Source organism: Acetobacter sp. (assembly GCF_047723915.1).
Classification (GTDB): domain Bacteria; phylum Pseudomonadota; class Alphaproteobacteria; order Acetobacterales; family Acetobacteraceae; genus Acetobacter.
Genome location: NZ_JBDOBQ010000022.1, coordinates 1 through 54,281, shown reverse-complemented (window position 1 = coordinate 54,281; position 54,281 = coordinate 1). Strand labels below are relative to the sequence as shown.

41 protein-coding genes, 1 other RNA gene and 1 pseudogene are annotated in these 54,281 nt (G+C 64.5%); 24 read left to right on the top strand and 19 right to left on the bottom strand.

The window, feature by feature from the left end; genetic code table 11:
* Nucleotides 1-321: pseudogene (locus ABF990_RS11445) on the top strand (hypothetical protein); the annotation flags it as partial.
* Nucleotides 322-437: 116 nt separating this feature from the next.
* Entirely contained in the window at nt 438-1,700 is a 1,263-nt protein-coding gene (gene hemA, locus ABF990_RS11440; RefSeq protein ID WP_415491401.1) for a 5-aminolevulinate synthase, read from the top strand.
* A gap of 508 nt (nt 1,701-2,208) precedes the next feature.
* Here the strand turns inward: hemA and ABF990_RS11435 are convergent.
* The gene (locus ABF990_RS11435; protein WP_415500882.1) at nt 2,209-2,982 is read right to left on the bottom strand and encodes a DsbA family protein; all 774 of its coding nucleotides are present in this window, start codon (nt 2,980-2,982) and stop codon (nt 2,209-2,211) included.
* Nucleotides 2,983-3,205: 223 nt separating this feature from the next.
* Between ABF990_RS11435 and ABF990_RS11430 the strand changes: the two genes are divergently transcribed.
* Entirely contained in the window at nt 3,206-4,690 is a 1,485-nt protein-coding gene (locus ABF990_RS11430) for a gamma-glutamyltransferase (RefSeq protein ID WP_415500881.1), read from the top strand.
* A 350-nt stretch (nt 4,691-5,040) separates the two neighbouring features.
* On the top strand, nt 5,041-6,069 hold the full coding sequence (gene recA, locus ABF990_RS11425; protein WP_415491404.1) for a recombinase RecA: 1,029 nt from the start codon (nt 5,041-5,043) through the stop codon (nt 6,067-6,069).
* Here recA and ABF990_RS11420 read toward each other — a convergent pair.
* Nucleotides 6,048-6,545: a GNAT family N-acetyltransferase gene (locus ABF990_RS11420; protein ID WP_415500880.1), complete on the bottom strand. Its 498-nt coding sequence runs from the start codon at nt 6,543-6,545 to the stop codon at nt 6,048-6,050. The genes recA and ABF990_RS11420 overlap by 22 nt on opposite strands.
* A gap of 96 nt (nt 6,546-6,641) precedes the next feature.
* Here ABF990_RS11420 and ABF990_RS11415 point away from each other — a divergent pair, with 96 nt between their 5' ends.
* From ABF990_RS11415 to mdoH, 3 genes are read left to right on the top strand one after another with little or no spacing between them, the layout of a single operon-like run.
* Nucleotides 6,642-7,064 (top strand): winged helix-turn-helix domain-containing protein, encoded by a 423-nt coding sequence (locus ABF990_RS11415; protein WP_415491406.1) that lies wholly within the window; start codon nt 6,642-6,644, stop codon nt 7,062-7,064.
* Between the two features lie 58 nt (nt 7,065-7,122).
* Nucleotides 7,123-8,667, top strand: a complete 1,545-nt coding sequence (locus ABF990_RS11410; RefSeq protein WP_415491407.1) for a glucan biosynthesis protein — start codon at nt 7,123-7,125, stop codon at nt 8,665-8,667.
* Nucleotides 8,655-10,808: a glucans biosynthesis glucosyltransferase MdoH gene (mdoH, locus tag ABF990_RS11405; protein ID WP_415500883.1), complete on the top strand. Its 2,154-nt coding sequence runs from the start codon at nt 8,655-8,657 to the stop codon at nt 10,806-10,808. Before ABF990_RS11410 ends, mdoH begins: the two co-directional genes overlap by 13 nt.
* Before the next feature lie 265 nt (nt 10,809-11,073).
* Here the strand turns inward: mdoH and nagA are convergent, their stop codons facing one another.
* The 3 genes from nagA to ABF990_RS11390 form a co-directional block, all read right to left on the bottom strand.
* Complete coding sequence (gene nagA, locus ABF990_RS11400) at nt 11,074-12,177, bottom strand: N-acetylglucosamine-6-phosphate deacetylase (protein ID WP_415500879.1); 1,104 nt, start codon at nt 12,175-12,177, stop codon at nt 11,074-11,076.
* A 15-nt stretch (nt 12,178-12,192) separates the two neighbouring features.
* Complete coding sequence (locus tag ABF990_RS11395; RefSeq protein ID WP_415506618.1) at nt 12,193-13,596, bottom strand: MFS transporter; 1,404 nt, start codon at nt 13,594-13,596, stop codon at nt 12,193-12,195.
* Between the two features lie 414 nt (nt 13,597-14,010).
* Complete coding sequence (locus tag ABF990_RS11390) at nt 14,011-14,463, bottom strand: hypothetical protein (protein WP_415491410.1); 453 nt, start codon at nt 14,461-14,463, stop codon at nt 14,011-14,013.
* 133 nt (nt 14,464-14,596) lie between these two features.
* Between ABF990_RS11390 and ffs the strand changes: the two genes are divergently transcribed.
* From ffs to folB, 6 genes are all read left to right on the top strand, one after another.
* Nucleotides 14,597-14,695: signal recognition particle sRNA small type (gene ffs / locus ABF990_RS11385), an RNA gene on the top strand.
* 83 nt (nt 14,696-14,778) lie between these two features.
* Complete coding sequence (locus ABF990_RS11380) at nt 14,779-17,109, top strand: DNA polymerase III subunit gamma/tau (protein WP_415500888.1); 2,331 nt, start codon at nt 14,779-14,781, stop codon at nt 17,107-17,109.
* A gap of 99 nt (nt 17,110-17,208) precedes the next feature.
* Nucleotides 17,209-17,532 carry a YbaB/EbfC family nucleoid-associated protein gene (locus ABF990_RS11375; RefSeq protein ID WP_415491412.1) on the top strand — a complete coding sequence of 108 codons (324 nt, stop codon included), beginning with the start codon at nt 17,209-17,211 and terminating at the stop codon, nt 17,530-17,532.
* Nucleotides 17,533-17,565: 33 nt separating this feature from the next.
* Nucleotides 17,566-18,171, top strand: coding sequence for a recombination mediator RecR (gene recR, locus ABF990_RS11370; protein WP_415491413.1), 606 nt, complete (start codon nt 17,566-17,568; stop codon nt 18,169-18,171).
* Nucleotides 18,172-18,253: 82 nt separating this feature from the next.
* Nucleotides 18,254-19,054, top strand: a complete 801-nt coding sequence (locus ABF990_RS11365; RefSeq protein WP_415491414.1) for an SDR family oxidoreductase — start codon at nt 18,254-18,256, stop codon at nt 19,052-19,054.
* 4 nt (nt 19,055-19,058) lie between these two features.
* Nucleotides 19,059-19,460: a dihydroneopterin aldolase gene (gene folB, locus ABF990_RS11360; RefSeq protein ID WP_415491415.1), complete on the top strand. Its 402-nt coding sequence runs from the start codon at nt 19,059-19,061 to the stop codon at nt 19,458-19,460.
* Between the two features lie 379 nt (nt 19,461-19,839).
* Here the strand turns inward: folB and ABF990_RS11355 are convergent, their stop codons facing one another.
* Nucleotides 19,840-21,045, bottom strand: coding sequence for a lipase family protein (locus ABF990_RS11355; protein WP_415500887.1), 1,206 nt, complete (start codon nt 21,043-21,045; stop codon nt 19,840-19,842).
* Between the two features lie 352 nt (nt 21,046-21,397).
* Nucleotides 21,398-21,730: a TIGR02300 family protein gene (locus tag ABF990_RS11350; protein ID WP_415491417.1), complete on the bottom strand. Its 333-nt coding sequence runs from the start codon at nt 21,728-21,730 to the stop codon at nt 21,398-21,400.
* A 190-nt stretch (nt 21,731-21,920) separates the two neighbouring features.
* Between ABF990_RS11350 and aroA the strand changes: the two genes are divergently transcribed.
* From aroA to rpsA, 3 genes are all read left to right on the top strand, one after another.
* Nucleotides 21,921-23,321, top strand: coding sequence for a 3-phosphoshikimate 1-carboxyvinyltransferase (aroA, locus tag ABF990_RS11345; RefSeq protein WP_415500886.1), 1,401 nt, complete (start codon nt 21,921-21,923; stop codon nt 23,319-23,321).
* Nucleotides 23,318-23,995: a (d)CMP kinase gene (cmk, locus tag ABF990_RS11340; protein ID WP_415500885.1), complete on the top strand. Its 678-nt coding sequence runs from the start codon at nt 23,318-23,320 to the stop codon at nt 23,993-23,995. The genes aroA and cmk overlap by 4 nt, the downstream gene beginning before the upstream one ends.
* Nucleotides 23,996-24,424: 429 nt before the next feature.
* On the top strand, nt 24,425-26,143 hold the full coding sequence (gene rpsA / locus ABF990_RS11335) for a 30S ribosomal protein S1 (protein ID WP_415506617.1): 1,719 nt from the start codon (nt 24,425-24,427) through the stop codon (nt 26,141-26,143).
* 246 nt (nt 26,144-26,389) lie between these two features.
* Here rpsA and rdgB read toward each other — a convergent pair whose 3' ends face one another.
* Complete coding sequence (rdgB, locus tag ABF990_RS11330) at nt 26,390-26,986, bottom strand: RdgB/HAM1 family non-canonical purine NTP pyrophosphatase (RefSeq protein ID WP_415491421.1); 597 nt, start codon at nt 26,984-26,986, stop codon at nt 26,390-26,392.
* 1 nt (nt 26,987) lies between these two features.
* Nucleotides 26,988-27,809, bottom strand: coding sequence for a ribonuclease PH (gene rph, locus ABF990_RS11325; RefSeq protein WP_415500975.1), 822 nt, complete (start codon nt 27,807-27,809; stop codon nt 26,988-26,990).
* A gap of 143 nt (nt 27,810-27,952) precedes the next feature.
* Between rph and hrcA the strand changes: the two genes are divergently transcribed.
* From hrcA to ABF990_RS11285, 8 genes are all read left to right on the top strand, one after another.
* Nucleotides 27,953-29,035, top strand: a complete 1,083-nt coding sequence (hrcA, locus tag ABF990_RS11320; RefSeq protein ID WP_415491422.1) for a heat-inducible transcriptional repressor HrcA — start codon at nt 27,953-27,955, stop codon at nt 29,033-29,035.
* A 222-nt stretch (nt 29,036-29,257) separates the two neighbouring features.
* Nucleotides 29,258-31,918: a penicillin-binding protein 1A gene (locus ABF990_RS11315; protein WP_415491432.1), complete on the top strand. Its 2,661-nt coding sequence runs from the start codon at nt 29,258-29,260 to the stop codon at nt 31,916-31,918.
* Between the two features lie 55 nt (nt 31,919-31,973).
* A protein-coding gene (gene prfB, locus ABF990_RS11310; protein WP_415491423.1) for a peptide chain release factor 2 occupies nt 31,974-33,105 on the top strand; the annotation gives its coding sequence in 2 pieces (ribosomal slippage) (nt 31,974-32,042 and nt 32,044-33,105; 1,131 coding nt in all).
* A 386-nt stretch (nt 33,106-33,491) separates the two neighbouring features.
* Nucleotides 33,492-34,091: an energy transducer TonB gene (locus ABF990_RS11305; RefSeq protein WP_415506616.1), complete on the top strand. Its 600-nt coding sequence runs from the start codon at nt 33,492-33,494 to the stop codon at nt 34,089-34,091.
* Nucleotides 34,092-34,187: 96 nt separating this feature from the next.
* Nucleotides 34,188-35,240 (top strand): MotA/TolQ/ExbB proton channel family protein, encoded by a 1,053-nt coding sequence (locus ABF990_RS11300; RefSeq protein WP_415491425.1) that lies wholly within the window; start codon nt 34,188-34,190, stop codon nt 35,238-35,240.
* 2 nt (nt 35,241-35,242) lie between these two features.
* A complete protein-coding gene (locus tag ABF990_RS11295; protein WP_415491426.1) occupies nt 35,243-35,662 on the top strand; it encodes an ExbD/TolR family protein in 420 nt (139 codons plus the stop codon).
* Between the two features lie 62 nt (nt 35,663-35,724).
* Entirely contained in the window at nt 35,725-36,162 is a 438-nt protein-coding gene (locus ABF990_RS11290) for an ExbD/TolR family protein (RefSeq protein ID WP_207845253.1), read from the top strand.
* 33 nt (nt 36,163-36,195) lie between these two features.
* Nucleotides 36,196-37,425, top strand: a complete 1,230-nt coding sequence (locus tag ABF990_RS11285) for a tetratricopeptide repeat protein (protein ID WP_415491428.1) — start codon at nt 36,196-36,198, stop codon at nt 37,423-37,425.
* 1,439 nt (nt 37,426-38,864) lie between these two features.
* Here ABF990_RS11285 and ABF990_RS11280 read toward each other — a convergent pair.
* The 10 genes from ABF990_RS11280 to ABF990_RS11235 all read right to left on the bottom strand — a co-directional run bounded on the left by ABF990_RS11280 (nt 38,865) and on the right by ABF990_RS11235 (nt 54,255).
* Entirely contained in the window at nt 38,865-40,379 is a 1,515-nt protein-coding gene (locus tag ABF990_RS11280) for an efflux transporter outer membrane subunit (RefSeq protein WP_415500712.1), read from the bottom strand.
* A gap of 4 nt (nt 40,380-40,383) precedes the next feature.
* On the bottom strand, nt 40,384-43,539 hold the full coding sequence (locus tag ABF990_RS11275) for an efflux RND transporter permease subunit (protein ID WP_415492476.1): 3,156 nt from the start codon (nt 43,537-43,539) through the stop codon (nt 40,384-40,386).
* 5 nt (nt 43,540-43,544) lie between these two features.
* On the bottom strand, nt 43,545-44,744 hold the full coding sequence (locus ABF990_RS11270) for an efflux RND transporter periplasmic adaptor subunit (protein WP_415492475.1): 1,200 nt from the start codon (nt 44,742-44,744) through the stop codon (nt 43,545-43,547).
* A gap of 438 nt (nt 44,745-45,182) precedes the next feature.
* A complete protein-coding gene (rodA, locus tag ABF990_RS11265; RefSeq protein ID WP_415500711.1) occupies nt 45,183-46,364 on the bottom strand; it encodes a rod shape-determining protein RodA in 1,182 nt (393 codons plus the stop codon).
* Nucleotides 46,357-48,273, bottom strand: coding sequence for a penicillin-binding protein 2 (gene mrdA, locus ABF990_RS11260; protein WP_415492424.1), 1,917 nt, complete (start codon nt 48,271-48,273; stop codon nt 46,357-46,359). Before mrdA ends, rodA begins: the two co-directional genes overlap by 8 nt.
* Nucleotides 48,274-48,310: 37 nt before the next feature.
* Nucleotides 48,311-48,874, bottom strand: coding sequence for a rod shape-determining protein MreD (locus tag ABF990_RS11255; RefSeq protein WP_415492421.1), 564 nt, complete (start codon nt 48,872-48,874; stop codon nt 48,311-48,313).
* A gap of 11 nt (nt 48,875-48,885) precedes the next feature.
* Nucleotides 48,886-49,800 (bottom strand): rod shape-determining protein MreC, encoded by a 915-nt coding sequence (gene mreC / locus ABF990_RS11250; protein ID WP_415492420.1) that lies wholly within the window; start codon nt 49,798-49,800, stop codon nt 48,886-48,888.
* 89 nt (nt 49,801-49,889) lie between these two features.
* Complete coding sequence (locus tag ABF990_RS11245; protein ID WP_415492419.1) at nt 49,890-50,936, bottom strand: rod shape-determining protein; 1,047 nt, start codon at nt 50,934-50,936, stop codon at nt 49,890-49,892.
* A gap of 237 nt (nt 50,937-51,173) precedes the next feature.
* The gene (locus ABF990_RS11240) at nt 51,174-52,763 is read right to left on the bottom strand and encodes a 2-isopropylmalate synthase (RefSeq protein WP_415492418.1); all 1,590 of its coding nucleotides are present in this window, start codon (nt 52,761-52,763) and stop codon (nt 51,174-51,176) included.
* Between the two features lie 439 nt (nt 52,764-53,202).
* On the bottom strand, nt 53,203-54,255 hold the full coding sequence (locus tag ABF990_RS11235; protein ID WP_415500714.1) for a COX15/CtaA family protein: 1,053 nt from the start codon (nt 54,253-54,255) through the stop codon (nt 53,203-53,205).
* Nucleotides 54,256-54,281: the final 26 nt, after the last annotated feature.

The following is a 54,281-nucleotide window of genomic DNA, read 5'->3' as shown; positions in this document are numbered from 1 at the left end:
CCCCCGGCACCCCCGCCGATTCCCCCCCTGATCACGCTGATCGCGGGCACGCCCGAGGCGGAATGGCGCGAACCTGTTGACAAGATTGTCCGTCTGGCCCTCACTCGCAAGCCGGATATCCTGTTCGTCGTGCGCTGTCTGGTGCCACGGCAGGCGGACCCGCAGGCCGAACAGGCAGCACTGACCGCGCTGGTGGAAGGTGACGGCAGGGCCGTCATGGCGGAAATCGTCCAGGTGGGTGCCTCCGATGCACAGGTGGAGATGTCGGCCATGCCGGATTCGTCCGTGACGAAGCCGGTCGTGCAGGTGTATGTGCGTTAAGGCCGCATGCACCCCTGAAAGACTGGCCGGCCGACCGGTCTGGACCATGCGGTTTTGAATGACCGGGCAACCGCTCTGCCCTGCCGTTCGCGATAAGGAGCGAGGAGACACCGAGCGTGGGAGCGATCAAAAACGCCCGACACCCTTTTTACGAACACTGCGACGAGGCACTCGACCGCATCCGGAACGAAGGGCGTTACCGTAACTTCACACCGCTGGCCCGCCATGCCGAGCGTTTTCCCGTCTATGGCGAAGACCGTCCCGACAGGCCCGACGGGCGTGACGTGGTTGTGTGGTCCACCAACGACTATCTGGGCATGGGTGTCGTGCCCGAAGTGCAGGAAGCCGCCATTGCCGCCGTGCGCAGCCACGGAGCGGGTGCGGGCGGGACGCGCAACATCGCGGGCACCAGCCCCCTGCATAACGAACTCGAGGCCGAAATGGCGTCCCTGCACGGCAAGGAAGCCGGGCTGCTGTTCGTGTCGGGCTATGTGTCCAACCAGGCCAGCCTGCAGACCATCCTGACCTCCATGCCCGGCTGGATCTGTTTTTCAGACAGGCTCAACCACGCCTCCATGATCGCGGGGATCAAGGGCGCGCGCGCGTCGCAGACGGTCATTTTCGAGCATAACGACCTTGAAGACCTTGAACGCAAACTGGCCGCAGCCCCTGTGGACGCGCCCAAGCTGATCGCGTTCGAGAGCGTGTATTCCATGGATGGCGATATGTCCGATATCGGCGCCATCTGTGCGCTGGCCCGTAAATACGGTGCCCTCACCTATCTGGACGAGGTGCATGCCGTGGGCCTGTACGGGGCCGAGGGCGGGGGTGTGTCCCAGCGCGACGGCGTGGCCGATCAGGTCGATATTATCGAAGGCACGCTGGCCAAGGGGTTCGGCGTGCATGGCGGCTACATTACCGCTGCCGCCGGCATTATCGATTTCCTGCGCTCAACCGCTTCGGGCTTTATCTTCACCACGGCCCTGCCACCCTGCGTGGTGGGGGCGGCGCTGACCAGCGTCCGCATGGTGCGCGCCCAGAACTGGCGGCGCGAGGCCCTGTTCGAACGGGTCAACACCTTCCGCCAGCGCCTGCGCGCCGCCGGGGTGCCCTTTACCATGACCCCCAGCCATATCGTGCCGATTCCGGTGGGGGATGCCGAATGCTGCAAACGCATCAGCCGCCGCCTGCTCAACGAGTTCGGCCATTATGCAACGCCCATCAACTACCCCACCGTGCCCGAGGGCACAGAGCGGCTGCGGCTGACACCGGGCCCCTTCCATACGGATGAGATGATGGACGACATGGTGCGCGCCCTCGCCACCCTGCTCCGGGCGGAAGGGCTCATGCCCGAACAGCGCACGGGTCAGGCTGCCTGAAGAGGCTTCCTGACGGGGTTGCCTCACAGGGGTTTTGCCTGACCGGGGCCGCTCTACGGCCCGCCTGACAGGGCTGGCCAACACCACCCGACAGGGTGGGCGGCACATCGGGCCGTGAACCCTGCCGGGTGCAGGGCCCATGTTGCAGCCCCAACGGGGGGCGTACCCTGCCGGGAGCGGATGGAAAAACCTGTTTCAGCCAATCGGGCGCGCATATGTGGCGCGCTCCTCCGGGCTGACCTCCGGGCTGAATGCTGTTCGTCCCGTCAGCCTGCACTGGCGCAGCGGCCCCGCCTTCGGGGCTGCAAAAAAACTCTCGCCCCTCGCCGCACCCTGTTTCTGAAAGACCCGCTCCTGTCTGTCTGTCGCCCATCCTGTCGGTACTGTAACGGGTTCGGGCGCTATGGGTTGCAGCGGCGATCCGGTCCTTTCCCTTGGGCCGGACCGGGGGGTGCAGGCCGGGTGCCGACCTGCTGGGTCCAGTCCGTGTCCAGTGGGATTTTTCTGTTCAGTGAGATTTTTTCAGGCGCGCCAGGGCGGCCTTGAGTTCGTCCAGCGATACCGCGCCGGGAATGATTTCCCTGTCACCGATCAGGAAGGTGGGTGTGCCGTCCAGCTCGATGGAGCGGGCCAGTGCGACGTTTTTCGCCAGGGCGGTCGCGATCGGCGCACTTTTCATGTCGCGTTCCAGCCTGTCCACATCCAGCCCGACCTGTGCCGCAACCCGGCGGATACGATCCTGCCCGGGGGCGGACGTATCGGTCATGAGCGCTTTCTGGAACGTGAGATAGGCGTTCTGCTGCCCGGCCGCCATGATGGCCTGCGCATCCAGCATGCTGTTCGGCCCCAGAATGGGAATGACCTTTTCCACCAGCCGCAGGTCGGGTGTGGCCGCGATCAGCGTATCCAGATCACCCAGCATCTTGCGGCAGTAGGGGCAGCGCGGGTCGTAGAATTCCACCACACGTAGCGTGCCATGCGGGTTGCCCAGAACGATGTCGGTCGAACTGTCACCGAAAAGCGGGGCGTTGCGGCGCACCACGTCCAGCGCGGAGGCCGCCTTCTGTTCGGATGCCTTGCTTTGCAGCGCCGCCACCGCGTCGGACAGAATCGACGGGTCGGTTTTCAGGGCGTCCCGCACGATGCTGACGATTTCAGCCCTCTGGGCGGGGGTGAAGCTGCTGCCCTGCGCATGGGCGGCGAACGGGGTCGTGCTCGCAAGCAGGGCGGCCAGCATGCCGCCAGCGGCCAGGCGCGAAAGAAAGGAGGGGAATTGGGTCATGGTGTCCTATGTCCGTAAAACCGGATGGTACGGCACGGCGATGGGGGCCGCAAGCCCGCTGCCGGGGCAGCGCCGTGACGGTCCTGTTCACGCGGCCGGTGCGCTTGGGGGCGCATGTGTGTTGCTGCCTGCTACAAAGCAGGTTAATCGAACTGGAGTATAGGATGCGTCCGCCCGCCGGAAGACACGCCGGGTAGCGGGCCAGCAGTGGAGACATCAAGGCGTGGCTGCCCAGTTCAAGAAAAACGGTTTTGTCCGGTCCAGCTCTGTCCGGTTCAGCGCATCCCTGTCCAGTCTGTCGCGGTTTGGTCGTGCACGCACGCTGGCGTTGGGGGTGGCCCTTGCGGGAACACTGACCGCCTGCGGCGGCACACACACCATCAAGCCGGTCACGGGCGGCTATGTGGGCACTGTCGCGGCTGACGAACCCCGCGCCGCCGTGGTCGCGCGGGACGTGCTGGCCCGGGGCGGCAATGCGGCCGATGCGGCGACGGCCCTGGGCTTTGCTCTGTCTGTCACGCTGCCGTCACGCGCGTCGCTGGGGAGCGGCGGGGCCTGTCTGGCATGGCGGCCGGGCGACACCGCGGGCCAGGCGTTCATCTTCCTGCCCAGGGCGGGCACGGCCGATGCAAAGGCGGACCGCCCGGCGGCGGTGCCCATGCTGGCGCGCGGGCTGTTCCTCATGCACCTGCATTATGGCAGCGTGGACTTCTCGCAGCTTATCTCTCCCGCCCGGGGGCTGGCCGCGCAGGGCGTGCCGGTCAGTGGCCTGCTGGCGACCGACCTGAACGCCGTCAAGGCGCCGCTGGTGGCCAATGACGCCGTGCGGGCCGTGTTCGGCAACGATGACGGCGGTGCCGTGCTGGGCGCGAACGACGTTCTGCTTCAGCCCCGTCTGGCCGGTGCGCTGGAGCGCCTGCGCATTGCCGGTGTGGGCGATCTTTACAACGGTTCGCTGGGCCAGACATTTGTCGAGGGCGCGCAGGCGTCCGGCGGCGGTCTGACCCGGGCCGACCTGCGCGCCGCCCTGGCGGAAACACAGGCCCCGCTGACCGCCCGGGCCGATGGCGTGGATCTCAGCTTCCTGCCGCCCCCCGCCGATGGCGGGCTGGGTATGGCCGTGGCCTATCTGGCAGGCGCGCGCGGCGCCCGGGCCGATCAGGTCGTAGCGGCATGGCGTGCGCGTCCGGCCACCCAGCAGGGTGGCGCGCAGGCGCAGGCCATGCTCGAAGGCGGCGGGCTGCCAACGGGCGGCACGCTTGTTCCGTTGCCTGCCTCCACCAGCTTTGTGGTGACCGACCGCCTGGGCGGCACGGTCAGTTGCGCGCTGAGCATGAACAACCTGTTCGGCACGGGCCGTATTGCCGGGTCCACGGGGATTGTTCTGGCGGCCTCTCCCACGCGGCTGCCGCAGCCTTTGCTGGCGGCGGGCATTGCCCATCAGGGTGGGCAGTTCCGTGGGGCGGCGGCTGCGTCGGGGCAGAATGTCGCGGCCGATACGGCGGCCATTGCCCTGCACGCGGCTGTGGCGGGCGTGCGCCCGCAGGTTACACAGGGGCTGGGGCGCGCCAATCTTGTGTCCTGCCCGCAGGGCCTGCCCGGCGCGGGTGCCTGTTTCGGCTGGACCGACCCGCGCGACTACGCACAGCCACAGACGGTCGCTGCCCCGCCCCCGCCGCCCCGCCATCCCGTAAAACGGCGGAAGTGACAGCACCCCGGCCCGGCGTGACCCGTGTTGCCCGGGCAGGGTATTTCCACGGGTCTGCCGGAATGCCGTGGAAAACGGCCCCCGGTTCGGGCCGCCGGGCATGGGGCCGGACCCGGGTGCACAGGGTTTGTTAGTAAAGTGTTTGCTTTTTGTTCTATAAAAGAACAAAAAGAGATCATATTCTTAACGCGCCTTGCCGGAGTCGGTTCGCGGACTGTCGGTTGGTGAGTGCGCGTTGCGAGGCCCCGGGCATTGTGGCAGGGGTTGAAGTCCGATGTCCGGCCCGTGGGCAGAGTGTTCGCGGCGGAAGGCCCAGAGCAGAGGGCCCAAACGCAGAGGGATAGAGTAGAATGGACAAGGCAAAGGCGCTGGAAGGTGCTCTGGGGCAGATCGAACGGGCCTTTGGCAAAGGCTCTGTCATGCGGCTGGGCCAGCGCCCGAAAGAACAGGCCGATGTGATTTCAACCGGTTCGCTGGGCTTGGATATCGCCCTGGGTATCGGCGGGCTGCCGCGCGGGCGCGTGGTGGAAATTTACGGCCCCGAAAGCTCGGGCAAGACCACACTGGCCCTGCATGCCATTGCCGAGGCGCAGAAACGGGGCGGCACCTGTGCGTTTATCGACGCCGAACACGCGCTGGACCCCGGCTATGCCAAGAAGCTGGGCGTGGATATCGACAACCTGCTGATCAGCCAGCCCGACGCGGGCGAGCAGGCGCTTGAAATTGCCGATACGCTTGTGCGCTCCGGCGCGATCGACGTGCTGGTGGTGGACAGTGTCGCAGCCCTTGTGCCCCGTGCGGAGCTTGAAGGCGACATGGGCGACAGCCATGTGGGCCTGCACGCCCGCCTGATGAGCCAGGCCCTGCGCAAGCTGACCGGTACGGTGTCGCGTTCGAACACGCTGATCATCTTCCTCAACCAGATCCGCATGAAAATCGGGGTCATGTTCGGCAGCCCCGAAACCACGACCGGCGGTAACGCGCTCAAGTTCTATTCTTCCGTGCGCATGGATATCCGCCGGATCGGGTCGATCAAGGACAAGGACGAGGTCACGGGCAACCAGACCCGCGTGAAAGTCGTCAAGAACAAGATGGCCCCGCCTTTCCGGCAGGTGGAATTCGACATCATGTACGGCGAGGGCATCAGCAAGGTGGGTGAGCTGATCGACCTTGGCGTAAAGGCCGGCGTGGTGGAAAAATCGGGGGCCTGGTTCTCCTACGACAGCCAGCGGATCGGGCAGGGGCGTGAAAACGCCAAGCAGTTCCTGCGCGACCATCCCGACATGGCGGCCGATATCGAACGCCGCGTGCGTGAGGATGCCGGGGTCGTGGCCGAGGCCATGATGGTCGCCCCCGATCAGGACGAAGTGGAAGACTGATCCACCGCGCGTGAAAGCAGGCGGGCGCTGGCGTCGTACTGCGCCAGTATGGCCCGTTCTTTCGCGCAGGTTGGTTCAGGGGCGAAGCCCTGCCGCAGCCAGAACGGTACCGCAGGGCCGATGGCGGTCAGGCTCAACCATGCCAGGCCGCGCCTGCGGGCCTGATTTTCCGCCAGGGCGATGCCCGCTCTGGCATGGCCGCCGCCACGGGCGGTGTCGGCTAGAGCCAGGTCGTGAATGTACCAGCGGTCGGGCAGCCGGGGCAGGTGGGTGAGCAGGGTATTGAGCGGGACCGACAGCGCCCCTTTCCAGGGGTGGCTGACAAGGTAGCCAGCCAGCCCGCCGCCCCGTTCGAGCACAAAGCACCCTTCGGGGGCAAGCGCCAGCCGTTCGGCAAAAATGGCGGCATCTTCGGGATAGTCAGGGTAGCAGGTACCTGCCAGTTGCAGGACGGGAACAAGATCGTCTGGCGTCATAACACGCCAGATGGTATCTGCGCTTGAAGTGTTCATGCGGGAACTGTTTTCTAGGGATTGTTTTCGTCAAGACCATAATCGGGAAAAGTAGGTGGCATGACAGACGGGGTGACGGCTGAGACGGCGCAAGGCCTGACAGATGCTTCCGCGCGGCGGGTCAGGCTGACGCTGCGGGTGGATGTGGATGGTCGCCCGGCCCTGGGCCACGGCAAGATACGACTTTTGGAACATCTTGCGCAAACCGGCTCCATTTCGGCGGCGGGGCGCGCCATGGGCATGTCCTACCGGCGCACCTGGCTGCTTGTCGACAGCCTGAACCGGCTTTTTGCCCACCCTCTGGTTCAGACCAAACCCGGGGGCGGTGGCGGGGCGGGGCTTACGGCTGTCGGTCAGCAGGTGCTCGACCTTTACCGCGATGTCGAACGGCAGACCGCCCGGCTGGCTGCTGACCGCCTTGCGCAGATCGAAGCCCTGCTGGGCGCACCTGTGACCTGCCCAGAAAAAACCGTACCAGCGTGACAAACTGCCAGACATGACTAAAATCCCGCCGGACAGGTTTTAAAGACTGGAGACAGGTGTGCCATTCAATGTGCTAAGACGTGGGGTCATTCAGGCGGGGGCAGGTGCTGCGCTGGCATCTGTCGTGGGCGGAGTCGTGCGTCCCGCCCGGGCCGATGATATCACCGGAGCGACCGGCACATTCGACGACAATACAGTGACCCAGATTGCGCGGCGGCTCGCCGGTGCGTCCTACCGCGCGCCCGACCAGCACCTGCCCGGCGCACTGGATAATCTCAGTTTCGATCAATATCGCGGCATTGCCTACCGCCCCGAACGGGCCTTGTGGGCGGGTGACGGTCTTGCGTTCGATGTCGAGTTTTTCCCCCGCGGGTTCCTCTACCGTCCCAGGATCGAGATTTACGAAGTCAAGGACGGGCATTCAGCCCCTGTTCCCTATTCCCCTGACCTGTTCACCTATGCCGACCCCACGCTGAGAACATCCGATTCACTGGGATTCGCGGGGCTGCGCCTGCGCACGGCCATCAATACCCCCACGGTCATGGAGGAATTCTGCGTCTTTCTGGGGGCGTCCTATTTCCGCGCGGTGGCCAAGGGCCAGATCTACGGTCTTTCGGCCCGGGGGTTCGCCAACGGCACGGGGGATCCGAAGGGGGAGGAATTCGCCCTTTTCCGCGCATTCTGGCTCGAAAAACCCCAGCCCGGCGTGCAGTCGGTCGTGTTGCACGCGCTGCTGGACAGCCCGTCCCTGACCGGGGCATTCCGCTTTACCATCCGGCCGGGCGACACCACGGTGTTCGATGTGCAGAGCACCCTGTTCCCGCGTACGACCATAGAACAGCCGGGTGTGGCCACCCAGACCGGCATGTTCTATTTCGACGTCAACGATCACAACCATATCGATGACTGGCGCCCCGCCGCTCATGACAGCGAAGCCCTGCAGATGTGGACCGGCGCGGACCTGCAACTGTTCCGCCCCCTGCGCAACCCGCTCGATCTGCAGATGTCGTCGTTTTCCGACGTTTCGCCGCGTGGGTTCGGGCTCATGCAGCGCCGCCGCGCCTTCCACGATTTCGAAGACCTGGCCCTGCATTACGAAAAACGCCCATCCCTGTGGATCGAACCGATCGGTGACTGGGGTGCGGGCTGGGTCGATCTGGTGGAAATTCCCACCCCGAACGAGGTGAACGACAATATCGTCGCGTTCTGGCGGCCCAAGGAACCCATGCGCGCGGGCAAGGAATACAGCTATACCTACCGCATGTACTGGGGCTGGGACGTGCCTTTCCCCACACCTCTGGCGCGGATTGGCGCCACGCGGGTGGGGGCCGCGACAGACAACAGCGATGCGCGTTTCTTTGTAATCGACTTTCTGGGAACGCCGTTCGACCACCTGCCCAAGGACACGCATTTCCATGTCACCCCCAAGGTGTCGGCTGGGTCGGTGCGGAATGTGGTGGTTGAGCCCAACCCCGAAATCAACGGCTGGCGCACGACGTTCGAATTTGTCCCCGGCGATGCCAAGGTGGCGGATATGACCTGCGTGCTGGAGACCGATAGCGGCCCGATTTCAGAACAGTGGCTGTATCGATGGACGCCGTAAGCCAGCATACGACCGTGCCGTCTCCTTCATACCCGGCCCTCCCGCCCGAATCCCCGCTGGCCATGCCCGTGCAGAACCTGCATGCGGCACCCGACATGCAGGGCCGTGCGCGCGTTCCCGCCACGTCGCCCCGCTCCATCGCGCTGCGCCGTCTGTCGGTGATCGGGTCCGCCCTGGTCCTGACCGCCTATGGCGCGTGGCGCACCCACAAGGTCATGGACGCCGCAGGAATTTCCACCCTGGGTGTGATCATGCTGGTGCTGTTCATTGCCCTGTTCATGTGGATCGCGCTGGCGTTTACATCCGCCGTGGCGGGGTTCTGCTCGCTGGTGGCGCATGGCGGGCTGGGGCTGGGGATCAGCCGCACCGGCCCCCTGCCTGTGCTGACCCGCCGCACCGCCCTGCTGCTGCCCACCTATAACGAACCGCCGCACCGTGTCATGGCGGGGCTTAAGGCCATCTACACCAGCCTGCGCGAAACCGGGCAGATGGCGGCGTTCGACCTGTTTATCCTGTCCGACACCACCAATCCCGATATCTGGGTTGAGGAGGAAGCGGCTTTTCTTGCCCTGCGTGAGCAGACCGGCGGGCACGGGGACATTTTCTACCGCCGGCGGCATAACAATGTCGAACGCAAGGCGGGTAATGTGGGCGACTGGGTACGCCGTTTCGGCGGGGCGTACGACCATATGGTGACGCTGGACGCCGATTCCGTCATGTCGGGGGAAACGCTGGTGCGCATGGCCGCCGCCATGGAGCGTAACCCCGGCGTAGGCCTGATCCAGACTTTGCCGGTCATTGTTGGCGGCACCACGCTTTTTGCCCGCATGCAGCAGTTCGCGGGCCGGGTCTATGGTCCGATCATTGCCTTCGGTATTGCCTGGTGGCACGGGGCGGAAGGCAATTACTGGGGCCATAACGCCATTATTCGCACCCGGGCCTTTGCAAGCCAGGCCGGGTTGCCGCATGTGCCGGGCAAGCCGCCTTTTGGCGGGCATATCCTCAGCCACGACTTTGTCGAGGCAGCCCTGATGCGGCGCGGCGGCTGGGCCATTCACATGATCCCCGCACTGGACGGTTCCTACGAGGAAAGTCCCCCTTCGCTGACCGACGTGGCCATTCGCGACCGGCGCTGGTGCCAGGGGAACCTCCAGCACGTCAAGGTGCTGCCCACGACGGGGCTGCACTGGGTCAGCCGCATGCATATGGTCATCGGCATCGGGGCTTATGTCACGTCGCCCCTGTGGCTTGTGTTCCTGCTGACCGGCATTCTTATTTCGCTGCAGGCCCATTTCGAGCGGCCGGAATATTTTGGCGATACACGGCTGCTGTACCCGCACTGGCCGCATGTCGATCCGGTGCAGGCCAAATACGTGTTCATCGGCACGATGATCATTCTGCTGGCCCCCAAGCTACTGGCCTATATCGCCCTCCTGTTCGATGGCGGGACACGGCGGGGCTGCGGTGGCGCTCTGCGGGCCGCCCTGTCCATTCTGGCGGAAACGCTCATTGGCGGGCTGATTGCCCCTATTGCCATGCTCATCCAGACTTCGGGCGTGATTTCCATCCTGACCGGGCACGATTCGGGCTGGAACACCCAGCGCCGCGACGATGGCGGTATTCCGCTGTGGGATATTGTCCGCCAGTACGGCAGGTTTACGGTGTTCGGCATTCTGCTGGGGGCCGGGGCATGGGTTGTGTCGTCCTCGCTGTTCTTCTGGATGACGCCTGTTCTGCTCGGGCTGGTGTTTTCCATTCCACTGGTGGCCTTTACCAGCAGCCGTTCGGTCGGGCTGGATTTCCGCAAGGCGGGGCTGCTGCTCGTGCCCGAAGAAACCCGGCCGCCACAGGTGCTGACCCAGCTTGCCCAGGGGCTCGAAGCCGATCAGGGTCCCGCGCTGCCGCAGGACGCCCTGCGCGCTTTGCGGGCCGATACAGGGCTGTCGCAGGCGCATATGGCCATGCTGCCGCCAGACCGCCAGCCGGGCGATCCCATCAACGCGGATCAACTCGTGGGTCTGGTCAAGCTGTCAGAAGCCACCAGCCTTGGTGCCGCCGACAAGGCACTGACGCTCAAGGAAAAAGCAGCCGTTCTGGCGACCCGCAGGGGGGTGGACGCCATCCTGCGCCTGCCCGACTGACAGGACTGCGGGGCAGGGGCCTGCCGCAAAAGGCGATACCTGCCGTGAAGCTGCGCGGGCCTGAAGTCGTGGGCGTGAGGCCACGGGTCTTGCGCTCTCCCGATATGTTGTAGCCAGGTGCTTGGGGGCGGGTTTTTCAGGCGGCAGAAGTTCTCGCGCCGCATGCGCCGGTCTTTCAGAGCAGCTCGGTCCTGTCTGCTCTGTCAGTCCCGCCCGCCATGTGTTGGTCTGTTCACGTGCTGATCTGTCTGTCGCTTCTGCCGTGTCAGGCAATGCGTGCGCCTGCCACCCAGACTTCGCGCACATGCAGGTCGGGGGTCATCACTACCAGATCGGCCCGGTGGCCTGGTGCAAGTGCGCCCCGGTCCGCAAGGCCCAGATAGCGGGCTGGGTTCTGGCTGAGCAGGGCTGCGGCCTGCGGTAGCGGCGTGCCTGCCGCCACAGCGTTGCGCAGGGCGGTGTCCAGTGTCAGCACGCTGCCGGCAAGGCTGCCGTTGGGCAGGCGGGCGGTGCCGTTTTCAACCATGACATCCTGTCCGCCAAGCTGGCTGGGCCCGTCGGGCAGGCCGGTTGCGCGCATGGCGTCGGTCACGAAAACAAGCCTGTCGGGCATGACCCGCTGGGCAAGCCTGTATGTACCGGGGTGGACATGGTGGGTGTCGAAAATCATTTCCGCGTAGGCGTCGCTGCACATCAGGGCGGCACAGGGGCCGGGCCTGCGGCTTTCAATACCGGGCATGGCGTTGAACAGGTGGGTGCCCCCTGCCACACCGCCCGCCGCACATATGCGGCAGATGGCCTGCTCGGCCTGATCGTAACCGGCGGTGGTATGCCCCAGGCTGACCCGCACGCCAGCCTTGGCGAACCGGTCCATGGCGGTGTCGGCATGGGGGAGTTCGGGTGCCAGGGTCACGACCCGCACGCAGCCCGGGGCAAGGGCCTGGGTCACGCGTTCGGGCGTGGGGTCCAGCGTGAAAGGCGGCTGCGCGCCCAGCCGGTGCGGGCTGACGAACGGTCCTTCAAGGTGGGCTCCCGCAATATCCGGGCCGTGGGTGACCGGCTGGCGCATGACTTCGGCAATGGCCGCCAGCGCGGCCAGCACGTCCTGCCATGGGTTGGTAATGGTGGTGGGCAGCAGGGTCGTGGTGCCATGCCGGGCATGAAAGCGGCTGAGCGTATGGATGGCGGCCACGCCGTCCATGGTATCGGCTCCGTCCCCGCCATGGACGTGGCAGTCTATGAAACCGGGCAGAATATACTGCTCCGGTGCATGGGACTCAGGCGTTATGGCATGCAGGCGATCCGTGAAGGAAAGCCTGCCGGGCAGGATCCGGTCCGGCAGAACAAGCTGGCCGCTCAGGTCTGGCATGCGAAAGGTCCCGTATCAGTCATGGTCGTGTGAAAACAGCGTGCCGTAGGCGGCGATCAGGCCGTAGGACAGAAACGTGATGGCCACAAAGGCGGACTGAAACCCCAGCAGAGGTTCAAGAGCCACGAAAACCTGCGGCACAATCCCCCCGCCGCAATAGGCCATGACCAGCATGGCCGAGACCGGTGCCGCAGCCCGCCCCGCCCCATTGAGGATAATGGGGAAAAGCGAGGGGAAAATCATGGCATTGGCAAAGCCCAGCAGGCTGACCGCCAGAACGGAGGCATAGCCGTGAGTCAAAAACGCCATGAGACTGAACACCCCGCCCATGGTGCAGGACAGCAGAAGATACCGCTCCTGCGTTATGAATCGTGGTGACAGCGCAAGCCCCGTAAGGTAGCCCAGCAGCATGCATGACAGGGTAAGGGACGTAAAAAAGCGTGTCTGGTCGAGGGATATTCCAAAGCCCTGCGCATAGGTACCTATGGCGTCCCCGGCCAGAACTTCCGTCCCGACATACGCGAACATGGCAAGCGCACCCAGCAGGGCACGGCTGGACCATATGGTGTTCCGGGCCGAATCTGGAGCTGGAGCCGGGTGGGGCGGTGCGACGGCAGCGTGCGCAGGCGTACTGTATGCCCCGCTCGCGGAGGGCGGGGGTGCAGCAGGGGCACTGTGGCCCGGCGTGGCGGTGGGTGGCGTTCGGGGCAGGGGGGTGGCGCCTGTGGTGTCCAGGTCCGGCAACCCCGAGCGCACGACCCAGAAGGCTGTAGCCCCCAGAATTGCCGCCATGCCAAGATAGGGCCAGTAAATGGCCGACAGGAACTGCTGGCGCAGGGCGTCACGGATATCCGGGTCGCTTTGTGCCGCAAGCTGGCTGGCAAATTCGGCAATGTGGCGCATGGCAAGGCTTGCCAGCACAAGCGGGGCAAGAATGCCACCCAGCTTGTTGCACACCCCCATAATGGCGATACGCTGCGCCCCGCGCTCGCGCGGGCCGAGAAAGCTGACATACGGATTGACCGACACCTGCAGCATGGCCAGTCCCGCGCCCAGAACCAGAAACCCCGCCAGTGTCGCGGGGTAAGACTCCGCCCGCATGGCCTGGCCCACAAGCACCATGCCCACGGCCATGATCAGCAGGGCGTAACCCAGTCCGCGCCGCAGCCCGGTGCGGGCAATGGCCATGCTGGCCGGCACGGCGAACAGGAAATATGCGATGTAGAAAACAAGCGGGACAAGAAAGCTGCTGATCGTGTCGAGCGAAAACGCCACCCGGACAAAGGTTATCAACGGCCCGTTCAGCCATGTGACAAACCCGATGATAAAAAACAGCACTGCCGTCAGTACCAGGGGTTTCCACCCGTAAGCGCCGGTGGGGCAGGCCGTAAGGGTGCGGGCGGTGTCGGGGGCAGACATGTGTTCCTGCCCCGGTGCCTGCATGACCGGTCGCGGCCCGGTCGATGCCTGCCCAGCCAGTGTCTGTCCAGGCGGTGCCTGCCCAGTGGATGCCTGTTCAGCGAAGGCCTGCCCAACGGGTGTCTGCCCGCGCGGTGGTTGTCCGTGCGGCGGCTGCCCGACTGGTCCCGGCTCATCCGGTCCCTGCCTGTCTGCTGCCGGTCCGGGGGGTGTCTGTCCCACTGGTATCGTTCCGGCAGGGGGCTGCCCGGACCGGGGGGGCGGCGCGCTCATGCGCCAGCCTGCATGGACGGGCTCATTCTGCCCGGGCCTGCCGTGCCAGCATCTGCCCAGCCAGTGCCCGCGCTGCTGATATTTGTCCTGCCGATACCTGTCCTGCCTTCACCCGTTCCGGCCGCGCCTGTGGCCGGGGTGTCAGTCCGCAGCCGGTTCGGGTACGTTGTCGATCTGCGCGCAGGCCTGCGCCAGCCCGGCGGAAGGGTTGGGCTGCGCGCACAGCGCCTGCGCGTCGGGGGAGCAGTGTTCGAGCGAATTTTCAAAGTCCGACTCCAGCACATCCTGCGCCACCACAACGTCCTGATCGTGAAAGCGTGCTTCTTCCTGCGTCAACTGGTCCTGTGTCTTGTGCAGAGCGCTCAGAGCCGTCACACAGCCATCGCTCGCGGCGTCGGGTCTGAAATGCAGGATGGCAAGCTGCCTTTGCAGCTTGCGGTTGGGCACCGTGTCGCGCGGGGTGGGCGGGGCTTCGGCTTCGTCATCCTGGGCGGCGGCGGGCGAGATCATGGCCCCGGCAACCGGCAGGGAGAACAGCGCCATGACGCAGCCCAGCGCCAAAAGGCGGTTAAAACCGGATACGGAACCAGACACGGCGGGGCTCTCCTGTTCTTGCGGCTGTGCGTGCCGGTTTTCTAGCCTGTACAGGCCGCTCGGGTCAAAGAAACAAGCCGGGCGTGCAGTGCAGGCTTGGCATGATGGCGCGATTGATGCTAGGTGTGAACCCGGAAAGTCGGCAGTGGACGGATACCTTGCCAACCCCGGTCAGGTCCGGAAGGAAGCAGCCATGACAAGTTTTGTCCGGGTCATTGTCCGGCTTTCCACCGGAATGTCCGCCCCCTGCGGCGGCACCGCCCCCCGCGCAAGGGGGATGGCGCGCAGCAACGCGCTTCTTTTTTCGGACCCGGCATGACCGACGACACAGACGCCCTGCCCCCCGAGGACGAGGGCCTTCCCTGCCCCGAACCCGAAGGGCCCGGCCTGTTCGGCGACCCCGCACCCCCGCCATCGGCGCCCGTCTCTGTGGCAGAGCCCGAGCCTGCGGCCGCACCCTCTGTGTCGCTCCCAGCCGGCGTACCGGCTGCCGCGCCCCCTGCCGCGCAGTCCGCCACCCCATACCGGGTGCTGGCGCGCAAATACCGCCCCACCACGTTCGATGACCTGATCGGCCAGGAGGCCATGGTCCGCACCCTGCGCAACGCCTTCGCGCTGGGGCGGGTGGCCCATGCCTTCATGCTCACGGGCGTGCGCGGGGTGGGCAAGACCACCACGGCGCGTATCATTGCCCGTGCGCTCAACTGCACCGGGCCGGACGGCAACGGTGGGCCCACGGCGGACCCGTGCGGCGTATGCCCCAACTGCCTGGCCATTCTGGCCGACCGCCACCCCGACGTGCTGGAAATGGACGCCGCCTCGCGCACCGGTGTGGACGACGTGCGCGAAATTATCGAAGCCACGCGTTTCCGCCCCATGCAGGGGCGCATGAAGGTCTTCATCATCGACGAAGTGCATATGCTTTCGCGCAATGCCTTCAACGCCCTGCTCAAGACGCTGGAAGAACCGCCAGCACAGGTCACGTTCATTTTCGCCACCACCGAACTGCGCAAGGTGCCGGTCACGGTGCTGTCGCGCTGCCAGCGTTTCGACCTGCGGCGCGTGCCCCAGGCCGATCTGGTGGGGCTGTTCGCACGCATCGCGGACAAGGAACATGTCCGCCTGTCGGACGATGCGCTGGCCCTTGTCGCCCGTGCGGCCGATGGGTCCGTGCGCGACGGGCTTAGCCTGCTGGACCAGGCCATTGCCCAGGGCAGCAGCGACAATGCCAGCGGCACGGGCGGGGCCAACCCCCAGGGCGTGATCGCGGCTTCGGTCGTGACCGACATGCTGGGCCTGGCCGACCGCGAGGTTGTGTTCGACCTGCTGGAAGCCGCCCTGACCGGCCAGCCGGAACAGGCACTGGCCCTGATGGACGCCGCCCATGCGCGCGGGGCCGATGCCGGGCTTGTGCTGGGTGACATGCTCGAACTCGTGCATACGCTCTCGCGCCTGCGGGCCGTGCCGTCGGCCGGGCAGTCCGCCGACATGCCCGAGGCCGAGCGCGTGCGCGGTACGCAGATGGCGGCCAGTTTTCCCGTACCCGTGTTCATGCGTGCGTGGCAGATGCTGCTCAAGGGCCTGCAGGAACTTGAAACCGCGCCGGACCGCCGCGCCGCGGCCGATATGGTGCTGATCCGCCTGTGTTTTGTGGCTGACCTGCCCTCGCCCGAGGATCTGGTGCGCCGTCTCTCCGGTGGGGCTGCCGTCGGTACGTCCGCCGGGGGCACGGCGTCTGGTGGCGCGGGTGGCCCGTCCTCCGCTCCGCAGGCGGGGCGCGGTACTGCGCTGCTACCGCAGGGGCCTGTGTCATCCGGTATTCAGGTGGACCGGTCTGGCGGGGACACCGCTCCGGGTACTGCGGGCCTGTCTCGGAACGTGGCGCACAGCCCGGAACAGCCGGGTGGCGGGCGGGCGCATCTGCGCATGGTTGCGGGGTCTGCCGCGCTGTCCTTGGCTCCGGGGGCGCAGGCCCAGACCGCGGGCATGGCTGAGCCCGTCCTGCAACACCCCACTCCGCAACAGCCCGACATGGCCGAAAGCGCGCCAGACGCCGCCCCCGCCATACCCCGCACCTGGCGTGAGGCCGTGGCCCTGGTCAAGGACCAGCGCGAGGCCATCCTGCATGGGCAGTTACGGCATGCGACCCATCTGGTGTCGTTCGCACCCGGCCAGATCGTGCTGCGGCTTGCCCCCGGTGTGCCAGCCGATGTGCCGCGCCAGTTGCGGCAGGTGCTCGAACGCGCCACGGGCATGGCGTGGCAGGTTGGCGTGTCCGACGCCGAGGGCGAGCCCACGCTGGACGCGCAAGGGGCGGAGGTCATCCAGTTCCGCCGCAGGGAGGCCGCGTCCCACCCGCTGGTGCGCGCGATCCTGGCTGCTTTTCCCGACGCCGAACTGGGTGAGGTGCGCGATCACGGGCTGGACGATTACGGCCTCCCGCCCGAGGAAATTCCCGAAGCGCTGGCAACAGGGTTCGCCGGCGTGCCCGAAGCCGCGTTTGACGAGGCGTTCGGCGCGGATTTCGGTCCCGATTTCGCTCCTGATTTCGGGGCGGACATGCCTGATTTCGCGTTCGCCCCGCTTGACGCGGCCTTGCTGGACGATGATGAACGACCCTACGATCCGGGCCGCCCGCCGGGCTGAAGGCGGGAGTATGCGGGCCGGGCCGCCGCTGGCAGGTCATACCCTGCCAGGGTGGCGCACAGGATAATGATACGGTTTTGAAACCCAGGGGGGATGACCATGAAAAACCTTGCCTCGTTGATGAAGCAGGCCTCGCAGATGCAGGCCAAGATGGAAGCCATGCAAAGCACGCTCGAAGGCATGAGCATTGAGGGTGCGGCCGGTGCGGGCATGGTCAGCGTAGTGCTGAGCGGCAAGGGCGACATGCGCTCCATCAGGATCGACCCCAAGCTGGCAGACCCGTCGGACATGGAAATGCTGCAGGACCTGATCGTGGCCGCCTGTGCGGATGCCCGCAAGAAGCTGGACGCCACGGCGGCGGAAGAAATGCAGAAGGTCACCGGCGGGCTGAACCTGCCGCCGGGCCTGAAACTGCCGTTCTAAATCCCTAACGGTACGGGCGGAGAAAGGCCGGGCATGGACGCGGGCGGCGGGCAGGAAATAGAGCAGCTCATACGCCTTCTGGGGCGGCTGCCGGGGTTTGGCCCCCGTTCGGCGCGACGTGTGGCGCTATACCTGCTCAAGGACCCGCAGACCCGGCTGGCCCCGCTGGCCCGCGCCATGGAAAAGGCGGGGGCCGCCATCAGAACCTGCTCGTCATGCGGGAATCTGGATACGGTGGACCCGTGCCATATCTGCCGCGATCCTTTGCGCGACCACGGGGTGGTCTGTGTTGTGGAAACGGTGGGCGACCTCTGGGCGCTTGAGCGCGCGGGCGTGCATCGCGGCGTGTATCAGGTTCTTGGCGGCACGCTGTCTCCGCTATCCGGCACGGGGCCGGAGGATCTGAACATCGCCCCGCTTTTTGCGCGGCTTGCGGCCGGGCAGGTGCGGGAGGTCATTCTGGCTCTGGGCGCCACGGTCGAGGGTGCGACCACCATGCACTGGCTTATGGACAGGCTGGAGCCCTATGACGGGGTTGCTGTCAGCCGGGTGGCGCAGGGCGTGCCCATGGGCGGGGCTCTGGACGTGCTGGATGACGGCACGCTGGCCGCGGCCCTTGGCGCGCGCCGCCCGGCCTGAAATGCACCATGCCTGAAATGAACTGTTTTGTCATGATTGACCGCGGCCGCCCGGGCTGTCGCGGCCAGTGGAGAGTAAACGTATGAGCACGGGCGATTTCCCGATCTCCGCCGCCATACCGCGTCGGGCCCTGGTTACGGGGGGCGCTACGCGGCTGGGCCGGGCCCTGGTGCTGGTCCTGGCCAAAGCGGGTTTTGATGTGGCCATCCATTACCGCGACAGCGTTGCCGCGGCGGAGGAAACCCTGCAGGACGTGCGCGCGCATGGCCGCCGGGGCGGGCTGTTGCAGGCCGACCTCGCGCGGGAGGAGGACGTGCAGCCCCTGATCGAACGCGCGACCCAGTTGCTGGGCGGGCCTGTCGGGGTGCTGGTGAACAATGCCTCCACCTTCGAGCGGGACGAATGGGACGACGCCACGCTGGAAAGCTGGATGCTGCATATGAAGCCAAACCTGCGGGCCCCTTTTGTGCTGACGCAGAATTTCGCTAAAACCCTGCCCCCCGATGCCGAAGGCATGGTGCTGAACATGCTCGATGAACGCGTCTGGTCGCTGACCCCGCATTTCATCAGCTATACCGTCTCCAAAAGCGCGTTATGGACGCTGACGCGTACGCTCGCTCTGGCTCTGGCGCCACGCCGTATCCGCGTGAACGGTATTGGCCCCGGCCCCGCCTTGCCCAGCACCCGCCAGACAGAGGAACAGTTCGCCCGGCAATGCGCGTCCGTGCCGCTGGGGCGGGGGACTTCCGCGCAGGAAGTGGCGCAGGCCGCCCTTGCCCTGCTTGCCCTGCCCTCCGTAACCGGGCAGATGCTCGCACTCGATGGCGGACAACATCTGCAATGGTCTGCTCCCACCCCCACGGGCACCGTTCTGGAAGAATAAGATCATGGCTGTTTTTGCTCCCTGGGCGGAAGAGCCGCCCCTGCGTTGCCTGTTCCTGAAAAACATGGTGCTGGACGCCAATATCGGCGTGTTTCCCCATGAACAGGGCGTGACACAGCGTATTCGTGTGTCTGTCCATTTCGGGGTGGAAGACCGTACGGACCTTGAAATCGGGGCTGATGACCTCAGCCGTACGGTCTCGTACGAGCATGTGGTGGTTCTGGTGCGCAGAATCGTGCGGGAAGGCCATGTCAGGCTGGTGGAAACCCTGGCCGAACGCATTGCCGCGGGCGTTCTGGCCGATGCGCGCGTGCGGGTCGTGCGCGTGCGCATAGAAAAGCTCGATGTCTTCGAGGAAATCGAGGCGGTGGGCGTGGAAATAGAACGCAGGCCCACCCAGGGCTGAACCCCGTCTGACGCCGCCCGGCCCTGTCCGGGCGATGGGCTACGCGACCCGTGTGCCGTGTGCTACCACCCGGGCTGTCGCTGCGTTGGTGCGCGTATGGCCGCGTAACAGCGCCCTGTATGCCCCCTTGCAAGCCCCCGGCATGGCCCCGTACGGCGGCTGGGGACAAGGGGGCAGCCCGGAACAGGCTGCCGGGGAGAGTATTTTCCCCCGGCAGTTCCGTGGCTGGCCGCCCGGCTGGCTCCGCTGCGGGCTTTGACCGGCCCTCTGTGCTGGTCTTCCGGCCCGCCTCTGGTCGGGGTGCCTTGGTTGCCCCTTTGGTTGGGCCTGTGACCCGTCCTGCGGCTGGCCGCCATGGCGGCCAGTGATGTGTGCGGTGTTATTGCGGGTTGGGCGCGCAGGTGGAGGTTATGGGTTCATTGGCCATGACCGCCGCGGTAAACGCCGCCGAATCCTTCAGGGACGCCAGAACGGTCTGCGAATGATCCTGGCCCTTGTACACGTGGGACTGCACGATGGTGCCGGCCTGGCAGGCATCCTTGACCAGCAGCAACTGTCCTTCGGGGGCCACGTCCTTGTCGGTGGTGCCCGTGCCGACAAAAAGCGGCGCACTCAGCTTGAGCGTCGGGTAGGCCATGGCTTCCAGCACGGGAGCAAGGGCATGGCCGATTCCCGGCTGGAAGGTGTTGGCCCGTGTCAGCCCGTCAGCCTTCACGACGTCCAGCAGCCCGGTCAGGCAGATCTGTGATGCGGCATGGAAGGCGTTCATCGCCTTGGGGGTAAAGGCGTCCGCCGGGTTGAAGGAGGGGTTGATCCCCGCTTCGGACGCACCCATCAGCAGCGCATAGGCCACGACCGGATCGGTCTCGCCTTTGGCGGATGTCTTCTTTGCAGGTTTGCCGGCATCCGCCAGCAGCGCCTGGGCGATCTGCGGCGTCATGTAGGGGATACCGGTGGCCACCGTGCCGCGAATATCCAGTGCGGGGGCATAGGTCGGGGCATAGGCCGCGGCGGCAAAGGCGGCGCCCGCACCCTGGGACTGCCCGACGATCAGCACTTTCTTGTTCAGGTCCGCAAGGCCTTTCTGGGCGGCGCGTACGCTGTCGAGCACGCTATAGGCTTCCGCCCGGGCGTTCAGGTAGGGGTGCACGCCGTCCGACCCCAGGCCCTGGTAATCCGTGGCCACGATCACGAAGCCCCGCTTCAGCCATGCGCTCAGGTAGGCGACATTGCGGGCGGAGGGCGGGTTGCGTGACGGCGCGCAGGCATTGGCGATACCGACCGTGCCATGCGCCCAGGCCATGATCGGCCAGCCCCCGGCCGGGGCCGGTCCCGCAGGGTAGATGACCTCGCCCGTAACCGGCACAAGCCCTGTTCCCGTCACGCCATTGGTCGACAGGTAGGTCACGCTCAGGGACTTGCCCGCGCCGGGAATGCCGTAGGCGGGGTCAAGGGGCGCGGTCTGCGTCAGCGTGCCGGGTGTGCTTGTGGCGTCAAGCCCGGTCTGGTCGGGCAATGGCGCGCTCTCGCATGCGGCGAGGCAGAGCAGGGCCACGGCGCTCAGAAGGGGGGGGAGGCATTTCATGATCATGAGACTCCGGGTGACAGAACGGAAAAGGCAGGACACCACCATTTCCCGTGGCACTCCAGCCCTGTTTTTTCCGCTCCCGCCCACGGGGGTATGCCCCGGTGGGGCGGACCATCCAGCCCCGCGGGGCATCCGGGCTGGTTTGCGTGGCCTGTCCATGGGGGGATGCGGCAGGTGCCGGGCCCTGTGCACATGGGCCGGTAGCCTCTTGGGGCGGCCTGCAAGGTGGCGTGTGGGAGTGGTCATTTAGGGGGCCTGAGGGGGCGGTCGCGCGGGCACAAAAAAACCCGCCAGCAGGCGGGTTTTTCGTGTCATGTCATGCACATATCACATCATGTGCAGACGCTGCTCAGGATTCGTGGTCTTCCGAATCGGTGCTGACATCGATGTCCGAGCTGATGTCGTCGTCATCGTCATCCAGATCGGCGGTGTCTTCGAGCACGTCGTCGTCATTGTCGTCATCGTCCTCGGTGTCGAGATCGATATCCTCTTCATTGGACTTGACGGGGGCAGCCGGAACCGGGGTGGCGGCGTAGCTGTCCATGCTGCGGCGCAGGCGCGGCACCAGGGGGGGTTGTTCCGTACCGCATTTGGGGCACACGGCGGGGGAATGGTGCAGGTCGTAAAAGCGGGCACCGCAGGAGACGCAGACGCGTTTGGTGCCGAGATCGGGCTGGGACATCTTGCTACCTGTCGATCCTGAACAGACATTGTGGGGGCAACACCCCCGAACACGGACGATTCCGTAAGGCTGCGCACGGGCGCGGGAATCGACCAGACTATAAGGCGACGCCAAATGCCACTGTGTTCGCGCTTCTGTCAAACCCGAGTTTGGGTCCGGTGCGTATTTTCTCTCCCGCGCGGCAGGTTTTATGCCCCCGGGCGGATTGACTTGCACCCTTCAACGCCGGAATGAGGGGGGCATGACACACGCTTCCTCTCCTTCCGCGCGCCCGTTGCGGGTGGCCCGTGCGACAGCGCCGCTGACCGGCGCCATTCGCGTGCCGGGCGACAAGTCCATCAGCCATCGCGCGCTCATGTTCGCCTCTCTCGCCAGGGGGGAAACCCATATTTCCGGCCTGCTGGAAGGGGAGGACGTGCTGTGCACGGCGGCCGCCATGCGCGCACTGGGCGCGCAGGCCGTGCGTGAGAGCGAGGGGTGCTGGCGTGTCAGCGGGCCGGGTATCGGCCAGTTGCGCGAACCCGACACCGTGCTGGACATGGGCAATTCCGGCACGGCGGCCCGGCTTCTGTCCGGTATTCTGGCCAGCCACGGCATGACATCGGTCATGACGGGGGACGCCAGCCTGCGCCGCCGCCCCATGAAGCGGGTCATGGACCCGCTGGCCCAGACCGGCGCCACGTTCCTCGCGCGTGAGGGCGGGCGGCTGCCCATGGCCATTCGCGGCCTGGCCGACCCCCACCCGCTGGACTACCGGTTGCCTGTGGCGTCCGCCCAGGTCAAATCCGCCGTGCTGCTGGCCGGGCTGAACGCGGCTGGCCAGACCCGGGTGGAAGAACCCGTGGCCACCCGCGACCATACCGAAAACATGCTCCGCCATTTCGGGGCCACCGTCACGGTTACGCCCACGGCCCAGGGCGGGCGTGTGATCGTGCTGGAAGGCCGCCCCGATCTGGTGGCGCGCGATATTGTCGTGCCGGGGGACCCGTCCTCCGCCGCGTTCCCGATCGTGGCCGCCCTGCTGGTGCCGGGCTCTGACATCGTGATTGCGGGCGTGGGGCTGAACCCGCTGCGCACGGGGCTGTTCACCACCCTGATCGAGATGGGCGCGCAGCTCGAGATCGGGGCCGAACGGCTTGAAGGGGGCGAACCCGTGGGGGATCTGCACATCCGGGCATCCGCCCTGCATGGGGTGACCGTTCCGGCCGAACGCGCCCCCTCCATGATCGATGAATACCCCGTTCTGGCCGTGGCTGCCGCCCATGCCACAGGTGTTTCGCGCTTTTGCGGGGTCGAGGAACTGCGCGTGAAGGAAAGCGACCGCCTGGCCGCCACCGTCGCCCTGCTTGAAGCCAACGGCGTGCGCACCGGTGTGGAGGGGGACGACCTTGTGGTGTACGGCACAGGCAATGCCGTGCCCGGCGGCGGGCTGGTGCGGACCCATATGGATCACCGTCTGGCCATGAGCGCATCCGTGCTGGGGCTGGTCGCGCAAAAGCCGGTCGAGATCGATGATACTGCCTTTATCGACACGAGTTTTCCCGGGTATCTGGACCTCATGAACGCGCTGGGTGCGGGGTTCGTGGCATGAACCCGCCATGGAGCACGCCTGCGAATCGGGGTGGGCCGGTTGTCGCGGTGGACGGGCCGGCGGCGGCGGGCAAAGGCACGCTGGCGCGCTGCCTGGCCGATGCGCTGGGCCTGCCCTATCTGGATACAGGGCTGCTGTACCGCGCCGTGGGCCGGATCGCCCTCGATGCCGGGCGCGACCCGGCCCAGCCCGCGCAGGATATCGCGCAGGCCCTGCTGACTGCGGACCTGCAACGCCCCGACCTGCGCGTGGCCGAAGTCGCGCAGGCGGCCAGCAAGGTCGCGGCCCAGCCTGCCGTGCGCGCGGCTCTGGTCGACACGCAGCGCCGTTTCGCCCTTGACCGGGGTGCGGTGCTGGACGGGCGCGATATCGGCACCGCCATTTTTCCTGACGCGGATGTCAAACTGTTCATTACCGCATCCCCCGCCACGCGGGCCATGCGGCGCTTCCTGCAAATGGGCGGGGACAGCACCGCCCCGGACTGCGCGGCCCGCCTGCATGAGATGGAGGCCGCCCTGCGCGCGCGTGATACGGCGGATGCCAGCCGCGACGTGGCCCCCATGCGCGCCGCAGCCGACGCGCATGTGATCGAAACGGACACGCTGAGTGCTCAGGCCGTGCTGGCCGAGGCATTGCGGATAGCCCGCGCGCGACTCGCCATCATCCGGGCCTAGGCCACCGCCGCTCCGGTGCCGCGGCGGTGAAGCGGCGGGGCCGGGGGCACGCGGGTTACGTGTCGCATCCATGCCAGGGTCCGTTTCAGGGCCGCCTCAGGCCCGCTTTGGGCGCTTTTGGTATAAAAAAAGCAGGTCTGGCCGGGTGCGGGTGCAATCCCGGGCGGGTGTGGGGCGTTCTTTTGGAGCCAGCCTGTCGGTTTGAGTTGACAAACCCGGTCTGCGGGGTCTCTGTGCAGAGCAGAGAACGGCCCGGCAACGGGCTGGCTCGCCTGAATGCCTTATTCAGGACTGTATCGTCTGGTCCGGCAATGCGACCGCGGGGGATGGCCCCCGACGGTCGGCCCGGGCAAGCCGTGCCGCAATGCGGGGCGCAGGAACGCCCGGCCTGGCGTATGGTTCAGGCTGGCGCAAGGTTAACTTTTACACATGGCTTCAGCCACTACCCAGACCGCGGACCATTTCCGTGGCGAAGATTTTGCTACCCTCCTTGACGAAACCCTGGGCCGCGATTCCGGCTTTGACGGGTCCGTCGTTCGTGGCCGTATTGTCCGCCTGACGGATGACTACGCGATTGTCGATGTCGGCCTGAAGAGCGAAGGCCGCGTGGCCCTGCGCGAATTCGCACCGGCCGGCGCCAAGCCCGAAGTCCAGCCCGGCGACGTGGTGGAACTGTATGTCGAACGGTATGAAGACCGTGACGGCAGCATTGTCCTGTCCCGCGAGAAGGCCCGCCGCGAGGAAGCCTGGACCAGCCTGGAAAAGGCGTTCGAGGCCAACCAGCGCGTGAACGGCACCATCTATGGCCGCGTCAAGGGTGGCTTTACGGTTGATCTGGGCGGCGCCATGGCGTTCCTGCCCGGCAGCCAGGTGGACATCCGCCCCGTGCGCGACGTCGGCCCGCTGATGGGTATGCCCCAGCCCTTCCAGATCCTGAAAATGGACCGTGCGCGTGGCAACATCGTTGTCTCCCGTCGTGCCGTTCTGGAAGAAACGCGCGCCGAACAGCGCAGCGAACTGATCCAGGGCCTGACCGAAGGCATGATCCTTGACGGCGTGGTCAAGAACATCACCGATTACGGTGCGTTCGTTGACCTGGGCGGCGTCGATGGTCTGCTGCACGTGACCGACATTGCCTGGAAGCGCATCAACCACCCGTCCGAAGCGCTGCAGATCGGCCAGCCCGTGCGCGTGCAGGTGATCCGCTTCAACCCGGACACGCAGCGTATTTCCCTGGGCATGAAGCAGCTTGAGGCTGATCCGTGGGAAAACGTGGCGCTCAAGTATCCGCCGGGTGCCCGCTTCTCTGGCCGCGTGACCAACATCACCGATTACGGCGCGTTCGTCGAGCTGGAGCCGGGTGTCGAAGGTCTGGTGCACGTGTCCGAAATGTCCTGGACGAAAAAGAACGTCCATCCGGGCAAGATCGTCGCCACCTCCCAGGAAGTGGACGTGATGGTTCTGGACGTGGACAGCGCGAAGCGTCGTATCTCGCTTGGTCTCAAGCAGGTTCAGCGCAACCCGTGGGAACAGTTCGCCGAAGAGCACAAGGTGGGTTCCACCGTCGAAGGCGAAATCCGCAACATCACGGAATTCGGCCTGTTCATCGGCCTGTCCGCGGACATCGACGGCATGGTTCACATGTCCGACCTGTCCTGGGACGAAGCTGGCGAAGACGCCATGAAGCACTTCGAAAAGGGCCAGGTCGTCAAGGCCAAGGTTCTGGACGTGGATGTCGAGAAAGAGCGTATCTCTCTCGGTATCAAGCAGCTTCAGGAAGACCCGGCAGCCGACGCGCTGGCCAGCATCCAGAAGGGCAGCATCGTGACCTGCATTGTCACGGCCGTTCAGGCCAATGGCATTGAAGTGAAGGTGGACGACGTTCTGAGCGGCTTTATCCGCCGCGCCGAACTGGCCCGTGACAAGGCCGAGCAGCGCCCCGAGCGTTTCGCTGTTGGCGAACGCGTGGATGCGAAGGTTGTCACCGTCGACCGCACCGCCCGCAAGGTTGCCCTGACCATCAAGGGCCGCGAAGTGGAAGAAGACAAGCAGGCTATCAACGAATACGGTTCCGCCGATAGCGGCGCCTCCCTCGGTGATATTCTGGGCGCGGCCATCCGCCGCCGCAACACCGACGGCGAAGGCTGATAAACAGCACGGGCCGGGCCGCGTGCCCGGCCCGTGCCCCGCCTTGGTTGTCAAAAAAATGGCGCCCCATGTGGGCGCCATTTTTTATGGTGGATAGCCAGGATCTGTCCGGCTAAGGCCCGTTTGAACACAGCCCGGAAAGTATGAAGGTTTCTGGTGAAGCTTTTTTCAAAAAGCTTCAGGCAACGCCGCCTTCATGAAAATAAAGACGGCGCTCGGAACCTTTGTTTTTTAAGTCGGAGACGCTTACAGGCAGGCCGCCTCAAACGCGGCGAAGGCGCGGGCGCGGTGGCTGATGGCGTTTTTCTCGGCCTCGCTCATTTCCGCAAAGCTGCGGGTTTCCCCTTCGGGCTGGAAAATGGGGTCATAGCCATGCCCGCCGGTCCCGCGTGGGGGCCAGACGATCTCGCCATTGATCCGGCCTTCAAAGCTTTGCGTGGTGCCGTCGGGCAGGGCCAGGCACAGTACGCAGACAAACCATGCCTCGCGCTCATCCGGGCCGATCCCTTCCTCGATCCGGGCCATGGCGCCGGCAAAGTCTTTGTCCGGCCCGGCCCAGCGGGCGGAATAAATGCCCGGTGCGCCGCCCAGGGCCGATACGCACAGGCCGGAATCATCGGCCAGGGCGGGCAGGTTCGCAGCTTTTGCCGCCGCCAGCGCCTTGATGGCGGCATTGCCCGCGAACGTGGTGGCGGTTTCCTCGGGTTCAGGCAGGCCCAGTTCCCCGGCGGAGACGACTGTAATGCCGAACGGGGCCATGAGCGTGGCAAATTCCGCCAGCTTGCCGGCGTTATGGGTTGCCAGCACCAGCCGGCTGCCATGTGCGAGTTTATGGGGGGGCATGTCAGGGGGTCTCCGCTTTGGTAATGGCCGCCATCTGGGCTTCGAACAGGGTGGTGGTGCCCGCGCGGGCCAGGGCCAGCAGGCTTTCGAACGCGTCATGCGTGAAGGGGGCAGTTTCCGCCGTGGCCTGAATTTCCACAATGCGGTTATCGGCGGTCAGCACGAAATTGGTGTCGGCCGCGGCTGCGCTGTCTTCGGCGTAATCCAGGTCCAGCACAGGGCCGGCTTTTGTCAGCCCGCAGGACACGGCGGCCACCTGCCCGCGCAGGGGCAGGCGTTGCAGCACCCGGTTGGCGACCAGCTTGCCAAGGGCCAGACGCAGCGCCACCCAGGACCCGGTAATGGCCGCGCAGCGCGTGCCGCCATCGGCGTTCAGCACGTCGCAGTCCAGTGTAATGCAGATTTCGCCCAGGGCGTTCAGGTCGGTCACGGCGCGGAGCGCGCGCCCGATCAGGCGCTGGATTTCCTGCGTGCGGCCCGACTGCCTGCCTTTTGCCGCCTCACGCGGGCCGCGCGTATGGGTGGCGCGGGGCAGCATGCCGTATTCCGCCGTGACCCAGCCGCTGCCCTTGCCACGCAGGAAAGGCGGCACGCGGTTTTCCACACTGGCGGTGCAGAGCACTTCGGTCGCGCCCACGCGGATCAGGGCCGAACCTTCGGCATGGCGTGAAAACCCGGTCTCGATCACGATGGGGCGCATCTGGTCGGGCAGGCGACCCGATGGGCGACCAGACGGGCGATCAGACGGGTGAGCGGGAGAATGCTCGGAATGACCGGAATGATCTGGCGCAGGCATGGCCGGGGGCTGGCCTTGTGGGGGCATGGTGTCTTCCTTGCAGGTGGCGTCTTGCAGGTGCGCCTGTATAAAATGCCCGCCACACATAAAATATTTGCAGCCGGAGCAAAACCGCGCATGAAAACGTCATAAGGTGGAAACGATGAGCGCATGAAGGGAGCCGTGTTGCCATGAAGCGTGGTCTGCTGCCAGCCAAAGCCGCCCTGCCGCCCGGACTGGATGTGCGTTCGGCCACCATCCTGCGCGAGATCGTGGAGGAATACGTGGCCAGCGGGGAGCCCGTGGGCTCGCGCACGCTGGCGCGCAAGCTGGGCCAGCCGCTGTCTTCGGCGACCATCCGTACGGTCATGGCGTCCCTGACGGAAGCGGGGCTGCTGTTTTCGCCCCATACGTCGGCCGGTCGCCTGCCCACGGAAAAAGGCCTGCGCCTGTTCGTGGACGGGCTGCTCCAGTTCGGTTCGCTGTCCGAGGACGAGCAGAAGGTCATAGGCCATTCGCTGGAGGCCCGTGGCCGTTCGTTGCAGGATACGCTGGTCGAGGCGTCGTCCCTGCTGGCGGGCATGTCGGATGCGGCGGGGCTGGTGGTCGCCCCCAAGGGGGAAGGCGCGATCAAGCATATCGAATTCGTGGCCCTTGGCAGCAACCGCGCGCTGGTCATTCTGATGGGGGCCGATGGCCATGTCGAAAACCGCGTGATCGAAACGCCGGTGGGCATGCCGCCTTCTGCCCTGGTGGAGGCCGCCAATTACCTGAACGCGCGCGCCATGGGGGCGTCGCTGCCCGACCTGCGCACCCGTGTCAGCGCTGAAATGAAGGAAGACCGCACCGCACTGGACAGCCTGGCGGCCGAGGTGGTGGAAAGCGGGCTGGCCATCTGGAACGGCGGGCGGGGGGAAAGCGGGGGCACGCTGATCGTGCGCGGGCAGTCCCGCCTGCTGGCCGATGTGGACGGGCAGGAGCGCCTTGCCGCCATCCAGACCCTGTTCGACCGGCTGGAAGCGCAGGAAACCATGCTGCGCCTGCTGGAACTGGTGGACACGTCGCAGGGTGTGCGGATTTTCATCGGGGCGGAAAGCGGGCTGTTCGGCGCGACGGGCATGTCCGTGGTCATGGCTCCGGCCCGGAACGAGGCCAACCGGATCGTGGGGGCTATTGGCGTGATCGGCCCCACGCGCATCAATTACGGGCGTGTGGTGCCGGTGGTGGATTATACCGCCCGGATTCTGGGGGAACTGATGGGATCGACAGGCTAGCCCCGTGGTCCTGCGCCGTCCGAATTCCGCCACGATTATGGGCAGAATACGCAAGATGAGGAAGACGGCACGCCCCGCCAATGGTAAAGGACCGGTATGACAAGCACTTCGCCTTCCGGTGATCAGGGTTCTTCCTCCAGCCAAGACGACACTGCCTCCCCCCCCACGGGATCGACCACAGGGGGATCGACCACAGGTGGGCAGCCGCCCGCGGGGCCGCCCATGTTGCGGCGGCCGCGCTTTCGCTACTGGCGTGCCCTGCTGGGGGCCACGGCGGCGGTCATGCTGGTCGGGGCCACGGGAGGTGCCGTGGTGCTGTGGTCCCAGTATGAGGGGATCGTCGCGGACCTGCCCACCGTAGAGGGGCTGCAATCCTACCAGCCACCGGTCATGAGCCGCCTTTACGCGGGGGATGACCAGCTTGTGGCCGAACTGGCCAACGAACGCCGCATTTTCGTGCCCTACAGCGCCATTCCCGACAAGGTGAAGAACGCCTTTGTCGCGGCGGAAGACCAGAAATTCTGGACCCACAAGGGCGTGGACCCCGCCGCCATTATCCGCGCGGGCCTGACAGATCTGACACGGGGCAAGGGCCGTCGGCCGATCGGCGCGTCCACCATCACGCAGCAGGTGGCGCGTATCATGCTGCTGGGCACCAATGCGGTGTCCTTCCGCCGCAAGGCCAAGGAAGCGTTCCTGGCCATGCGGATCGAGCAGGTTCTGCCCAAGGAGAAGATTCTCGAAATCTATCTCAACGAAATTTATCTGGGCAACGGCGCGTATGGCATAGGGGCGGCGGCGCAGACCTATTTCAACAAGCCGCTCGACCAGCTTGACGACGCCGAGGCGGCGTTCCTGGGGGCGTTGCCGAAATCGCCGACCAACTACAACCCCGAACGCTTTCCCGACGCGGCACGCGGGCGGCGCAACTGGGTGCTGGAGCGCATGGCCGATATCGGCTCGCTCTCGCCCGAGGCGGCCCGGGCAGCGGCGGCCGAACCGCTGACCACGCGTAGCTTCACCCGGCCCGGCCCGGCCCCCGGCGCCGAATGGTTTGCCGAGGAAGTCCGCCGCGAACTGATGGAACGCTACGGCCAGGCGGTGACCATGCAGGGTGGGCTGGACGTGCACACCAGCCTGGACCTGCCGCTTCAGCGTTCGGCACAGGCTATTCTGCGGCAGGGGCTCATGGCCTATGACCGCGCCAATCGCGGCTGGCAGGGGCCGCTTCACCGCCTGCCCGGCATCGGACCGGAAACCGACCCCGCCCAGTGGCAGGCCGCGTTGCGGGGGATCGCGCCGCCGCCGGGCATGCTGGATCAATGGCGTCTGGCCGTGGTGCTGGACGGCGCAAAAGGGCGTGTCGGCTGGCTGGAAGGCAGCGTGGTCTGGCGCGGCGGTCCCAATGCCGCTGCCCAGATGGGGGCTGCCCAGGCAGGTGCGGTCCAGACGGGCCTGGTCCAGACGAAGGACCTGTCCTGGGCGCAGCGCGCGCACGGGCTGCGTAATGGCGATGTGGTGATGATCGAACCCCAGGCGGAAGGCAGCCGCGTGGGGCTGATGCAGGTGCCGCTGGTGGAAGGTGCTGTGGTAACGCTGAACGCGCGCACCGGGCGTGTGCTGGCGCTTGTGGGGGGGTGGTCCTTTCAGGCATCCCAGTTCGACCGCGCGACCCAGGCCCTGCGCCAGCCCGGTTCGTCCTTCAAGCCTTTCGTCTATCTTGACGCCATGGAGCAGGGTATTTCGCCCTCGCAGAAATTCGACGATTCGCCCGTATCCTACGGCACCTGGCACCCCAACAACTACGAAAAGGATTTCTGGGGCCCCACGACCCTGCATGACGCACTGCGGGAATCGCGTAACCTTGTCACCATTCGCCTTGCGGCCCATCTGGGCATGAAGACCGTGGCCGATACGGCGGTCAAACTCGGGCTGGTCGATTCCATGCCGCTGGTGCTGCCTGCGGCGCTGGGAGCCGTGGAAACCACGGTGCTGAAAGAGGCCGGGGCCTACGCATCGCTCGCGGCGGGTGGGCGCAGGATCACACCTACCCTGGTGGATGACATCCAGGACCGTAACGGCCGGGTGGTGTGGCGGTCTTCGGGGCTGTCGCTGGTTGCGGGGGCGCCTGTCGCCGGGGCCGTGGGCCCTGACGGCGTTGTCCAGCCCGGCGGGTTGCCGCCCGGTGCCCCCCCGCCGGTCATGGTGCCGGGGGCGAGTGCGGTGTCGGGGGGGGCTGCATCCGTCCTGCCCGGGCCGGATGACCTGCCGCAACTGCGCGACGACCGGCCCCGCATTGCCTCGGAAGAAAGCGCGTTCCAGATCACCACCATGCTGCAGGACGTTATCCGGCGGGGCACGGGCGTGCGCGCGGGGGAGGGGATTACCGTTCCCATCGCGGGCAAGACCGGCACCAGCCAGAATTTCAATGACGCGTGGTTCGCGGGTTACACGCCCGATATCGTCACGGTTGTCTGGTTCGGATTCGACACCCCCCATACGCTGGGCAAGAACGAGACGGGTGGGGCCATTGCCGGGCCGATCTGGAACAAGGTTATGAAAACCGCGCTGGTCGGGCGACCGGCGCTGGATTTTGTGCCACCCCAGGGGGTCATGCTGGTGCAGTACGATACGGGCCGGGGTGTCGCGACAGACGCCTTCAAGGACGGCCAGGTCGCGGGTGTGAGCATGGCTCTGGCCAATGTTTCGCAGGAGCTGACGGCGGCCGATACGGGGGCTGAAAACATGCCCGATTCCGAAAGCGACATGGCGGCCGGGGCCGGTGCGCAGGATTCGGCGGGCGGGCGCGACCTCTCGTCCGGGCCCAACAACGCCTCTCCTGCACCGTCCGGGGGTGACATTGGCATGGGCGGCCTTTATTGAAGGCGGAATGACGCGGCATTTCCGCTTTTTTTAAGATGTGATGGAGAACCGGCCCATGTCCGCCGAGACAGACGCCCTTAACGAACAGATCAAGCAGTCGGTGGCACTGCTGAGGAGGCATCTTTAACTGGGATGTCGCCCAAGACCGGCTGGCGGAACTGAACAACCGCGCCGAAGATCCCGAGTTATGGAACAACCCCGACGCCGCGCAGAAAATGATGCGTGAGCGCACCCTGCTGGCCAACCAGCTCGAAGGTGTGCAGACGCTTGAAACCAATGTGCGCGACACCTGCGAGCTGATCGAACTGGCCGAGGCGGAAGGCGATGCCGATCTGGTCAAGGACGGCATGATCGCTCTGCGCGCCCTGGCCGAGGAAGCCAAGCGCCGCGAGACCGAAAGCCTGCTGTCGGGCGAGGCGGACAGCAATGACTGCTATGTGGAAGTCAACGCCGGCGCCGGCGGAACGGAAGCCCAGGACTGGGCCGAAATGCTGCTGCGCATGTACACCCGCTGGGCGGAAGCGCACCAGTACAAGGTAACGCTGATCGAAAGTTCCGAAGGGGAGCAGGCCGGGCTGAAATCAGCCACCATTCTGGTGTCGGGCCCCAATGCCTATGGCTGGCTCAAGACCGAGGCGGGCGTGCACCGGCTGGTGCGGATTTCTCCGTTCGATGCGGCGGCGCGCCGGCAGACTTCGTTCGCGTCCGTCTGGGTCTATCCGGTCATCGACGATTCGATAGAAATCGAAATCAATGATTCGGACCTGAAGGTGGATACGTTCCGGGCATCCGGTGCTGGTGGGCAGCACGTCAACAAGACCGATTCCGCCATCCGTATCACCCATATTCCCACAGGGATCGTGGTTGCCTGCCAGACCGATCGTTCACAACACCGCAACCGCGCCACGGCCATGCAGATGCTGCGCGCACGCATGTATGAAGTGGAACTGCAGAAGCGCGAGGCCCAGGCCGCCGCGACCGAGGCCGCCAAGACCGATATCGGCTGGGGCCACCAGATCCGCTCTTACGTGCTGGCACCTTACCAGATGGTCAAGGATCTGCGCACGGGGGTGGAAACCTCCAACCCCGACGGCGTGCTGGACGGGGACCTGGACGCGTTCATGGCCGCGTCCCTGGCGGGCCGGGTGGGGGCTACCCGTTCTGAGGCCAGCGCCAGCGCCCAGTAAGGGCCAGTAAAGGCCGGGGCAGGCCCTGCGGGGCCGCATTATGTTAAGAATTGAAGGCAGTGATTGACTGCGGGGAGCGAAAAAAGGCAGGCTTTCCGCAGTCTGTTTTTTTTGTCCGGCGCAGACTAGGGTAATCCTGCGTGGGGGGCAAAAAACTATTTCGTGTCAAAACTGTGGATAATCGCGAATTCGTTATGGAACCCGCACGATTATTCCGATACATTCTTGACATCTGCCGTTTCAGATTGCCCAATCGTACCCTGGAAAGATGAATTGCCGGTGGTTGCATTACGGAAACAGAGTGGGTTTCCTTTTTGTTGCTGTAGTGGAATAATGATTGCGGGTGTCGTCTGTTCAGGTGACCCTAACTAGGAGGGCTGACAAATATGATTGACCGAGAGCAGCAGCAAGGCTCGGCAAATTATTCTGTCCGAGTGAGCGCTGTTGTTAGCATTGGCGCGCTTCTGATTGTGCTTCTGCTGCACGGTCTGGGGATTCTTGGTCTGATTCGTGGAATGGGCGGCACTGGTGAAGCTCCGCCCGAACCCCCGCGACCACCAATCCAGACGCGTGTTCTGCCGCCGCCACCGCCGCCGCCGCCGCCGCCGAACCCGCCGATGAGGCATGTGTCGCATGAGGTTCCCAAGGAGCCCACGCCGCCTGCCACGCGCACCAACCCAGCCCCTCCCGGGCCGGAAGTGCCGGATACGTCAGCAGGTTCCGTGCCGATGAACAACGTTCAGCCTGTCTATCCCCCCGAAATGGAGGACGACAACGTTGAAGGGCGTGTGACCTTGGTTTGCGACGTGGAAACAACAGGCAAGACCAGTAACTGTTCGGTGCAGTCGGTATCCGGCGGTCAGGCTTTTGCCCGCTCGGCACTCGATTACGTGCATCGGGCCCAGTACCAGCCTGCCGTGCGTAACGGTCAGCCCGTCAAAGAGCTGCACAAGGTTTACGTGATCAGGTTCCGGCTGGATAACTGATCTGGCAAACCGTCAGAACTGAACGAATTATTTATGGTGCCTGGTGCCGGGGCGTTCTTCCCGGACCAGGCTGCAGAAACGAGGATTTTGAGTGCGATGACCAGACTGTCCCGTTCTTCCGTTGCAGGCCTTGCCGTTCCCGCGCTTGTGCTTCTGATGAGCACGGCCGCGCCGGTGGCGGCTCTTGCGCAGGACGCTGCTCCGGCTGCTTCCGCCCCGGCCGCGCCTGCGCCTGACGCGGCGGCTCCTGCTCCCGCAGCCCCCGCTCCCGATGCGGCTGCTCCGGCTGCCCCTGCGCCTGACGCGGCGGCCCCTGCTGCACCTGCGGCTCCCGACGCGGCTGCTCCGGCGCCCGCACCTGCCGCCGACGCGGCTGCCGCTCCGGCTCCGTCCGAAGCGCCTGCCCCCGCCAAGGAAGAAGGCAATCCCTACGGTCTGGGTGCTCTGTGGTCCAACGGTGATATCATTGCACGTGGCGTGCTCGTTATCATGCTCATCATGTCGCTGGGCACCTGGTTCATCATGATCACGAAGTTCATCGAACAGGCCCGTCTGTTCGCTGCTGGCAAGGAAGCCATCAAGAACTTCTGGACCAAGCACAGCATCCAGGAAGGTGCGTCCGCCCTGGCCAAGACGTCTCCGTTCCGTTACATCGCCGACACGGGCATTGTGGCGGCCGACCACCACGAAGGCACGATGCAGGAATCCATCGACCTGCATAGCTGGACCTCCATGTCCATCCAGCGCGCCGTCAACAACATCCAGAACAGCCTCCAGAAGGGCCTCGCCTTCCTGGGCACCGTGGGTTCCACGTCTCCGTTCATCGGTCTGTTCGGCACGGTGTGGGGTATCTACCACGCTCTGACCGCCATCGGCATTGCCGGCCAGGCTTCGATCGACAAGGTTGCCGGTCCCGTCGGTGAATCGCTGATCATGACCGCCATCGGTCTGGCCACCGCCGTTCCCGCCGTTCTGGGTTACAACCTGCTGGTGCGCCGCAACAAGGGTGCGATGGATCAGGTCCGTGACTTCGCGGACGACCTGCAGAACATCCTGATCGGTGGCGTGCGTCATGGCGCGAACAGCGGCATCGTGGTGCGTCCCGACAACTCCCCCACCACCATCACCACTTCTGAACGGGTAGGCTGAACATGGGTATGCAAGTTGGCGGCGATAGCGGGGAAGACGACGTCGTCTCCGCCATCAACACGACGCCACTTGTTGACGTCATGCTGGTGCTGCTGATCATCTTCCTGATCACCATTCCGGTGGCAACGCATTCAGTGAAGGTGAGCCTGCCGAAAGACAGGAGCCAGGCCACAAAGACACAGGTCAACAATGTGGTGTTGGCGATCACGCCCGATGGTCGGGTATGGTGGGACCAGGTCCCCCTGCGCGACCGTGCGGATCTGGCAAGCCATCTGGACAAGATTGCGGTCCAGACACCGCAGCCGCAGATCCAGATCCGTGGCGACGCCAAGGTGCGGTATGAAGCTGTAGGCCGTGTGGTGGCCGCCTGCCAGGAAGCGGGCATCTATCACATCGACTTCATTACCGAGAAACCAAAATAGGCAGGACGGGTGCCGCGTACCGCGCGGCACCACCCTCCCGGCTGAAAAGAGAGTGACAGACCATGGGTATGAATGTCGGGTCGGACAGCACGACAGAAGACGAAGGCATTGTCGACATCAACACGACGCCGTTGATCGACGTCATGCTGGTGCTGCTGATCATGCTGATCATCACCATCCCGCTGCAGACGCAATCCGTCGCTATTGACCTGCCGCAAGGCAACCCGCCCCCCCCGACGGTTGAAGTGCCTGTCGTGACGCTGGCGGTCGATTTTGACAACAGCCTGACCTGGAACGGCCAGCCCATCGCCTCTGAAGACGAGTTGCAAAGCCGCCTGCAGGGTATTGCGCAGGGGCCGGAGGACATGCGGCCTGAATTCCATCTGCAGCCGAACAGGCTTGCCGATTATAAAACCGTGATTCATGTCATGTCCGATGCCCAGAGACTTGGCGTGACAAAAATTGGTATTGTTGGGCAGGAACAGTTTGCTTCCCCGTAAGCAACAGCTAAACAACAACAAGGTTTGGTAGAAATGGCTTCTCGTTTTTTGCGTTGTATCCTGTTTGCCGGTGTGGCGCTGACATGCATGCAGCCACTCGCGCACGCGGCGGATACGTTGAAACCCGACGTCGCCAAGGCGTTGCAGCAGGCTCAGACCGCTCTGGCGGCTCATAAGTTTGCTCAGGCCCAGGATGCGGTTCGCACGGCGGAGGCCGTCAAAGGCAAGACCGAATACGACGACTACGTGATCAGCCAGATGGGCGCTGCCGTGGCGACCCAGGCAGGCGACATGCCTGGGGCGGTTGCCGCGTACGAAAAACTGGTGGCGTCGCCCCGCACGCCGGCCAGCATGAAAACCCAGATGCTGATGTCCGAAGCCACAATGGCTTACACCGCCAAGGATTACCCCAAGGCGATTGCGGCGATCGAGCGTTACACGAAAGCGGCCGGCCCCAACCCGCAGATGAACGTGCTGCTGGTGCAGTGCTATTACCTGCAAAAAGATTATGCCGGGACCATCAAGGTTCTGAATCCCATGATCGCTGCGGACATCGCGGCAGGCCGCAAGCCTGCGGAATCCATGCTGCAGATGCTGGCTGCCAGCGCAACGGCGCTGAAAGATCCCGCCACGTCATCGCATGCTTATGTGCTGCTGGCCAAATATTACCCCAAAAAGGAATACTGGGCCCTGCTGCTGCATGACCTGGTGACCAACACAAAAATTCCGCCTGCCCTGCAGCTTGATGTCTACCGTATCCGCCTGGCGGCCGGAGACACGTTGCAGACCCGCGATTTCATGGAAATGGCCGAAATTGCGATGCAGATGCGCATGCCGCAACTGGCCCTGGATCTGATGAACCAGGGTTACAAGGCAGGCGTGCTGGGACAGGGCGCGGAAGCGCCGCGCCAGGCCAAGCTGAAAGCCATGATCACCCAGGCTGCTGCCGACCGGAAAGCGGCCCTTCCGGCCGATACAAAATCCGCCAAGGCTGAAAGCAAGGGCGATGAGCTGTTCCTGGTCGGCTACAACGCCGTCACCTTCGGCGACACGGCCAACGGTCTTGACCTGATGCATCAGGGTATTGCCAAAGGCGTGGTCGATCCGGGTGTGGCGACACTGCATCTGGGTCTGGCTGAAATGCAGGGTGGCAAGACGCAGGACGCGATCAAGACCTTGCAGAGTGTCCCGTCCAGCAGCAGTGCTTACGATATCGCCCAGCTTTGGGTTCTGAAACTGGCTCCGGCCCCAGCCGGAAAATAAAGCCGGTTTTCTGGCGCAGGACTGAAAAAGGCTGCCCTCGGGCGGCCTTTTTTATTGCCTTTGTAAATTGGCGAACATGATGGCTGTTCTTTGAGAGTAACTGTCGCATGCGGCCTTCGGGTTTGTGTTTCAGTCCATACGGAATGAGGGGGCGCATACCCGGCCCCCAGTGCACCCATCAGAGGCGACAGCACCGAATGTGGTGCGGGGTGGCAATAGGCGACCGAGTGTTGTCATGGGCATTGTGCTGAACGATCGGATCGTGTCCATCACGGCGCTATGCACTCCACACCCGTGCGCTTAACGCCATACTCAGCACACCAGACAGATCAATATTGATGAAAGTCCTGTCATAATGATAAAAACCACACGATTACAGAAGCATCCGTATTTTTTGTCACTGTGTGGGGTGTTGTATAGAATACAATAGAATTGTGCTTCACGCCAATCGATAATAGTATTTTGTCTGATCTGGCAGGTAAGCTTTCTTACGATCATCATGCAAATCTATATTTTGTCATTTTAATGATTCTATGTATTATAGCCGGGATTGTATTTGGCGTTATATATAATTACCTTTTTGTCAGCATCCCATATTCTGTCACGCAGCGGCTATCGTGCCTCTCCAGTCGCCACAAAAATATTGCGTATCTCATTACTGCTTCAAGTTGTCGTGACGGTGGTTCCAGGATTTTATGGCAATGAAACAGTCACAAATACTGTAATAAAAATAATCAATGCACTAGTTTTGGCTCTAATGCTGGATTTTATATATTTTATTGCTATCCGGCAAAAGCTTATAATTAGCGTATATTTTTGATCTATGGATTTCATTGTTTTTATGGCGTATCTTACGCTCGGTATTATCCGCACGAGTCCTATCGAACTATAAAGGTTTGCCTGCGGCGCTTTCCTGCAAACGCTCCTTCTCTCTTGGTCGGACCGCTAGGAGGAGAAGGTTTTTCCAACAACAGGACGATTCCCGACGGGCGCTCCATGGCGCGTTGGCATTGCTCCGGTATTCTGCTGGGGTGGCACGGCGCGCGGAACAGGCGTTCTGGTGTGGCTAATACGCGGGAAAACTGGCGATGCTGGCCCGGATGACATGTGTTCTATCGGGAACCGATCTCAGAAAATGACGGGCCGTATCGCGATTCAGTCCAGCGATCTGCGCGGTAGAAAAATGCGGTAATGGAGTGACTCACCCCTTTGGAGAGCAGACCGTAACGTTTGCTCTTTCTGGGGCTGCGTGGTCCGTGAGGTAGCGGGTGGCCCGGACTACGGCTCTGGGGCTCTGGGCATCGATAGGGACGTCGGGGTGGCAGAGAGAATTTGTGGCGATCTGGACCGCAAGGGGCGAACAGCCTGATGCAGGTGTCGCACTTTGCGGTCCTTGTTTACGGTGTTCGCCCGGTGCTGCAAGAACCCGGGCGGAGCCGCTAGGCCGGTTTGCTGAGCGGCGTCGCCGCATTGGTGACGGCAGGTGCCGTGCGTTCATGCCAGCCGCCGCCCAGTGCGCGGTATATGGTAATCAGGTTCTGGTATTTCGCCACGGCGACAGTGATCTGGTTCTGCTGTGCCTGCAGGAAATAGCGTTGTGATTCCAGTGTCGTCAGGTAGGAATCCGTCCCGGCATCAAAGCGCATGCGGGCCAGGCGATAGGCATCTCCGGCGGAGGTGACCAAAGCATCGGCCTGCTGTTTTTCGTCCAGATAGGCCTTGCGGCTGGCCAGTGCGTCCGCCACTTCGCGGAACGCGCTTTGCACGGCTTTTTCATAGGCTGCGACCTTGCCGTCACGCCTCGCTTTGGAGGCATACAGATTGCCGCTGTTTTCGCCCCAGTTCCAGATCGGAATCTGAAAAGACGGGTTCAGTCCCCAGGTTGTGGCGGCGGACGTAAACAGCTTGTGGAACTGAAGGCTTGAAATACCATCCGTCGCAGTCAGCGTAATACGCGGGAAAAAGGCTGCCCGTGCAGCACCTATGTCCGCCTGGGCCGCCAGCAGGCTGTGTTCGGCGGCGATGATATCGGGCCTGTCTTCAAGCACGTCGGACGGCACGCCAGCCGGCAGGTCCGCCAGGATCGTCTGGGCTCCAAGAGGCTGGGGGGCGGGCAGGTCGGCGGGGATGGGTGCGCCGATCAGCAGGCTGATCAGGTTTTCGTCCTGCGCAATTTTCTGCTGGGCGCTGGTGCGCAGTGTCGCACTCTGTTCAACCTGCGTTTCCGCCTGGCGTACGCTCAGCAGATTGCCTTCACCGTGGCGATAGGTGTCCTCGATCAGGCGCAGGTTGTCTTTCTGGTTGGCCAGTGTGCTTTCGGCCAGGGCCAGCGTTTCGCGGTCGCCCAGCCATGTGACATAGGCCGTGGCCACCTGCGACACCACGCTGATCAGCGTGCTGCGCATGGTCGCCACCTGCGAAAAGGCGCTCTCCGCCGATTCCCTGGTCAGGGAGCGGATACGGCCGAACAGATCGATCTCGTAGGAGGAAAAGCCGATCCCGCCCTGATAATAGCGGAACGTACCGGGATTTTTGCCCGAATCGAGACCCGGCGCGAAGCTCAGACCCGCGGCCTCTGACGGGCCCATATACATGGGGCCACCCGTGGCGTTGATCTTGGGGAACAGCCCGGCATGCTGCACGTCGTACGCACCCTGGGCTTCGGCCACGCTGGCGGCGGCCGAGCGCAGGTCGCGATTTTCACGCAGGGCGATGGTAATGAGCGCTTGCAGGCGCGGGTCGGTAAAGAAATCCCGCCAGCCCAGATCGTAGGCGCTGCGGGCCTCCTTTGCGGAACCGGTCGTCTGGTAGGCGGGCCAGGTCGTGGCCAGCGGCGGCTGGGGGCGCTTGTATTTCGGGATCATGGTGCAGGCCGCCAGCACCTGTGTGGCGGCCATGCCCAGCAGTGCGGCCCGAAGACCGCGCGCCCGGAGAGAGGAAAACGTAAAAGCCATGATCTCACTCATTTCCGGCTGAAGGCTGTGACGACGTGGAAAGGTCGGCTCGCTCGCTCATGCGCCTGACACGGAACAGGCGGAGCACCGCAACGAAAAACACCGGCACGAAGTAGACCGCAAGGAACGTGGCCGAGGCCATGCCGCCCACCACAGCCGTGCCGATCGCCTGGCGCGAGGCCGAACCGGCACCGCTGGCCACGGCAAGCGGGAACACCCCGACCACAAAGGCGATCGAGGTCATGAGAATGGGCCGCAGGCGTTCGCGGGCTGCCGTCAGCACCGCTTCTTCCAGCGAATGTCCTTTCTCGAAGCCGGCCTTGGCGAACTCCACGATCAGGATGGCGTTCTTGACCGCCAGCCCGACGGTGGTCAGCAGTCCGACCTGGAAGTAGACGTCGTTGTTCATGCTGCGGCCCAGTGTCGCGACAATCGCGCCCAGAACACCCAGCGGAATGACCAGCATGACCGCAAGCGGAATGGCCCAGCTTTCATACAGTGCGGCAAGGCACAGCAGAATGACAATGCCAGCCAGCCCGTAGAGCGGCCCCGTGGACGACCCGGACGAAATTTCCTCGAACGAGAGGCCGGTCCATTCATACCCGATACCGGTGGGCAGCTTGGCCAGAATACCCTTGATGGCATCCAGCGCATCGCCCGAACTGTAGCCTACGGCAGGCTGGCCCAGGATCTCGTAGGAGTTGAGACCGTTATAATCCTCGACCTTCTGCGGTCCGCTGATCCAGTTGCCGGTAATGAAGGTGTTGAGCGGGGTCAGGGTATTGGCCGCATTGCGGATATACCACTTGCCCAGATCCTGCGGCAGCATGCGCGAGGCCGCGTTCCCCTGGATATAGACCTGCTTCACGCGGTCTTCACGGGTGAACTGGTTGACGTAGATCGACCCCAGCGCCCCTTCGATGGTGGTATTGATGTCGTTGATCGTGATCCCCAGCGCATTGGCTTTTTCGCGGTCGATATCGAGATGGTACTGGCTCGCGTCTTCCATGCCGTTGGGGCGCACGGCCAGCAGGCGCGGGTCCTTGCTGGCCATGCCCAGCACCATGTTGCGTGCCTCAAGCAGTTTCTGGTGGCCCAGATGCCCGCGATCCTCCAGTTCCAGGTCGAAGCCGGTCGCGTTGCCCAGTTCCAGCACGGCAGGCGGGTTGATGGCGAAAATCTGCGCACGCGGGTCGAACCAGAAATGCATCATGATGCGCATGGCAATGGCCGATGACGTCTGCGACGCCTTGGGCCGCAGTTTCCAGTCCTTGAGCCGCACGAAGAATGCGCCCGAGTTCTGGCCCTGCCCCGCGAAGTTGAAGCCGTTGACCGCCAGCACGGACTGCACCAGACCCGGTTCGCTTTTGAGAATGTAATCCGTGATCTCGCGGTTGAGGGCGGAGGTCTGTTCGCGCGGGGTGTTGGGTGGCAGGGTGATCTGCCCGAAAATCAGGCCCTGGTCCTCATCGGGCAGGAAGCCGCTGGGCAGGCGCGTGAACAGGAACACCGCGAGGGCGGAAATGATGGCAAAGCCCAGGAGCGAGATCAGTTCGCGGTTGATGAGGAACCGCACGCCCCGCAGGTAACCCCCGGTCAGCCGTGCGAAGTTGCGGTTGAACCAGCCGGCCGCACCCGTGGTTTTTTCATGCGAGCCGGGTTTGAGCATGGTCGCGCACAAAGCGGGGGTCAGCACCATGGCCACCAGCACCGACAGCCACATGGCCGAGACAATGGTGACCGAGAACTGCCGGTAAATAACCCCGACCGACCCCGAAAACGCCGCCATGGGCAGGAACACGGCTGACAGCACCAGCACGATACCCACAAGGGCGCCCGAAATTTCATCCATGGAAACACGGGCCGCGTCGGCGGGGGAGAGTTTTTTCTCCGTCATGACGCGTTCGACGTTTTCCACCACCACGATGGCGTCATCCACCAGCAGACCCACCGCCAGCACCATGGCCAGCATGGTCAGCGTGTTGATGGAATAGCCGAACAGTTCCAGCAGCCCGAACGTGCCCAGCAGCACCACCGGCACCGCAATGGTGGGGATAAGGGTTGCCCGGAAATTCTGCAGGAACACCAGCATGACCAGGAACACCAGGGCAATGGCTTCGAGCAGGGTCTGCACCACGTCCTCGATGGACAGGGTGATGAACGGCTCGGTGTCCAGCGGGTAGACGGTCTTCAGCCCCGGTGGGTAGAACTGCTCCAGTTCGTGAATACGCGCGCGCACGGCGGCCTCGGTCGCAAGCTGGTTCGCACCGGGTGCGAGCTTGAGCGCCATGGCCGACGCGGGCTGGTTGTTATAGAAGGACTCGGTATTGTAGGTCTGCGGCCCCAGTTCCACCTTGGCGATGTCGCTGATACGGACCTGAGAGCCGTCCGACTGCACCTTGAGAAGAATCTTCCCGAATTCCTCGGGCTTGGTCAGGCGCGTCGGGCCGATGATGGTGGCATCGAGCTTGATGCCTTTTTCCGCCGGCAGGCCACCCAGTTCGCCCGAGGACACCTGGATGTTCTGGGTCTGGATGGCGCTTTCCACATCGCCCACGGTCAGGCTGTAGCTGAACAGCTTGTCGGGATCGAGCCAGATCCGCATCGCGTATTCCGAACCGAACAGCGTGTGGTCGCCCACACCGGTCACGCGGCTGAGCGGGTCGGAAATGTTGGAGGCCACATAGTCCGCGATGTCGTCGCCCGACATGCTGCCATCGGTCGAGATAAAGGCCGCCACCAGCATGAAGTTTTTCACGGCCTTGGTAATGCTCAGGCCCTGGGCCGTGACTTCCTGCGGCAGTTTGGGCTGGGCAAGCTGCAGCTTGTTCTGCACTTGCACCTGCGCGATATCGGGGTTGGTCCCCTGCGCGAAGGTCAGGTCGATTTCCATCTGCCCGGACGCGTAGGACTGCGATGCGATATATTCCAGATGATCGAGCCCGAACATCTGCTGCAGGATCGGACGCACCACGGTGTCGTTGACCGTATCGGCGGATGCGCCGGGATAGGTCACGGTAATGGCGATCTGGGGCGGGGCGATGGAAGGGTACTGCGCGATGGGCAGCCGGAAAACGGACAGCCCCCCCACAAGCATGATGATAAGGCTGATAACCCATGCAAAAATGGGCCGGTCGATAAAAAAGCGGGAAAGAGACATGGAGTTTACTGCCCGTTCTTGGCCGGCTGTCCCGCGCCGTCTGCTGCTGGCGCCTGCGGAGCGTCCTTCGGTTTTTCTTCGGTTGCCGTGACTTTCGCACCGGGCGTGATTTTCTGCGTACCGCTGACCACGACCCGCTCATCCGCCTTCAGGCCGCCCAGAACCAGCCAGTCGGAGCCCACGGCCTGCCCGATCTGGATTTGGCGCAGGGCTACCGTGCTGTCGGGCTGTACCACCCATACCTGCGGGTCGCCGTGGGTGTTGCGGCTTACCGCGTTCTGGGGCACCAGCAGGGCGCTGGGGTCGGTGCCTTCGTCAAGCTGGGCATGCACATACATGCCCGGCAGCAGCAGTTTCTGCGGGTTTGGCATGATCGCACGCACGATCACGGAGGAGGTGCTGGTGTCCACGTTGACTTCGGCCAGCGCCATGCGGCCCTGGTGTTCGTAGGTGGTGCCGTCTTCCAGTGTCACGGTCACGGGCACGTTGCCATCGGCCTGCCGCTGGATACGCCCGTCCGCCAGTTCCCGCTTGAGCCGCAGCAGCGTTATGGCCGGCAGGTTCACGTCGACATAAATGGGGTCCAGCCGGGTGATGATGGCGGTGTTGCTGGTCTGGTTGGCGGTCACGAGCGCGCCCACCGTAATCAGCGTGCGCCCGATCCGCCCGGAAATAGGGGCGTACATCTTGGTGTAGCCAAGGTCGACCTGTGCGTTTTCCACCTGGCCTTTCCCGCTCAGGATAGCGCCCTGCGCTTCCTTCTGGGCGGCTACGGCGTCGTCATAATCCTGCTGGCTGACCGCATGTTCGCGTACCAGCAGCTTGTAGCGGTTCACCTTGGCGGTGGCGGTGGCGGCGCGGGCCTCGGCCTGCTGCAACTGGCCCCGTGCGGAATCGTAGGCGGCCTGATAGCGGGACGGATCGATCTGGTAGAGCTGCTGCCCCGCCTCGACATCCGCCCCTTCTGTGAACAGCCGTTTTTCGATCACGCCTGTGACCTGCGGCCGCACCTGGGCGATTTCAAAGGCGTCGGTCCGGCCGGGCAGGCTGGTATGGACGGCAACAGCGCGGGGGTGAAGGGTTACGACCCCCACGGACTGGGGGGGGAGCTGCATGGCCGCGTCCTTGCGTTTGCAGCCATCGAGTGCGAGCAGGGCAACGGCTGAAAGCAGGACCGGGCGGAGGGGAAAAGAGCGTGGCGTCACCTGTTATGGTCCCGTTGCTTGACTGGATTATCCGGGCGGGCAGCCTGTGGCCCGTCCGGCAGGAAAGGGAAGAACAGCCCGGAAACCGTCCCTGCCGGTGCCACGCGCGGAGCGTTCCGGCGGGCTGCGGTACCAAAGGACGAAAAGCGGGCTGCGGTCTGGAGAATGAAAAAGAAAATAGTACTAATTGTTACTTTTACGGCGAAAGCTAGAAGCCTGACCCAAAGCTGTCAAGTCTGTAGCATGGTGGGTTAACAAATCCGGAATGACGCAAAGCGGGTCTATGACTGGCGCAACGGCAGGAAAAGCCTGGCTTTACAGCCCCTGACCGGCAGGCTGCGGAATATTTTCCGCTCGGTCCCGCGTGGCAGGCGGCAACGATGGAACCTGACCCCATGACCGCGCGCATGCACTATAGCGCAGGCAGCCCACCAGAGCCTAGCGTTGCGCGTCGGTCAGACTTTCCCCGTAACGGCTGTCCCGGTGCACCCAGGTCGAGAGCAGGAACCCGAAGCCGAGCATGACATTGAGCATGGCCGACCCGCCATAGGAAATCAGCGGTAGCGGCACGCCCCCCACCGGGATCGCTCCCATGACCATGGATAGGTTGACCAGGCAGTAGAAAAAGAAATTCATGCTGATGCCAAAGGCCAGCAACCGGCCAAAGCGGTTGCGGCAGCGTATGGCCATGGCCATGCCGCCCAGAATGACCAGCAGCAGCAGCCCCAGTATGGTGACTGCCCCTGCGAACCCCCATTCCTCCGCGATCATGGTGAAAATGAAGTCGGTCTGTTTTTCAGGCAGAAAATTGAGCTGCCCCTGCGATCCGTGCAGGTAGCCTTGGCCCCACATCCCCCCGGACCCCAGCGCGATCTTGGACTGGATAATGTTGTAGCCCGCCCCCAGCGGGTCATCCTCGGGGTGGAGGAAGGTGGTGATGCGTGCGCGCTGGTAGTCGTGCAGATGCGCGTAGGCGAATTTTATCAGTGACGGTACGGGCAGCAGCAGCAGGATAATCTGCCATAGCCGCATGCCTGCGGCGAAAAACAGCGCCGCCCCGATCCCGCCGATAATCACCCCCGTACCCAGATTGGGTTCCTTGAGCACCAAAGCGACCGGCACCAGCACCATCATGGCCGGCGGTATAAGCCATAGCGGGTTGCCCATGCGGGCGTAGCCCACGCGTGAAAACCAGGCGGCCAGCGCCAGAACCAGCGCCACTTTTGCAAATTCCGAGGGCTGGATCTGCATGCCCCCGATAATCAGCCAGCGTTCGGCCCCCTTGCCCACATGGCCCACATGCAGCACCGCAAGCAGCAGCACCAGCGACAGCCCGTAAAGCGGACCCGCCGCCATGACAAGAATGCGCGGCGGCATCATGGCCACGGTAATCATCATGACCAGCCCCACCGCGAAACGGATGGCCTGGGGGGCCGCGAACGGGTAGGGCGTGCCTCCGCCCGCGGAATACAGGGTCACGTAACCCACCCCGGCCAGCGCGCAGATCAGCAGCACATACAGCCAGCTTATCCGCCACAGCTTGGCCAGCAGGCGAAAGCTCGGCTCGGCCCGCAGCAGGCGCTTGTGGAACCTGGCGCGGCTGTGCAGTGCGTTACTCAAGGGTGTCGCTCGCATCGGCCACGTTTTCGGGCGGCGGGGTCGTGTGGTTGACCGGGTCGCGCAGCAATGTGTCACGCATGATGTCACGCGCCAGCGGGGCTGCGGCATCGGCCCCGGTATTGCCATGCTCGATCACGACGGACACCGCGTAGCGTGGCGCGTCATAGGGGGCAAAGCAGATGAACAGGGCGTGGGGGCGGTATTCCCACGGCAGATCGGCGGAGTTGAAATGCCCCGTCTCGCGCAGCGCGCGAGACACATGGCGCACCTGGGCCGACCCCGTCTTGCCTGCCATGGTCATGCCCGGCAGGTCGAGCTGGGCCTTGGGGGCGGTGCCGTGCGGTTCGTTCACCACCGCGAACATGCCGTCGCGCAGGGCCTGCAGGTAAGGCTGGGGCATGCCCAGTTCGGGCCAGTGCCCGGCCTGGGCGCGGGGGTCCAGTTCACCATTGATGGCGCGGACCAGATGCGGCTCCACCGCCCGGCCGGTGGCGATCCGGGCCGAATAGGTGGCAAGCTGGAGGGGGGTGACCTGAATGAACCCCTGCCCGATCCCGCTGACGATCGTATCCCCCCCGTTCCAGTGGTGGTGGTGGGCCTGCCGCCATGCCGGGGTGGGAATAAGGCCGTCGCGGGTGTGCGGCAGTTCGATATCCAGCTTCACGCCCAGGCCCATCTGGTGGGCGGCCTGCGCGATCCGGTCCATGCCGATCCGGCGCGCCACCTCGTAGAAATAGACGTCGCACGAATATTTCAGCGCCCCGTGCAGGTCCAGAGAGCCATGCCCCCAGCGTGACCAGCAGTGAAAACGCGTGCCGCCAACGTCAAGATGCCCGGGGCAGAACACCCGGTCCGTCGCGCTGACAAGGCCGGACTGCAGGGCCGCCATGGCCACGGCGGGCTTGAAGGTGGAGCCCGGCGGGTAAACCCCCGCCACCGCCTTGTTTATAAGGGGGGTATGGACGTTGTCCGTCCATTCGATCCACTGCGCGTGGCTGACGCCGCTGTCGAACAGGGACGGGTCGAAGGACGGGGTGCTGACCATGGCCAGCACCTCGCCATTGTGGCAGTCCAGCACCACGGCGGAGGCGGTCTGGTCGCCTATGTGGTTCAGAACCTTCTGTTGCAGGCCCCGGTCGATGGTCAGGCTGATTTCCTCGCCCGGCATCCCTTCCACACGGTTGATCTCGGACATCATGCGCCCTACGGCGTTGACTTCCATCTCCACCGATCCGGCATTGCCACGCAGGCGTTCGTCCTGGCTCTGTTCTATGCCCGCGCGGCCCACACGCATGCCCGGCAGGGCCAGCAGGGCCGACCCGGCGACGTCGCCCTCGTTGGGGGGGGCCACATAGCCGATGATATGGGCCAGCATTTCGCCTTCGGGGTAGACACGGCGCGTGCCGACATCGATCAGCACCCCGGGCAGGGACGGGGCGTTGAGTTCGATCCGTGCCATTTCATCCCAGGACAGGAAATCGCGCAGCATGACCGGCACAAAGCGGCGCTGGTGGCGCATTTCCCGTGCAATGCGGCTGCGGTCGCGTTCATCCAGCGGGATAATGGCCGAAAAACGCTCGATGGTGGCGCTGACATCCGTGGTTTCCTCGGGCATCAGCAACGCGCGCCAGTTTTCCTTGTTGTTGGCCAGGGCAATGCCATAGCGGTCGACAATGCGCCCGCGCGGCGGCGCCAGCAGGCGTTTGCTGACACGATTGTTGGCCGCCATGCGCGCGTAATGGTCGCCATCGTTGATCTGGAGCTTGTACAGCCGCCGGCCCAGTTCCCCGATGGCCCCGGCCTGCACCGCCATGAACAGCAGCGCCCGACGGGTGAACACCCCGCGGGCGGGGTCTTTCTGGTCACGAATGGGCATGAGGCGCCGGTTTTCGCGCTTGCGCCACGTCATGGACACACCCCATGCCACCATGCGGTCCACCGTGCGGTCATGCTGCGTCCTTTTCGTCCAGAACGCGCAGGAACCACGAACAGGTGGCCGACAGGAGCGGGTAAATTCCTATGCACAGCAAAGCTTCAAAAAATGCGGGCGCGGGGTCCAGGGCATGCAGGCGGAACACGCAGGCCAAGGTCCATTGCAAGGCTGCGGCTCCTGCTCCTACCAGTCCGACTACGCACCATACCACCAAGAAATTCAACCTCATCAGCCCGAAGCGGGCGTAACTGGCGGTGCCATGTACCAACAGGAGAATAAAGGCACTGACCCCAAGCGGTGTAAAGCCCACCAGGTCCATGAAAAGCCCAAGAACAAACACGTTCAGCGCCGGCATGCCCGATGGCCGCCACACGGACCAGAAAAAGACCGTGCTCAGCACGATGGCGGGCAGCAGTTCGGCTGCACCCGGCAGGCCGAGTGGCGCCGAAAAAACGATAATCGCCAGAATGGCGAAAATGGTGGGCAGCAGGTGGCGGGCCGTACGGTCGAGTCGCTGCCGCAGGGTCAGTTGCGGTTCGGTCTCGGGGTCCCAGGATGTATGGCGTGGAGAGGGCATGGCCTGCGGGTCTACCCTTCCTGACCGGGGGGCAGCAGCGTCCTGAACGGCAGGGCAAGCGGGCGGCGCGGGCGGGTGAGCGGCACATGGCCCGGCGCTTCGGGCGGTTCGATCTCGGAGGGTTTGAAATCGAACACCCGCAGCATGGTCAGGTGGTCCAGGGCGGCGAAAGGCTGCACCACAGGCTGGCCCGCATGCAGGTAATGTACCCGCCCTATGGGAATACCCGCGGGCAGCGCGCCGGCCTGCCCGCCCGTTACCACGCGTTCACCCTCGATCGGGCGGGCATCCTGCGGGTAGTAGAGCAGGTGCGGCGTGGCGCTGTTATCCCCCGCCATGATGGCCGAGGCATGGCTCGATTCAAGCAGCACCGGCAGGCGGCTGGCAATGTCGGTAATCAGCAGGATGCGTGCCGCATGGGTGCCTACCTCGGTCACGCGCCCGGCAAGTCCGTCCGCCGCCAGGGCGATATTGCCTGTCTGCACCCCGCTTTGCGTGCCCGCCACCAGCAGCACGGCGCGGGCGTAAATTCCCCCGCTATCGGCCACGACCCGCCCGGTTACGAAAGCGGGGGTGGGTTCGGGCACCCAGTGCAGTTCGGTCTTGAGGGCGTCGTTTTCACGGGCGAGGGAAATCGCGACTTCGTACCAGCGGCGCAGATTGGCGTTTTCGGCTTCCAGGCGGCTGTTTTCCTCGCCCAGGTGCCGGGCTTCGCGCAGGCCGCCCACCACGCCGAATACGGCGTTCTGGCCGTGGGCCAGCAGGTTCCACAGCGGGGCCAGGATGTCGGCCACATACATGCGTGCCCTGTCGGCCACAGGCTTTTCAACCTGCCCACCGATCATGATCCCCACAGACAGCAGCAGCAGAGCTGGCAGAACCAGCTTGGCCAGGGCCTGTCTTACCTGAATGGAAACCGGGAGCATGAAACCGGGCCTCTTTCGGGCGCTGGCGGACACCGGGTCCGCGTTGTCTGGTCCGGCACCATGGTCAGATCATGGGGCCGGGCGGGCGTTCAGTACATGGTCGTCAGGACGTTGCGCAGGCGCTTTATTTCTTCCAGCGCCCGGCCCGTGCCCAGCGCAACGCAGGACAGCGCGTCCTCCGCCACGGTTACGGGCAGGCCCGTGGCATAGCGCAGCACATCGGCCAGGCGGAACAGCAGTGCTCCGCCACCTGTCAGCACAATGCCCTTGTCCACGATATCGGCCGCCAGTTCGGGGGGAGTGTTTTCAAGTGCCGTCGTCACCGCGTCTATGATCTGGCTGACCGGCTCCATCAGGCTTTCTGCGATCTGCGCCTGCGACACTGGCACTTCGCGCGGTACGCCGTTGATCAGGTCGCGGCCTTTCACCTGTGTCCAGGGGCCCTGGTCCTCGCCTTCGCCCGGCAGCATGGCCGAGCCGATGCTGATCTTGATCCGCTCGGCCGAGCTTTCACCGATCAGCAGGTTATGGGCGCGGCGGATATAGGAGATGATGGCGTCATCCATCTTGTCTCCGCCCACCCGCACGGAACGGGCATAGACAATACCCCCCAGCGAGATCACGGCCACTTCCGTCGTGCCACCGCCGATGTCGACAATCATGCTGCCAGACGGTTCGGTCACGGGCAGGCCGGCGCCAATGGCCGCGGCCATCGGTTCCTCGATCAGCAGCACGCGGCGGGCCCCCGCACTTTCAGCGCTTTCCTGGATGGCGCGGCGTTCCACGGCGGTGGAGCCGGAGGGCACGCACACAATGATCTGGGGGCTGGCGAAGGCGCGGCGGTTGTGAACCTTGCGGATGAAATGCTTGATCATTTCTTCCGCCACGTCGAAATCCGCGATCACGCCATCACGCATCGGGCGGATGGCGGTAATGTTGCCGGGCGTGCGCCCGACCATCTGCTTGGCTTCCTCGCCCACGGCCAGAAGCTGCTTTTTCCCGCGCATGTCCGCGATGGCCACCACCGAGGGTTCGTTCAGGACAATGCCGCGCCCCTTGACGTAGACAAGGGTGTTGGCAGTACCCAGGTCGATGGCCATGTCGGCGGACATAAGACCGAGCAGACGAGAAAACATCCAGGACTCCTGGTTCAGGCGGCACGATACAACAACAGGCTGCTATGGGTGGCGGCCCGCACGTGCCGTGACGTGCGTGCGCGTAGCCAGACGCTGGCCCTGTCGTTGCTCAGTTGGAAATCTGTGCCCGGATTACCGGGGTGCGGGCAAGCAGACAAGACCTTCCGTCAAGAAACTGACGCATAAAATGTCGTCACAGTCCGTCTGCTGCCCCGCATGCCGCCTAAATGGCTGTTTTTACGCCATCAGGGCTTCCGGTTCGGTGCGCGCACGCTTGACCAGCAGTTTGTTCAGCGCATGCACATAGGCCCGCACGGCCGAGACAACCGTGTCAGCATCCGCCCCCTGACCGTCCACCAGCTTGCCGGATTCTTCCAGCCGGACCGTGGTGCGGGCCTGTGCGTCTGTGCCTTCGGTCACGGCCCCGACCGAGAACAGGGCCAGCCGCGCCTCATGCGGGAAAGCCTGCCGCAGGGCGTTGAACGCGGCGTCGACCGGGCCGTTGCCGGTGGCGTCCACCGTAACGTCGCGTCCGTCGACATGCAGGGTCAGCGCCACATGGGACGGCTTGCCCGAAACCGACTGCAGGCTGAGCGCGCCAAAGCGGATATGGTCGTGCCCGCGTGCTTCCTCGTCCACCAGGGCCACGATGTCCTCGTCGTAGACAACCTTTTTCCGGTCGGCCAGGTCCTTGAACCGGCCAAAGGCGTCGTTCAGGCGGGTGTCGTCCATGTCGTCATAGCCCAGGGCTTTCAGCTTGTCGCGGAACGCCGCGCGACCGGAATGCTTGCCCATGACCAGGGACGAACGCGACCAGCCAACGCTCTCGGGGGTCATGATCTCGTATGTGGCGGCGTTTTTCAGCACGCCATCCTGGTGAATGCCGCTTTCATGCGCGAAGGCGTTGCGGCCCACAATGGCCTTGTTGGGCTGCACGTCAAAGCTGGTGATGGTGGCCAGCATGCGCGACACCTTCAGCAAATTGGGCGTCTGGATATTGGTGGTGAAGGGGTACTGGTCGTGGCGGGTGCGCAGCGCCATGACAATTTCTTCCAGGGCCGCATTGCCCGCACGTTCGCCAATGCCGTTGATGGTGCATTCCACCTGCCGCGCACCGCCCCGGATGGAGGCCAGCGTGTTGGCCACCGCCAGCCCCAGGTCGTTATGGTTATGGGCCGAAAAGATCACCTGGTCAGCACCGGGCACGCGTTCACGCAGCATGGAGAAAATACGCTCCATGTCCTCTGGTGTTGCGTAGCCGACCGTATCGGGCACGTTGATGGTGGTTGCCCCGGCCCTGATGGCGGCTTCCACGCAGCGGCACAGGAAGTCGGGTTCGGTGCGGGACCCGTCCTCGGCCGACCATTCCACGTCATCGGTCAGGTTGCGGGCGGCGGCATTGCCCGAGGTAATCAGGTCCAGCACCGTTTCGGGCTCCATCCGCAGCTTGTATTTCATGTGCAGCGGCGAGGTGGAGATAAAGTTGTGAATGCGCTTGCGCTCGGCCGGGGCCAGTGCCTCGCCGGCGGCGGCAATGTCCTTCGCTCCGCCGCTGCGGGCCAGCGCGCAGATCACCGCACCCCGGGCATGGCGGGCAATTTCGTTGACGGACTCGAAATCACCCTTCGAGGCAACGGGAAAGCCCGCCTCGATCACATCCACGCCCAGATTGACCAGAGCTTCGGCCATGCGCAGTTTTTCCGCCAGGTTCATGGAAAAACCGGGGGACTGTTCGCCGTCGCGCAGGGTGGTGTCGAAAATAATGACCCGCTCGGACGTCATGCGGCCAAAGGACGGGTGATTGAAGCTGGTTTGCTCAGCAGACATGGATGTGTTCCTGGATGATTCTGGTCTGGCACAGGAATGGGCTGGCTGTGCCGCATTCTGCCCGCACGCATGCGGACGCTCTTTCATGGTCTTCCCCTGGGCGCAACGGCACGAAGCCGCCCGGCTCGCTCAGGGGCAGGTAAGTCGAAGGAGAAGGTCCAGACGCTGCGCCACGCCGCCCGTGGCCACGCTTGCGCGGCACGATGCAGAATCGGAAAAGGGGCGGTGGCGGGTCATGGTGGGCAGCATACAGGGCTGGTGAGCAAACGCAACCACAAAACAGCCCGCCCCCGCGGACCGGCCTGCCGGGCTGACAGGAACGCCACCCGCCGGGCCCATTGCCGGGCCTGCCGCTGCGGGCCAGTCGCTGCGGGCCGGGCAGGGTGTGTGCGCGGTGCGCCTGATATGCTCGGTGCCGGCAGGCCGGCGGTAAAACCTGTCAGGATGCGGTGGGGGCCCGGCGCAGGCTGTGCAGCACGAACAGCATCGTGCCCAGCAGCACGGCGGCAAAGGTCTGGTGAACCGCCCCGGCCCAGACAGGCACGACCAGCAGCAGGGTTGTGACCCCCAGCGCGTACTGCACCGCCACCGCCCAGCCCAGCAGGGTCAGCGCATTGCGCGCACGCGTGTTCAGGCCCGGCGCGCGCAGGCCCACCAGCAGGGTTGCCGCCACGCATAGCGCGGTCAGCGTTGCCAGCAGCCGGTGGTCGAACTGCACGGCGGCCTTGTTGGCGACCCAGTTCAGCCAGAAGGGCGACAGGCTGGCGTAATCCGTGGGCACGACATGCCCGTCCATGAGCGGAAAGGTGTTGAACAGGAATCCCGCATGGGTGCCCGCCGTAAAGCCGCCCGCCACAATGGTGGTGCACAGCAGGGCGGTGGCCACCCCGGCCAGCAGCCTGACCGGTTTTGCGGCGGCGGCGTTCGCGGGTGCCGTGTCGGGCTGCGGCCAGCGCACGGAAAAGGCCGTCCACAGAATGGCGGCATACAGTATCAGCGCTGCACTCAGGTGCAGGACCAGCCGCACGGGTTCGACCGCCGTGCTGTCGGGGCGAAAGCCCGAGGCCACCATGAACCAGCCGATCGCCCCCTGCAGCGCACCCAGAATGAAAAAGGCGAACAGGCGCAGCGCCAGTGCGCGCGTCATCATGCCCCTGATCGCGAACCACACCAGCGGCACCAGCAGCACCAGCCCCATCAGGCGGCCCCAGAAACGGTGGATCCATTCCGCCCAGAAGATTTTCTGGAACCCTTCCAGCCCGAAGCCTTCATGCTGGAGATGGTATTGGGGAATGGTCTGGTACAGCGCGAACAGCCGCTCCCATTCCGCGTGGGACAGCGGGGGTATGAACCCGCTGACCGGCTGCCAGTCCATGATGGACAGGCCGGAGCCTGTCAGCCGCGTGACCCCGCCAATGGCGATCATGCCCAGCAGCATGAAGCACAGCAGGAACAGCCAGCCCGAAATCAGGCGGCGGTGGGCAGGCGTCATCTCTTGCTGGCGCTGGGGCGTAGTGG

Bases quoted from the DNA above. Each gene is read 5' to 3' on its own strand.
- ABF990_RS11300 (WP_415491425.1), top strand. From the start codon at position 34,188: ATGACCAGACTGTCCCGTTCTTCCGTTGCAGGCCTTGCCGTTCCCGCG.
- ABF990_RS11275 (WP_415492476.1), bottom strand. From the start codon at position 43,539: ATGTCTCTTTCCCGCTTTTTTATCGACCGGCCCATTTTTGCATGGGTT.
- rph (WP_415500975.1), bottom strand. From the start codon at position 27,809: ATGCCCCCACAAGGCCAGCCCCCGGCCATGCCTGCGCCAGATCATTCC.
- cmk (WP_415500885.1), top strand. From the start codon at position 23,318: ATGAACCCGCCATGGAGCACGCCTGCGAATCGGGGTGGGCCGGTTGTC.
- ABF990_RS11315 (WP_415491432.1), top strand. From the start codon at position 29,258: ATGTTGCGGCGGCCGCGCTTTCGCTACTGGCGTGCCCTGCTGGGGGCC.
- ABF990_RS11305 (WP_415506616.1), top strand. From the start codon at position 33,492: ATGATTGACCGAGAGCAGCAGCAAGGCTCGGCAAATTATTCTGTCCGA.
- folB (WP_415491415.1), top strand. From the start codon at position 19,059: ATGGCTGTTTTTGCTCCCTGGGCGGAAGAGCCGCCCCTGCGTTGCCTG.
- ABF990_RS11380 (WP_415500888.1), top strand. From the start codon at position 14,779: ATGACCGACGACACAGACGCCCTGCCCCCCGAGGACGAGGGCCTTCCC.
- recA (WP_415491404.1), top strand. From the start codon at position 5,041: ATGGACAAGGCAAAGGCGCTGGAAGGTGCTCTGGGGCAGATCGAACGG.
- ABF990_RS11295 (WP_415491426.1), top strand. From the start codon at position 35,243: ATGGGTATGCAAGTTGGCGGCGATAGCGGGGAAGACGACGTCGTCTCC.
- hrcA (WP_415491422.1), top strand. From the start codon at position 27,953: ATGAAGCGTGGTCTGCTGCCAGCCAAAGCCGCCCTGCCGCCCGGACTG.
- ABF990_RS11245 (WP_415492419.1), bottom strand. From the start codon at position 50,936: ATGTTTTCTCGTCTGCTCGGTCTTATGTCCGCCGACATGGCCATCGAC.
- nagA (WP_415500879.1), bottom strand. From the start codon at position 12,177: ATGCCAGACCTGAGCGGCCAGCTTGTTCTGCCGGACCGGATCCTGCCC.
- mrdA (WP_415492424.1), bottom strand. From the start codon at position 48,273: ATGACGTGGCGCAAGCGCGAAAACCGGCGCCTCATGCCCATTCGTGAC.
- ABF990_RS11280 (WP_415500712.1), bottom strand. From the start codon at position 40,379: ATGGCTTTTACGTTTTCCTCTCTCCGGGCGCGCGGTCTTCGGGCCGCA.
- ABF990_RS11285 (WP_415491428.1), top strand. From the start codon at position 36,196: ATGGCTTCTCGTTTTTTGCGTTGTATCCTGTTTGCCGGTGTGGCGCTG.
- ABF990_RS11435 (WP_415500882.1), bottom strand. From the start codon at position 2,982: ATGACCCAATTCCCCTCCTTTCTTTCGCGCCTGGCCGCTGGCGGCATG.
- rpsA (WP_415506617.1), top strand. From the start codon at position 24,425: ATGGCTTCAGCCACTACCCAGACCGCGGACCATTTCCGTGGCGAAGAT.
- ABF990_RS11235 (WP_415500714.1), bottom strand. From the start codon at position 54,255: ATGACGCCTGCCCACCGCCGCCTGATTTCGGGCTGGCTGTTCCTGCTG.
- ABF990_RS11355 (WP_415500887.1), bottom strand. From the start codon at position 21,045: ATGAAATGCCTCCCCCCCCTTCTGAGCGCCGTGGCCCTGCTCTGCCTC.
- mreC (WP_415492420.1), bottom strand. From the start codon at position 49,800: ATGCTCCCGGTTTCCATTCAGGTAAGACAGGCCCTGGCCAAGCTGGTT.
- ABF990_RS11375 (WP_415491412.1), top strand. From the start codon at position 17,209: ATGAAAAACCTTGCCTCGTTGATGAAGCAGGCCTCGCAGATGCAGGCC.
- ABF990_RS11350 (WP_415491417.1), bottom strand. From the start codon at position 21,730: ATGTCCCAGCCCGATCTCGGCACCAAACGCGTCTGCGTCTCCTGCGGT.
- recR (WP_415491413.1), top strand. From the start codon at position 17,566: ATGGACGCGGGCGGCGGGCAGGAAATAGAGCAGCTCATACGCCTTCTG.
- ABF990_RS11415 (WP_415491406.1), top strand. From the start codon at position 6,642: ATGACAGACGGGGTGACGGCTGAGACGGCGCAAGGCCTGACAGATGCT.
- ABF990_RS11240 (WP_415492418.1), bottom strand. From the start codon at position 52,763: ATGTCTGCTGAGCAAACCAGCTTCAATCACCCGTCCTTTGGCCGCATG.
- mdoH (WP_415500883.1), top strand. From the start codon at position 8,655: ATGGACGCCGTAAGCCAGCATACGACCGTGCCGTCTCCTTCATACCCG.
- ABF990_RS11290 (WP_207845253.1), top strand. From the start codon at position 35,725: ATGGGTATGAATGTCGGGTCGGACAGCACGACAGAAGACGAAGGCATT.
- ABF990_RS11420 (WP_415500880.1), bottom strand. From the start codon at position 6,545: ATGACGCCAGACGATCTTGTTCCCGTCCTGCAACTGGCAGGTACCTGC.
- ABF990_RS11255 (WP_415492421.1), bottom strand. From the start codon at position 48,874: ATGCCCTCTCCACGCCATACATCCTGGGACCCCGAGACCGAACCGCAA.
- ABF990_RS11365 (WP_415491414.1), top strand. From the start codon at position 18,254: ATGAGCACGGGCGATTTCCCGATCTCCGCCGCCATACCGCGTCGGGCC.
- rdgB (WP_415491421.1), bottom strand. From the start codon at position 26,986: ATGCCCCCCCATAAACTCGCACATGGCAGCCGGCTGGTGCTGGCAACC.
- aroA (WP_415500886.1), top strand. From the start codon at position 21,921: ATGCCCCCGGGCGGATTGACTTGCACCCTTCAACGCCGGAATGAGGGG.
- ABF990_RS11395 (WP_415506618.1), bottom strand. From the start codon at position 13,596: ATGTCTGCCCCCGACACCGCCCGCACCCTTACGGCCTGCCCCACCGGC.